The organism is Streptomyces sp. NBC_00005 (genome assembly GCF_045160215.1).
GTDB lineage: Bacteria > Actinomycetota > Actinomycetes > Streptomycetales > Streptomycetaceae > Streptomyces.
On record NZ_CP108316.1, the window covers coordinates 9988648 to 10046318 of the forward strand.

Annotated in this window: 51 protein-coding genes, 2 pseudogenes and 1 riboswitch (1 of these 54 running past the window's edge); of the genes and pseudogenes, 33 read left to right on the forward strand and 20 right to left on the reverse strand. The window is 71.1% G+C overall.

Translation table 11 applies throughout. The features are described from left to right. Positions 1-13 precede the first annotated feature (13 nt). The 4 genes from OG303_RS45625 to OG303_RS45640 all read right to left on the reverse strand — a co-directional run bounded on the left by OG303_RS45625 (position 14) and on the right by OG303_RS45640 (position 2210). On the reverse strand, positions 14-301 hold the full coding sequence (locus OG303_RS45625; protein ID WP_405875928.1) for a hypothetical protein: 288 nt from the start codon (positions 299-301) through the stop codon (positions 14-16). 108 nt (positions 302-409) lie between these two features. Next, complete coding sequence (locus OG303_RS45630; protein WP_405875929.1) at positions 410-856, reverse strand: hypothetical protein; 447 nt, start codon at positions 854-856, stop codon at positions 410-412. 60 nt (positions 857-916) lie between these two features. After that, the gene (locus OG303_RS45635) at positions 917-1354 is read right to left on the reverse strand and encodes an SHOCT domain-containing protein (protein WP_405875930.1); all 438 of its coding nucleotides are present in this window, start codon (positions 1352-1354) and stop codon (positions 917-919) included. Between the two features lie 145 nt (positions 1355-1499). Then, on the reverse strand, positions 1500-2210 hold the full coding sequence (locus OG303_RS45640; protein ID WP_405875931.1) for an HdeD family acid-resistance protein: 711 nt from the start codon (positions 2208-2210) through the stop codon (positions 1500-1502). Between the two features lie 268 nt (positions 2211-2478). Between OG303_RS45640 and OG303_RS45645 the strand changes: the two genes are divergently transcribed. Further along, on the forward strand, positions 2479-2781 hold the full coding sequence (locus OG303_RS45645) for a hypothetical protein (protein WP_405875932.1): 303 nt from the start codon (positions 2479-2481) through the stop codon (positions 2779-2781). 66 nt (positions 2782-2847) lie between these two features. Here OG303_RS45645 and OG303_RS45650 read toward each other — a convergent pair whose 3' ends face one another. The 4 genes from OG303_RS45650 to OG303_RS45665 all read right to left on the reverse strand — a co-directional run bounded on the left by OG303_RS45650 (position 2848) and on the right by OG303_RS45665 (position 7285). Then, complete coding sequence (locus OG303_RS45650; RefSeq protein ID WP_405875933.1) at positions 2848-3045, reverse strand: hypothetical protein; 198 nt, start codon at positions 3043-3045, stop codon at positions 2848-2850. A gap of 114 nt (positions 3046-3159) precedes the next feature. Further along, positions 3160-5841 (reverse strand): LuxR C-terminal-related transcriptional regulator, encoded by a 2682-nt coding sequence (locus tag OG303_RS45655; protein WP_405875934.1) that lies wholly within the window; start codon positions 5839-5841, stop codon positions 3160-3162. A 233-nt stretch (positions 5842-6074) separates the two neighbouring features. Next, positions 6075-6482, reverse strand: a complete 408-nt coding sequence (locus OG303_RS45660; protein ID WP_405875935.1) for an STAS domain-containing protein — start codon at positions 6480-6482, stop codon at positions 6075-6077. Between the two features lie 380 nt (positions 6483-6862). Then, positions 6863-7285 carry a pyridoxamine 5'-phosphate oxidase family protein gene (locus OG303_RS45665; protein ID WP_405875936.1) on the reverse strand — a complete coding sequence of 141 codons (423 nt, stop codon included), beginning with the start codon at positions 7283-7285 and terminating at the stop codon, positions 6863-6865. A 282-nt stretch (positions 7286-7567) separates the two neighbouring features. On the opposite strand from OG303_RS45665, the gene OG303_RS45670 reads away from it, so the two are divergent. Beyond that, positions 7568-9298 (forward strand): GAF domain-containing protein, encoded by a 1731-nt coding sequence (locus OG303_RS45670; protein WP_405875937.1) that lies wholly within the window; start codon positions 7568-7570, stop codon positions 9296-9298. Positions 9299-9357: 59 nt separating this feature from the next. Here the strand turns inward: OG303_RS45670 and OG303_RS45675 are convergent, their stop codons facing one another. Next, entirely contained in the window at positions 9358-10059 is a 702-nt protein-coding gene (locus OG303_RS45675) for a response regulator (protein WP_405875938.1), read from the reverse strand. Between the two features lie 226 nt (positions 10060-10285). Between OG303_RS45675 and OG303_RS45680 the strand changes: the two genes are divergently transcribed. Then, positions 10286-10882, forward strand: coding sequence for a hypothetical protein (locus OG303_RS45680; RefSeq protein ID WP_405875939.1), 597 nt, complete (start codon positions 10286-10288; stop codon positions 10880-10882). 241 nt (positions 10883-11123) lie between these two features. Here the strand turns inward: OG303_RS45680 and OG303_RS45685 are convergent, their stop codons facing one another. Continuing rightward, positions 11124-11588: a cyclic nucleotide-binding domain-containing protein gene (locus tag OG303_RS45685; RefSeq protein ID WP_405875940.1), complete on the reverse strand. Its 465-nt coding sequence runs from the start codon at positions 11586-11588 to the stop codon at positions 11124-11126. Positions 11589-11742: 154 nt separating this feature from the next. Further along, positions 11743-13437 carry a SulP family inorganic anion transporter gene (locus OG303_RS45690; protein WP_405875941.1) on the reverse strand — a complete coding sequence of 565 codons (1695 nt, stop codon included), beginning with the start codon at positions 13435-13437 and terminating at the stop codon, positions 11743-11745. Positions 13438-13649: 212 nt separating this feature from the next. On the opposite strand from OG303_RS45690, the pseudogene OG303_RS45695 reads away from it, so the two are divergent. Together OG303_RS45695 and OG303_RS45700 are read left to right on the forward strand one after the other, a co-directional pair. Continuing rightward, positions 13650-14012 (forward strand): annotated as a pseudogene (locus OG303_RS45695) (zinc-dependent alcohol dehydrogenase); the annotation flags it as partial. Between the two features lie 5 nt (positions 14013-14017). Then, positions 14018-14890 (forward strand): universal stress protein, encoded by an 873-nt coding sequence (locus tag OG303_RS45700; protein WP_405875942.1) that lies wholly within the window; start codon positions 14018-14020, stop codon positions 14888-14890. A gap of 14 nt (positions 14891-14904) precedes the next feature. Here the strand turns inward: OG303_RS45700 and ppk2 are convergent, their stop codons facing one another. After that, positions 14905-15708, reverse strand: coding sequence for a polyphosphate kinase 2 (gene ppk2, locus OG303_RS45705; RefSeq protein ID WP_405875943.1), 804 nt, complete (start codon positions 15706-15708; stop codon positions 14905-14907). Positions 15709-16062: 354 nt separating this feature from the next. On the opposite strand from ppk2, the gene OG303_RS45710 reads away from it, so the two are divergent. From OG303_RS45710 to OG303_RS45720, 3 genes are all read left to right on the forward strand, one after another. Beyond that, positions 16063-18123 carry a discoidin domain-containing protein gene (locus OG303_RS45710; RefSeq protein WP_405875944.1) on the forward strand — a complete coding sequence of 687 codons (2061 nt, stop codon included), beginning with the start codon at positions 16063-16065 and terminating at the stop codon, positions 18121-18123. A 27-nt stretch (positions 18124-18150) separates the two neighbouring features. Continuing rightward, a complete protein-coding gene (locus tag OG303_RS45715) occupies positions 18151-18759 on the forward strand; it encodes a TetR/AcrR family transcriptional regulator (RefSeq protein ID WP_405875945.1) in 609 nt (202 codons plus the stop codon). Positions 18760-19242: 483 nt separating this feature from the next. Then, positions 19243-19614 (forward strand): ferredoxin, encoded by a 372-nt coding sequence (locus OG303_RS45720; RefSeq protein ID WP_405875946.1) that lies wholly within the window; start codon positions 19243-19245, stop codon positions 19612-19614. A gap of 48 nt (positions 19615-19662) precedes the next feature. On the opposite strand, the gene OG303_RS45725 is transcribed toward OG303_RS45720, so the two are convergent. Beyond that, on the reverse strand, positions 19663-20238 hold the full coding sequence (locus OG303_RS45725; protein WP_405875947.1) for a histidine phosphatase family protein: 576 nt from the start codon (positions 20236-20238) through the stop codon (positions 19663-19665). Positions 20239-20333: 95 nt separating this feature from the next. After that, a riboswitch (cobalamin riboswitch) is annotated at positions 20334-20487 on the forward strand. A 35-nt stretch (positions 20488-20522) separates the two neighbouring features. On the opposite strand from OG303_RS45725, the gene OG303_RS45730 reads away from it, so the two are divergent. The 9 genes from OG303_RS45730 (at position 20523) to OG303_RS45770 (ending at position 29874) form a co-directional block, all read left to right on the forward strand. Continuing rightward, positions 20523-20744, forward strand: coding sequence for a CbtB-domain containing protein (locus OG303_RS45730; protein WP_405875948.1), 222 nt, complete (start codon positions 20523-20525; stop codon positions 20742-20744). Between the two features lie 25 nt (positions 20745-20769). Next, a complete protein-coding gene (locus OG303_RS45735) occupies positions 20770-21534 on the forward strand; it encodes a CbtA family protein (protein WP_405875949.1) in 765 nt (254 codons plus the stop codon). A gap of 162 nt (positions 21535-21696) precedes the next feature. Further along, positions 21697-22875: an acyl-CoA dehydrogenase family protein gene (locus tag OG303_RS45740; protein ID WP_405875950.1), complete on the forward strand. Its 1179-nt coding sequence runs from the start codon at positions 21697-21699 to the stop codon at positions 22873-22875. A gap of 69 nt (positions 22876-22944) precedes the next feature. Continuing rightward, positions 22945-23742, forward strand: coding sequence for an oxygenase MpaB family protein (locus OG303_RS45745; protein ID WP_405877796.1), 798 nt, complete (start codon positions 22945-22947; stop codon positions 23740-23742). A gap of 62 nt (positions 23743-23804) precedes the next feature. Then, positions 23805-26045: a tetratricopeptide repeat protein gene (locus OG303_RS45750; RefSeq protein WP_405875951.1), complete on the forward strand. Its 2241-nt coding sequence runs from the start codon at positions 23805-23807 to the stop codon at positions 26043-26045. 54 nt (positions 26046-26099) lie between these two features. Then, entirely contained in the window at positions 26100-27668 is a 1569-nt protein-coding gene (locus OG303_RS45755; RefSeq protein ID WP_405875952.1) for a phytoene desaturase family protein, read from the forward strand. A gap of 1 nt (position 27669) precedes the next feature. After that, positions 27670-28440, forward strand: a complete 771-nt coding sequence (locus tag OG303_RS45760) for a class I SAM-dependent methyltransferase (protein WP_405875953.1) — start codon at positions 27670-27672, stop codon at positions 28438-28440. 37 nt (positions 28441-28477) lie between these two features. Next, on the forward strand, positions 28478-29335 hold the full coding sequence (locus tag OG303_RS45765) for an acyl-CoA thioester hydrolase/BAAT C-terminal domain-containing protein (RefSeq protein ID WP_405875954.1): 858 nt from the start codon (positions 28478-28480) through the stop codon (positions 29333-29335). Between the two features lie 41 nt (positions 29336-29376). Further along, entirely contained in the window at positions 29377-29874 is a 498-nt protein-coding gene (locus OG303_RS45770) for a GNAT family N-acetyltransferase (RefSeq protein WP_405875955.1), read from the forward strand. 73 nt (positions 29875-29947) lie between these two features. On the opposite strand, the gene OG303_RS45775 is transcribed toward OG303_RS45770, so the two are convergent. Beyond that, positions 29948-31729 (reverse strand): serine hydrolase, encoded by a 1782-nt coding sequence (locus tag OG303_RS45775; protein WP_405875956.1) that lies wholly within the window; start codon positions 31727-31729, stop codon positions 29948-29950. A gap of 175 nt (positions 31730-31904) precedes the next feature. Here OG303_RS45775 and OG303_RS45780 point away from each other — a divergent pair, with 175 nt between their 5' ends. The 5 genes from OG303_RS45780 to OG303_RS45800 all read left to right on the forward strand — a co-directional run bounded on the left by OG303_RS45780 (position 31905) and on the right by OG303_RS45800 (position 38163). Continuing rightward, on the forward strand, positions 31905-33014 hold the full coding sequence (locus OG303_RS45780) for an NAD(P)H-dependent flavin oxidoreductase (protein ID WP_405875957.1): 1110 nt from the start codon (positions 31905-31907) through the stop codon (positions 33012-33014). After that, a complete protein-coding gene (locus tag OG303_RS45785; RefSeq protein WP_405875958.1) occupies positions 33011-34564 on the forward strand; it encodes an acyl-CoA synthetase in 1554 nt (517 codons plus the stop codon). Before OG303_RS45780 ends, OG303_RS45785 begins: the two co-directional genes overlap by 4 nt. Positions 34565-34669: 105 nt before the next feature. Beyond that, positions 34670-35590 carry an NAD-dependent epimerase/dehydratase family protein gene (locus tag OG303_RS45790; protein WP_405875959.1) on the forward strand — a complete coding sequence of 307 codons (921 nt, stop codon included), beginning with the start codon at positions 34670-34672 and terminating at the stop codon, positions 35588-35590. After that, positions 35577-36461: an RNA polymerase sigma-70 factor gene (locus OG303_RS45795; RefSeq protein ID WP_405875960.1), complete on the forward strand. Its 885-nt coding sequence runs from the start codon at positions 35577-35579 to the stop codon at positions 36459-36461. The genes OG303_RS45790 and OG303_RS45795 overlap by 14 nt, the downstream gene beginning before the upstream one ends. 205 nt (positions 36462-36666) lie before the next feature. Beyond that, positions 36667-38163 carry an acyl-CoA synthetase gene (locus tag OG303_RS45800; protein ID WP_405875961.1) on the forward strand — a complete coding sequence of 499 codons (1497 nt, stop codon included), beginning with the start codon at positions 36667-36669 and terminating at the stop codon, positions 38161-38163. 58 nt (positions 38164-38221) lie between these two features. On the opposite strand, the gene paaK is transcribed toward OG303_RS45800, so the two are convergent. Next, positions 38222-39517, reverse strand: coding sequence for a phenylacetate--CoA ligase PaaK (gene paaK / locus OG303_RS45805; protein WP_405875962.1), 1296 nt, complete (start codon positions 39515-39517; stop codon positions 38222-38224). A gap of 451 nt (positions 39518-39968) precedes the next feature. Here paaK and OG303_RS45810 point away from each other — a divergent pair, with 451 nt between their 5' ends. The 3 genes from OG303_RS45810 to OG303_RS45820 are packed head-to-tail and all read left to right on the forward strand — an operon-like array spanning position 39969 to position 41602. Next, positions 39969-40826, forward strand: coding sequence for an alpha/beta fold hydrolase (locus tag OG303_RS45810; protein ID WP_405875963.1), 858 nt, complete (start codon positions 39969-39971; stop codon positions 40824-40826). 38 nt (positions 40827-40864) lie between these two features. Next, positions 40865-41350, forward strand: coding sequence for an alpha/beta fold hydrolase (locus OG303_RS45815; protein ID WP_405875964.1), 486 nt, complete (start codon positions 40865-40867; stop codon positions 41348-41350). A 60-nt stretch (positions 41351-41410) separates the two neighbouring features. After that, on the forward strand, positions 41411-41602 hold the full coding sequence (locus OG303_RS45820; protein WP_405875965.1) for an alpha/beta fold hydrolase: 192 nt from the start codon (positions 41411-41413) through the stop codon (positions 41600-41602). Between the two features lie 18 nt (positions 41603-41620). On the opposite strand, the gene OG303_RS45825 is transcribed toward OG303_RS45820, so the two are convergent. The 3 genes from OG303_RS45825 to OG303_RS45835 form a co-directional block, all read right to left on the reverse strand. Continuing rightward, positions 41621-42040 (reverse strand): excalibur calcium-binding domain-containing protein, encoded by a 420-nt coding sequence (locus OG303_RS45825; RefSeq protein WP_405875966.1) that lies wholly within the window; start codon positions 42038-42040, stop codon positions 41621-41623. Positions 42041-42161: 121 nt separating this feature from the next. Continuing rightward, the gene (locus tag OG303_RS45830) at positions 42162-44243 is read right to left on the reverse strand and encodes a sulfatase (protein WP_405875967.1); all 2082 of its coding nucleotides are present in this window, start codon (positions 44241-44243) and stop codon (positions 42162-42164) included. A gap of 190 nt (positions 44244-44433) precedes the next feature. Next, entirely contained in the window at positions 44434-46044 is a 1611-nt protein-coding gene (locus OG303_RS45835; protein ID WP_405875968.1) for an acyl-CoA synthetase, read from the reverse strand. A 187-nt stretch (positions 46045-46231) separates the two neighbouring features. Here OG303_RS45835 and OG303_RS45840 point away from each other — a divergent pair, with 187 nt between their 5' ends. From OG303_RS45840 to OG303_RS45875, 8 genes and pseudogenes are all read left to right on the forward strand, one after another. Continuing rightward, complete coding sequence (locus tag OG303_RS45840; protein ID WP_405875969.1) at positions 46232-47032, forward strand: crotonase/enoyl-CoA hydratase family protein; 801 nt, start codon at positions 46232-46234, stop codon at positions 47030-47032. Positions 47033-47155: 123 nt separating this feature from the next. Then, complete coding sequence (locus OG303_RS45845) at positions 47156-48097, forward strand: Zn-ribbon domain-containing OB-fold protein (protein ID WP_405875970.1); 942 nt, start codon at positions 47156-47158, stop codon at positions 48095-48097. Next, positions 48094-49143: a thiolase domain-containing protein gene (locus OG303_RS45850; protein ID WP_405875971.1), complete on the forward strand. Its 1050-nt coding sequence runs from the start codon at positions 48094-48096 to the stop codon at positions 49141-49143. Before OG303_RS45845 ends, OG303_RS45850 begins: the two co-directional genes overlap by 4 nt. Next, the gene (locus tag OG303_RS45855) at positions 49140-50306 is read left to right on the forward strand and encodes a thiolase domain-containing protein (RefSeq protein ID WP_405875972.1); all 1167 of its coding nucleotides are present in this window, start codon (positions 49140-49142) and stop codon (positions 50304-50306) included. The genes OG303_RS45850 and OG303_RS45855 overlap by 4 nt, the downstream gene beginning before the upstream one ends. Positions 50307-50399: 93 nt before the next feature. Continuing rightward, positions 50400-50642, forward strand: a complete 243-nt coding sequence (locus OG303_RS45860) for a DUF397 domain-containing protein (RefSeq protein WP_093906168.1) — start codon at positions 50400-50402, stop codon at positions 50640-50642. Between the two features lie 164 nt (positions 50643-50806). Next, positions 50807-51022: pseudogene (locus OG303_RS45865) on the forward strand (universal stress protein); the annotation flags it as partial. A 312-nt stretch (positions 51023-51334) separates the two neighbouring features. After that, entirely contained in the window at positions 51335-54217 is a 2883-nt protein-coding gene (locus OG303_RS45870; protein ID WP_405875973.1) for an ATP-binding protein, read from the forward strand. A gap of 79 nt (positions 54218-54296) precedes the next feature. Then, complete coding sequence (locus tag OG303_RS45875) at positions 54297-54794, forward strand: hypothetical protein (protein ID WP_405875974.1); 498 nt, start codon at positions 54297-54299, stop codon at positions 54792-54794. Between the two features lie 5 nt (positions 54795-54799). Here the strand turns inward: OG303_RS45875 and OG303_RS45880 are convergent, their stop codons facing one another. Both OG303_RS45880 and OG303_RS45885 read right to left on the reverse strand, forming a co-directional pair. After that, the gene (locus tag OG303_RS45880; RefSeq protein WP_405875975.1) at positions 54800-56770 is read right to left on the reverse strand and encodes an N-acetylmuramoyl-L-alanine amidase; all 1971 of its coding nucleotides are present in this window, start codon (positions 56768-56770) and stop codon (positions 54800-54802) included. Positions 56771-57035: 265 nt separating this feature from the next. Further along, positions 57036-57671 carry the 3' portion of an aminoglycoside phosphotransferase family protein gene (locus tag OG303_RS45885; protein ID WP_405875976.1) on the reverse strand. 507 nt of this gene lie beyond the right edge of the window, so the window shows 636 of its 1143 coding nt (coding positions 508-1143); its start codon lies beyond the right edge, outside the window; it ends in the stop codon at positions 57036-57038.

The window sequence follows — 57671 nt, forward strand, 5'->3', positions numbered from 1 at the left end:
GCGCGGGAGGCGTTCACCCGCAGATCCCGGGCCCGGGTGCCGGTCGCGGCGCGGGTGGCCCGGATGAGTCCGGCGGCTGCTGCCCGAGTCCGGCGGATCCCGCGAGTCCGGGACCGGGTGCGAGGAACTCACGCACGCCGAACAGAGCCAGGATCGCCAGGGCGAACCAGAACACCACCAGGTCCGTCAGGTGGTCCCAGAACACGAACACGATCGAGACGGCCAGGAACTCCCCTCGTAGTGGAGCAGACGCACCGGGACGGGCCGGCCCTGCGGCCGACCCGTCGGTCCCTTGCTCCACCAGCAAATACGGCTGCTCGAACGACGACGAGCGGGAGTAACCCAAGCGGGTGCCATCAGGTCGACAAGGCCGACCGGACGCCCCTTGCCCCTTCCGGCGCGCTCGCCCTCACAGATCCTGCGGCGGGCGCTCGAACGGGTCGTCGGACAGGTCACGCCGGGCAACGCACAGGGCCCAGATGATGAACCCCGAGAACGCGATCATCACGACGGACCAGACCGGGTAGTAGGGCAGGGAGAGGAAGTTGGCGATGACGATGAGTCCGGCGATGGCCACGCCGGAGACGCGTGCCCATGTCGCGGCCTGGAACAGTCCCAGGCTGACGATCACGGCGACCGCGCCCAGGATCAGGTGGATCCAGCCCCACCCGGTGAGGTCGAACTGGAAGACGTAGTTGCGCGTGCTGACGAAGACGTCGTCCTCGGCGATCGCCATGATGCCCCGGAAGATGTCGAGCATCCCGGCGAGCAGAAGCATGACGGCCCCGAAGGCCATCAGGCCGCCGGCCCATGCATGCTTCGTGTCGTGCGCGTGCGATGTGTGCGTGGCGGTCATGCTGCGCCTCGTTTCGTGTCGTCCGGCGTGTTCAGCGACCGGAGGTGGAGGGACGGAACTTCAGTGCTTCGCCGGACCGTGACCGGTCAGGACCAGTTCCTTCGCCCTGCTGTACTCCTCGTCGGTGATGTCGCCGCGGGCCCGGATCTCGGACAGCTTGGCGAGCTCGTCCACGCTGCTCTGGCTGCCGGTGCCGCCCGCGGTCTCACGGACGTAGGAGTCGAACGCATCCTGCTGAGCACGAGCCTGCGCCACCTCGCGGTGACCCATGTTCCTGCCGCGGGCGACGACGTAGACGAACACGCCCAGGAAGGGCAGGACGATGGCGAACACCAGCCAGCCGGCCTTGCCCCAGCCGCCCAGTGAGTCGTCGCGGAAGATGTCGACGACGACCCGGAAGAGCAGGACGAACCACATGATCCACAGGAAGAAGACCAGCATCGTCCAGAAGGCGCTCAGCAGCGGATAGTCGTATGCGAGATATACCTGCGTGCTCATGTTGCTCCTCCGTCCCGGGCGCTCGCCCGGCAGCCGTTCTGTGCCGTTTTCACCGTGCACACGGCAAGGCCCGAACGGCTTCACCCACCGCGGGTGATCGTGCGGGCCGCGCGGCGGGGTCCGGTGGCGGGTGTCGCGGCCTGGCTCACGGAGCCGTCCCGGTCCCGTCGGGCGTCCCGGTGGCGGGCGGTGCGACTCCGGAGGACGAAGGCGGCGGCGACTGTGCTTCGGCGGTGCGGTGCAGCGCGGCCCTCCACGCGAAGGCGACCGCCGCCTCGGCCAGACCGAGCAGGACGAGCCACAGGCCGAGCAGCCGGGTCAGCGCACGGGCGGACTCGGTCGGCAGGGCCAGCACCACGATCCCCGCGACGATGGCGAGGACGGCACCGCCCAGCACGACGCCGCGGTGCGGCAGGTCCTTGACGGCGAGGGCCGTGTAGAGGGTGAGGATGCCGGACACCAGCCAGACGACGCCGACGACCAGCGAGAGCGCGGCGATGGTCTGCAACGGGTTGCGCAGGCACAGCACCCCGGCCAGGACGTACAGCACGGCCAGGAGCAGCCCGGGGACTCGTTCGGTGTGTCCCTGCCGGGCGAAGACGGCCACGAACCGGAACGCCCCGATGAGCAGCAGATACAGGCCGATGAGGACGGCCAGGACGTGCAGGGTCTCGTCCGGCCACACCAGGACCAGGATGCCCGGCACGAGCGTGGCGACCGCCGAGCCCAGGATCCAGGTCCAGGAGCGGCCCAGTCTGCCCAGCACGTCCGCGGGGTCGCCCATGGGATCCGGGACCCCTGCGGCGGGAACCTGTTCCGGTCCGGTATGCGGTTCCGGACCACGGGGCTCGGTCATGGCTCCTCCTCGCGCGATCGAGCGGGTCGCTTCCGGACCGCCGACGGTGCGGTGCGTGGGGACCCCACCCGGCCAGCGTCCCGTGCGGCGCCGGCCGCCGGGTCACCCGCAACGGGTGATCCGTCTCCACCGCCGTGGCGGTGGGGTGGGAACGGAGCCGTTCACCGGCTTGCCGCGCAAGGACGACGTACGAGAGGGCTGGTCAAGAGACGACCGGTCACGGGACGACGGCACCGACGGCTGCGTGGACGGACCAGGAGGTCGGGCCATGACCGAACCGAACACCTTCACTGCCTCGATGCCGGCGACCGACCGAGCGGAGTACGGAAGGAAAGCACGCGCGCGGATGTCGCGGTCGGCGCATGCCCTGTTCGAGGCGGGGGAGGTGCGACCCGACCCGATCGACGTGATCGAACGTCAATCCACCACCCGGGTACCTGAGTTGGTGCCCATCCGCTACGGCCGCGCACTCACCGGGTTCGCCCAGTCCTACGCCGAGCAGAATGAGCGGGACTTCGAGGCTCTGACAGCAGCCTCCCGCTCGGGAAGGATCACCGCGGAGCGCCTTTGAGCCGCCCGGTCGGTCCGGGATTCCCGGTCGGGGAGTACCCGACCGGGAATCCCGGACCGAATTCGCTCACTCCGGCAGCTGCCGCATCTCGACGACGTGCAGGCCGAACGACTGGCAGCGCGCCAGCAACCCGTACAGCTGCGCCTCGTCGAGGACCGGGCCGAACAGGACGGTCTGACCCGCCATCAGCACGTGGTCCAGCTCGGGGAAGGCCTTGGCCAGCGTCTCCGACATGTGTCCGTCGACGCGGATCTCATAGCGCATGAGCTGTTCTCCCGTGGGCGGAGTGAGGACCGGCGTACCGCGCCCTTCTCTGCGATCGTCCGCCTCGGCGCCCCGCCGAGCCTCACCCGGTACAGGTGATCCGTTGCCGCGCGATCACAGCAGCCGCAGCTCGCGCGCGCGGCGCACGGCGTCGTTGCGCCGGTTCACCGCCAGCTTCCGGTAGACGCTCTTGAGGTGGGTCTTCACCGTGTTCACCGACACGAACAGGTCGGCGGCGATCTCCTGCGTCGACATCGGCTGAGCCAGCCGCTGCAACACGTCGCGCTCGCGTTCGCTCAGCGTCTCCACCACGAGGGGTGAGGGCAGTGCCCTGGTCCGGGCCGCCTCACGCCGACGCGGGGGAGCGGGCGTGAGCCACCCCGTGGTCAGCTGCCGAAGCGGCGGCGTGACCAGGAGAGGCCGTATCCAGGAGCCGGCTTCGAGGAACGGCAGCAGCAGCCGCTCGCGTCGTGCGTCCAGGAGCGCATGTGCTACGAGCCTGCGGGCAGCGGTGGAGTCTCCTGCCTGCTCTGCGGCCTGAGCCCTGACCAGCGCGGCCCGGACGCCCACCGCCGGTCCGGCACGCCCGTCGGCCTGGATGCCGTCGAGCAGATCGATCGCGGCGCCGGGCCGGCCGGTGGCGAGATGGATGCGCGCGGCCTCCACAGCGCAGGCGGGCTGGTCGTCGGGCACGTCTCGCAGTACCTCGACGGCCGTCTCGGGGTGGCCCTCTGCCAGGTGGGCGGCCGAGGTGACCAGCGCCTCGTGGCACTGCGCCCATGGTGACGCCACGGCGGCGGAGACGGCCGGATTCGCCGCCTCCACGGCGGCTTCCGCGTCGCCCTGAGCCAGCAGGAGACGCGCCGTGGTGATGGCCTGTACGGCAGCCGAAACCGGATCCTGCGCCGCCGCGTGGAGTTCGGCCACCTCGTCGAGAAGGGCATGGGCCCGGCCCAGTTCGTTGCGGTCGACGGCCACGGCAGCCAGGACCAGCCGCTCGATGCCGGAGCCGGACGGCTGGGGCAGACTGTGCTGCTCCGTTTCGGTCAGTACCGCTGTGGCCTTGTGCTCGGCGCTGCCGAGCCAGCCGGTCAGGTAGTCGATCAACGCCAGATGCCCCATGGACTCCTCGCGGGGAAGCACGGTGGAGGCTCCGCCGGGAGAGACGGTCGCCGCAGCCAGTGCCGCGCGCGCGTCCTCGAACTGCCCGGCCCACAGACGTGTGGAGCCCAGATGGGTCAGCAGCAGGGCGGTGAGCTCGGGATGCTTGTCCAGGAGGTGCGCGGGAACCTCCCGCTGCAGTTCCCTGGCGGCCTCGGCGACCCTTTCCGCCTGCCCGGGAGAACCGGTCAGCCGAGCAGCCAGCGCCTCCAGCAACGTGCAGCTCAGCTGCGCCGCCACCGGCGCGGGCACGACCCCGGCCAGACTCTCCTCGGCATGGTGGAGGTGGACCAGGCCGTGGTCGAGATCCCACTCGGACAGGTCACGGGCCGCCCGGACGACGTCCGTCGCTGGGCTCCGCGCCTCGGGTCCCATGGAGGAGAACACGCGAGCCAGGTCGTCGGAGCGCAGGCCGGTGAAGAGCTCCCCGATCGCCAGGTCGTCGACGAGGGCGTCCGCGGCGAACTCCCAGTCGCCCGCGGCGGCGCCGTGCACGAGTGCCTCCGGGAGGGATCCGGAACGCCGCAGCCACTGCGCGGCCCGCCGGTGGAGTTCGGGCTCCAGACCGGGCAGGCGCACCCGCAGATGCGCCCGAAGGATCTCCCCGAAAAGCGGGTGGAGCCGGTACCACGAGTGCCCGAGGTCCTCGACGAACGCGTTCGTGCGGTGCAGCTCGGCCAGAATGGGATCGGCGTCGTTCCGGCAGGTCAGCGCGTTGACCAGGGCGGGGCAGAAGCGCTCCAGGACGCTGACGCGCAGCAGCAGGTCCTGGGTCTGGTCCGGCTGCCGCTTGAGCACCTCGGCCAGCAGGAAGTCCGCGACGGTGCTCCGGTCCGCCTCGAACTCCTTCAGATACGTCTCCGGGTCCGCGCTCTGCCGGGCTGCCAGTGCGCACAGGCGCAGGCCGGCGGCCCAGCCCTGGGTGCGGTCCACGAGGGTGCGTGCGGCCTCGACGGGGAGGCACAGACCGTGCAGCTCCAGCAGCGCGACGGCCTCCCCGGGGCTGAAGGCGAGCTCCGCGTTGCGGATCTCGGTCAGCTCACCGGCCGCCCGGTACCGGTGCAACGGCAGCATCGGCTCGGTTCGGGTGACGAGGATCAGGCGCATCCCTCGTCCGGCGTGATGCAGCACGAACTCCAGCTGCTCGGCGACCTCCGGAGCGGTCTCCCGGTCGTACTCGTCGAGTACGACGGTCGTGGTCCGGTCGCGGCCGTTCAGTTCGGCGGCGAGCGCCGTCAGCAGCCCGCGGTTGACCCGGGTCGCGTCCGCCGGACAGCCGACCTCGTCGGGAACCGGCACTCCGGAGGCACGCAGGGCGTTCAGCAGATACGCCCAGAACACGCCGGGCCGGGTGTCCTCCGACTCGATGGTGAGCCAGGCGACCGGCTCTTCCAGCCCTGCGGCCCAGTCGGCGACCAGCAGCGTCTTGCCTGCGCCGGCGGCTCCGTTGACCAGCGTCAACGGAGTCCCGAGAGCCTGGTCGAGGTGCCGGACCAGTCGTTTCCGCCGCAGGAACGTGGGAGGCCTCAGCGGCAGTGCGAACCGGGTGTGCAGAATCGGGTCTCCCAGCGGATCCAGGCTCGCGACAGCCGGCCCCGCGGTGTTCTCGTCGATCGCGCCCACTGCTCTCACCACCGCCGTATGTCACACCATCTGCAGCGCTCCCCTCGCCCGGCATCCCAGTCTTCCTGGGCATTCGCGCTGCACATAGGGCCAATGGTCCCTTCACCCGGGGCCGTACGCTCCCTGGCGCGGAGATCGCGCCGCAGGCCGAGGCGCCACCACGCGGGGCCTCCAGCGCCGAACGCCAAGCCGGTCACAGCGAGGGGAGGACGCGGCCCCGAGGTGCGGAGCACGGCCCGTCCCGGTCAGCCCGCCGTGGCGGAGGCGGAGTCGTGGTGCACGGAGTCGTGGTGCCGGGCGCCGAAGAGGACCGCGGGCAGTTCCTGGTGCATCTCGAAGACGCCGGCCAGGCCGGTGGGTCGCAGGATGCGCAGGAGACGGCTGGTGTCCGCGACCAGGCGCAGCCTGCCCTGCCGGGCCATGACCCGGTTCCTCACCCGGCACAGCAGCCGAAGCGCGCTGCAGTCGAGGAAGGCCACGGGACGCAGATCCACCACCAGGTCGGGGGAGCGACCGGCGGTCAGGGCGTCGAGGCGCGCCGAGAGCTGCGGCGTCGTGAGAATGTCGATGTCGCCGCGCATCTCCACCACGGTCGTGCCGCCGACGACACGTTCCGTGTGGCAGGGCGCGGTCCTGTTGTGGTTTTCGGCCATATACAGAGCAAAGCCGGGGGCCAGGCTCGTGGGTAGGGCCGGTCGGCCCTGTGTCGACGGGTTACGGGACCGGGTGGCCCACGCGATCGCGGACTGTGCGTTGTGGGTCGCTCTGCGGTCCCGGTTCCGGGACGAGTGGACAGGTTCGGCGGTCGACTCCGGGGCCTTGCAGGTGCTGTTCCAGGAGCAGTTGGCCGAGGGAAACGGCCGGACCGAGGCGACCGGGGGCCGTGCGGGGCGTCCCGTCCACGCTGCGCCACGCCACGGACTCGGGCGCCCTCGACGCCATCGGCCGGGGTGTCGGCGGTTCTGTGGCGCCCGCGGTACCGGCCCATGCCCGGCCCGACAGCGGCCGCACCGTGCGCATACCGCTTTGCCGCTCAGGCCGGGCCGCGCGCGCTCCCGATCTCCCGCCCGGTGACCATCTCCGACTCGATCCTCACGAAGACGCCGTCCAGTACGACCATCCAGGACCGCGGGCCGGTCCGTGACAGCCGGTTGTGCTCGACGGGATCGGTCACCACGCAGGCCCGGCCGGTGACGACGACACTCCAGCCGGACCGGCCCTCCGTGTCGAACTCGTCCGCCTCGAAGGCGACCACGACACCGTCGATGGCGCGGGTGAGGTCCGAGCCGGCCGAGGTACGCAGCAGCACGGAGCCGTCCAGGTCCAGGACGAAGTTGACCGGGAGTACGGCGGGCAGCGCCTGCCGGGTGAAGACGACACGCCCGACCGGAACCTTGGCCAGGAGGCGCATGCACTCCTGCCGGTCCAGTGAGCGGAAGCCGTCGTTGTGGAGCATCCCTCCATCCTCCACTTGAGCAGCACGCGGCTGTTAGGGCCGGTCGGCCCTCTTAAGACCGGCCTGTGGCCCCGAATCTTCCTGGCACCGCACCACCGTGGGCCGAACGGAAGACGGCATGCGCCGGTCGTCGAAGAGGGTCCGTGCCACCGCTCGTGACGGGCTCGCCGTACCGCACCCGCCCCGCCCTACGCCGTGCCGCCCGATGCCCCGGACCGCTAGCGTGGCAGAGCACCGACATCGTCGGGCGATCGGGAGCGAGCGGGACCGGGAGGATGACCGGTGGGAAGCCCTGATGAGGAATCACGGGACGCCCGCCTGCGGCTGCCGCAGCTGAGGCTGGACGAGCTGCTCGAGCAGTTGCAGGCCCGCCTGGACGCGGCCCGAAGCACGCGTGACCGGGTGCACAGCCTCCTGGAGGCTGTGCTCTCGGTCGGCCGGGAACTCGATCTCGAACAGGCCCTGCACAGCATCGTGGAGGCCGCGGCGGTGCTCGTCGACGCCGAGTACGCCGCCCTCGGTGTGATCGGCCCCGACGGCAGGCGGCTGTCGGCCTTCCACACGGTCGGGGTCAGCGACGAGGAGATCGACAGGATCGGCCCGTTCCCCGAGGGCCACGGCATCCTCGGCGAACTCATCCGCCACCCCGAACCGCTGCGGCTGGCGAAGATCTCCCAGCACCCCGCGTCGTACGGCTTCCCGGTCCACCACCCGCCGATGAACACCTTCCTGGGGGTGCCCATCCGGGTACGCGACCAGGTCTTCGGCAACCTGTACCTCACCGAGAAGCGCGGTGGGGCGGACTTCGACGAGGAGGACGAGTCGGTCCTGTCGACCCTGGCCGTGGCGGCCGGTGTCGCGATCGACAACGCCCGCCTGTACGAGGACTCGCGGCTGCGCGAGCGCTGGCTGCAGGCGAACGCGGAGATCACCCACAGCCTGATGTCCGGAAGTGCGCGCACCGAGGTCCTCGGCCTGATCGCGGAGCGGGCCGGCGAGATCACCGGATCGGCCCTGGCGGCGGTCGCGCTGCCCATGGAGGACACCGGTTCACTCGCCGTGGAGATCGCCGTCGGGTTGGACGCCGAGGCGCACCGGGGGCTCGTGCTGCCCATGGACCGGAGCCTGATGGGGCTGGCCTTCTCCGGCGCCACCCCGGTCACCAGCGCGGACGTCGCCCACGACGAACGGATCTCCCTGGAGCCGCCGCGGTTCGGGGGACTGGGCCCAGCCGTCGCCGTGCCCATCGGCACGGGCGACCCGGGTGCCCGAGGCGTGGTCCTGCTGGCGCGGAGGGCCGGCCGGCCCGCGTTCTCGGCGACCGAGACCGAGACCCTGCAGGCCTTCGCCGCGCAGGCCGCCGTCGCGATGGAACTGGCCGAACGCCGCCAGGACGCCGCGGAGATCGCGGTGCTCAAGGACCGCGACCGGATCGCCCGCGACCTGCACGACCTGGCGATCCAGCGGTTGTTCGCCACCGGTATGACGCTGCAGAGCGCGGGCCGCTTCATCGAGCACGAGGAGGCCGCCGACCGGGTGGTGCGGGCGGTCGACGACCTGGACGAGACCATCAAGATCATCAGGACCACGATCTTCGGCCTGCGTGCGCGCGAGGGCGCCGCTGGAACCGGACTGCGGGCGCGTGTGGTGCGGGTGGTCGGCGAGGCGGCGCCGGTACTGGGCTTCGCGCCCAGCGTGCGGATGGAAGGCCTGCTGGACACGGACGTGCCACGGGAGTTCGCCGACCACGTCGTCGCCGTGCTCTCGGAGGCCCTGACCAACATCGCCCGGCACGCCGGGGCCTACCGCGCCGACGTCGTCCTGCAGACGGACGGGCGCGAAGTCCGGCTGAAGATCTCCGACGACGGCGTGGGCATCCCGCCCGACGGCCGCCGCAGCGGCCTGCGGAACATGGCCGAACGGGCCGAGCAGCTGGGCGGAGCGCTGGAGTTCGGCAGCGCGTCCTCGGGCGGTGCCGCACTGGACTGGCACGTACCGCTGCCCCGGGACTAGGGACCCGCGGGGTCGGCCTGCGGCGGTGGAACGGAACCGCGGCCTCGCCGCCGGGTGCGTCACCGTGCGGGGCGGTCTCCCGGTTCGGCCTGTTCCAGGTGTGTGGCGAGAACGGCGGCCTGGACGCGGCGTTGGACGCCCAGCTTGGCCAGTAGCCGGGAGATGTGGTTCTTGACGGTTTTCTCCGACAGGTAGAGCCGTTTGCCGATCTCGCGGTTGGTGAGTCCGTCGCCGATCAGCGCGAGGATCTCCCGCTCGCGCGGGGACAGGCCCGCCAGTTCGGGGGCGACGGCCGGAGTCTCGGCCGGTTCGGCGCGCAGGGACCGCATCAGCCGGGCGGTGGTCGCCGGGTCCAGCATCGACTGGCCGGAGGCGACCGTGCGTACCGCGGAGACCAGGTCCGAACCCCTGATCTGCTTGAGTACGTAGCCCGAGGCCCCGGCCATGATCGCGTCGAGCAGCGCGTCCTCGTCGTCGAACGAGGTCAGCATCAGCACGGCCAGTTCCGGCATACGGCTGCGCAGCTCGCGGCAGACGGAGATGCCGTCGCCGTCCGGTAGGCGTACGTCCAGGACGGCCACGTGGGGTCGCACCGCCGGAGCCCGGACGAGGGCGTGCTCGACGTTCTCGGCGTCGCCGACGACGGAGATGTCCTCCTCGTCGTCGAGCAGGTCGGCCAGTCCGCGCCGGACGACCTCGTGGTCGTCGAGGAGGAAGACGCGGATCGGATCCTGTGCCGTGAAGGTGCGTGCCTCGGTCATGTCGACCCCTTGTTCCACGGAGGTGTGACGACTGCGGGCCGTCCGTCACGAGGATCATCACTCGACAGGGCCGGACGCACCAGGGCCGATCGGCCCCTCACCCGTCCCCGCTCCACCCCGACCGGCCCACTCATGCGGAGGGCCGGCTGCCTCTCCCGCCGACGGCGATGTGGTGAGACCTTTTAGGTGTGTCCGTCCTCATTACGCCCGTAAGGGGGTGTGACCGATGCGGAAGGCCAGACACGTGAAGGTCCTGGGATGGCGCTGGCGGAGCAATCTGCTGCGGAGGCACAGCGACGTGGTGGAGGCGTGGATCGTGCTGGCCGCCTGGACGGTCGCGACGGTGGGGGCGGTCGCCGCCGGGGTCGTCGGGGCGCAGGCCGTCGAGCACGCGGTGGAGCAGGACCGGGCGGACCGCCGTCCGGTGTCCGCGGTGCTTGTCAAAACCGTGCCCGGCAGTGGCCGGGACGTGGTCACCGGTATCAGGTACGACCGGGTGCGGGGGACGGTGCACTGGACCGACCTGAGCGACGGGAAGCGAACCGTCCGTACGGGGATGGTGGACGTGAAGCCCTCGGCGAAGCCGGGCAGCGAGGTGCCGGCCTGGACGGACGGGCACGGCCGGCTGGTGAGCGCACCGGTGACGTCCGTCGAGGCGTCGACGCGCGTGGTGCTGGCCGGCAGCGGAGCCGCGCTGGCCACCGGCCTGGTGGTGCTGGGCGGCGGGCGCCTGGTGAGGTTGCGCGTGCAGCGGCGGGCCACCGAGCGGTGGGGCGCCGAATGGGAGCGGGTCGGGCGGGAGTGGGGACACACGACCGGCTGAAGGGGATGTGAGCCAGGCCGGTCCAGGAAGCCGGCCTCACCGGCGGTGACCGAGCAGCCGGCCTTGGCGAGATCGGGCAGCCGCCGCAGCTGCGTGCACCGGTCGGGATCGCTGTCGCGGAACTCCTCTTTGGCCAGTGGATCGGCCTCGGAGACGACACCCAGAACCCTGTTCCCACCGTCCACCACGGGCACCGCGCCGACCTTTGATCACTTCGGTCCTTGCGGCCAAGGAGACGGGTTCACCGCAGGCTGCCGCTGCCGTACGGGGCGTACAGGTCCAGGAGCCGGATGCGGGCCGCCTGCAGGCGGTGGGCCACGACCTCGCCCACCCACCGGGCGACACTCCGGCCGAACTCGGGATCCTCCTGGCAGAGCGTCCGCACGGCCGTGGCGTCGAACTCGTACGCCCGCAGCGGCGACGCCGCCTCTGCGCCGAGGTGCCAGGTGTGCGGGGTGAACAGCCAGGACCAGCCGATGAGTTCGTTGTGCCCGAGGGACTCGATGACGGCCGCGCGGCGGCCGGGCACGCGCATGTCGAGGTCGACCGTGCCGGTGCGGATGATCCAGAACCGTTCGGCGCGACCGCCCTCCTCGAACAGTCGGCTGCCCTGGGGGAACGACACTTCCCGGGCGATCCGCAACAACTGTTGCCAGTGCTCGGCAGGCAGCGCGTGCGGCATCCTCATGGTTGCGGGAGCGTTCATGGCGTGCCTCCCAGTAAGGCGTACGGAGCTGTCACTCCCAGCGTGTGCACACGGTCCGGTCAAGGGCCAGGGGCCACCCGGCCCCACGAATGGGCCGTCCGGCGGGCCGTTCCACCCCTGGTGACCGCCATGGCCGCGTGAACAGCTGGAACGACTAACCCTCGCGGCACCACTCCCGGTATGCGGCCACGGCGGTCGGCAGGGTGGGAAAGATCAGCTCCCTGCCCACCGCCTCGGCGAGCCCGTACGCCTCCAGATCGTCCAGGAGGTCCTGCTTCACCCGGGCGAGGGCGAACACGATCCCGCGGCGGTCGAGTTCGCGGCGCAGGTCGTCGACCGCGTCCAGTGCGGTGATGTCCACCTCGACGTTCGCCTCGGTGTTGAGGACGAACCAGCGCACCGGGCTGGTCTGTTCGTCGACGGCGGCCAGGGCGCGGCGGTGGAAGTTCTGGGCGTTGGCGAAGAACAGCGGTGAGTCGTAGCGGTAGACGAGCAGGCCCGGGACGGTCCGGGCCTGCGGATAGTCGTCGACGTCGTGCATGCCGGCGACACCCGGCACCAGCCCCTCCACGGCGTCGTGCGGCCGGGCCACCCGGGTCAGCAGCTCGGCCACGGACAGTCCGACGGCCACGATCACCCCGTACAGGATGTCCAGGGTCAGCACTCCGGCCAGGCAGCCGAGCGCCAGCAGCAGCTCGCGCCGGCGGAAGGAGGCCAGCCGGCGGAAGCCCGCGAGGTCGACCATGCGGACGGCGGCGTACACGACGAGCGCACCCAGTACGGCCGACGGGGTACGGCTCAGCAGCGGGCTGAGGAACAGCAGGACGGCGAGCACCGCCAGGCCCGCGACGAGGGAGTACGCCTGGCTGCGGGCACCGGTCGACGAGGCGAGCGCGGTACGGCTGGCGCTGCTGCTCACCGGGAAGCCGTGCACAAGGCCTGCCCCGAGGTTGGCCGCGCCCAACGCCAGGAACTCCTGGTCGGCGTCGAGCGGCGGGCCTTCGTCGCCGCCGGTGAACGCCCGCGCGGTGAGGATGAAGTCCGTGTAGGCCACCAGCAGGACGCCGAGGGCGGGCAGTACCAGGTGCGGCAGCTCGGTGAGGTCCGGCAGTGCGACGGAGGGCAGCCCGGCAGGGACGTCGCCGATCACCTTGATGCCGTACCGCTCGTCGAGGTCGAAGGTGGCCACGGCGGCCGTGCCCAGCACCACCACCAGCAACGGGCCCGGCACCGCACGGGCCAGCCGCGCGACCGTGAACAGGAAGACGAGGGCTACAGCGGCGAACAGCACCGTGGCTGTGTGCGCCTGCCCCAAATTCCTTACGAAGGACCACAGTTGGGGGAAGAAGGCCGTGCCCTTGGTGGACACGCCGGTCAGTTTGGGGAGCTGGTCCACGATCATGATCAGTGCGACCCCCGCCAGATAACCGATCAGCACCGGGCGGGAGAGCAGATCGGCGACGAAGCCCAGGCGCAGTGCCCGCGCCGCCAGACACAACAGGCCGACCGTGATGGCAAGAACGGCGGCCAGTGTGGCGTAGCGGCCCGCGTCGCCGCCCGCGAGCGGGGCCACCACCGTCGCCGTCATCAGAGCCGTCGTCGACTCGGGGCCGACCGAGAGCAGCCGGGACGAGCCGAACAGCGCGTACAGGCCGAGCGCGGGCAGGATCGCCCACAGCCCGGTCACCGGGGGCAGACCCGCCACGCCCGCGTACGCCATCACCTGCGGCACGAGATAGGCGGCCACCGTCACTCCCGCCAGCAGGTCGCCGCGCAGCCAGGAGCGGCGGTACCCGGTCAGCGCGGTGACCCCGGGCGCTGCACGGCGCCACCACGTGACCTGGGACATGGATCTCCTCTCACCGCCTGCCACAAGAATCCACCGCGGTGCCTCCGACCGCGAGGTATACGGCCGCGGCGGCCCAACAGGACCTGCGGAACGGGCCGTTCAGCCCGGAGACATGGCGGGCCCCGCCGCGCGCCCGCGATGCGACTCCGTTGGGCCGGTCGGCCCGGATCGGGGACCTGCGGTCCCTGCAGTGCCAGCCGCCCCGACCTGACAAGCGCCATGGTGGTGCGCACGCCGCGATCGACCCGGCGATGAACTGGGCCGCTTTCACCGCCGTCAACTCCGCGGTGCGGCGCGGCAGCAAGCTCGTTATCGTGGCACTGCCGGCGCACGGCACGAGCCAGGTCCCGATCGTGGACACCGTGCTGAACGGCACCTCGGTGATCGGTGCCATCGCCGGCACCTGGCAGGACCTCGCCGAGGTCCTCCCACCGCACGCAGCGGGCAGGCACCAAGGTCATCCGCGAGACGCGTCCGCTCGCCGCCGTCAACGACCGCATCGGCGAAGTAATGACGAAGTGCTGCGCGGCCAGGTCAAGGCCCGCATCGTGTTCGACCTCGGCATGGGAGCGTGAGGACGATGGATCTTCCGCTGGTCGTGGGCGTCGACGGTTCCGAGCCCAGCCTGCGAGCCGTCGACTGGGCGGCCGACGAGGCCGCGCTGAGTGCGCTGCCGCTGCGGGTGGTGTACGCCTCGCTCTGGGAACGCTACGAGGGCGGCGCGCTCGCCGCGGACCTCGGCAGACCGCCCGAGCAGGTGCTCGCCGAGGACATCGTCGACCGCGCCGCGAGGCGAGCGCGAACCCGCCGTCCGGACCTGAAGGTGTCCGCCGAGGTGCTGCCGGACGAGCCCGAGTACGCACTGGTCCGCGAGGGACGGCAGGCCGCCGCCCTGGTGGTGGGCACCCGTGGCCGCAGTGGCATCGCCGAGCTGCTGCTCGGTTCCGTCAGCCTGACCGCGGCCGCCCACGCCGACTGCCCGGTGATCGTGCTGCGCGACGCCCACGACAAGCAGGCGTCGCACGGGGTCCACGGGCGCGTGGTCGTGGGCGTCGGAGAGGACGGCACGGAGTCGCCGGCCGTGCACTTCGCCCTGGACGAGGCACGGCGACGAGGGGTGCCTCTGGACGCCGTACGGGCCTGGCGGTGTCCCGCGCACGAGACCACCGACCACCCACTGATGGCCGGCGAACCCGACCGGATGCTCGAAAAGCGGGCCGTGGAGGCGCTGGAGGGAGCGCTGCGGGACGTCCCGGAGGACGTCGACGTGCACCGCCGTACCGTCGAGGGCCATGCCCGCAAAGTGCTGGTGGACGCCTCGCACCGGGCCGACCTCCTGGTCGTCGGCGCCAAGCGTCGCCATGGGCACTTCGGGCTCCAGCTCGGCCGTGTCGCCCACGCGGTACTGCATCACTCCGCCTGCCCGGTCGCCGTGGTCCCGCAGCGGGTGTGAGCCCCGCGTCCGGCTTACAGGTTCGCCGTGCGGTCGGGGACGTAGGTCTGCAGATCGCGCGGCGGGCGCTCGTAGCCGGTCGACGCGGGCCGCTCCGGCAGTTTCAGCACCGGCGGCGGCACCTCGCGATAGGGCACGGAGTCCAGCAGGTGGGCGATCGTGTTCAGCCGGGCCCGGCGCTTGTCGTCGCTCTCCACGACGAACCACGGTGCCTCGGTGATGTCCGTGTGCACCAGCATCTCGTCCTTGGCCCGGGAGTACGCCTCCCAGTGGGTGATCGACTCCAGGTCCATGGGCGACAGCTTCCAGCGTCGCAGCGGATCGTCAAGGCGGCGCCGGAAGCGTTCCTGCTGCTCGGTGTCGCTCACCGAGAACCAGTACTTGCGCAGCACGATCCCGGCCTCGACCAGCATCCGCTCGAAGATCGGACACTGGCGCAGGAACAGCTGGTGCTCCTCCTTGGTACAGAACCCCATCACATGCTCGACCCCGGCCCGGTTGTACCAGGACCGGTCGAACAGCACGATCTCCCCGGCGGCCGGCAGATGCTCCACGTACCGCTGGAAGTACCACTGGCTGCGCTCGCGCTCGGTCGGCTTGGGCAGCGCCGCGATCCGTGCGACGCGCGGGTTGAGATGCTCCGCGACCCGCTTGATGGTGCCGCCCTTGCCCGCCGCGTCCCGCCCCTCGAAGACGACGACCAGGCGTACGCCCTCCGCCCGCACCCACTCCTGCAGCTTCACCAACTCGGTCTGCAGGCGCAGCAGTTCCTTCTCGTACGTCTTGCGCGGCAGCGTTGCCGCCTTCTTGCCGGCCATGCCGCCTCCACCGCCCGTTGACCCACGCCGATGACTTCCGGAGTCCCTCATGCCCAAGCTCGCACACCAGGACAGCACCGTACTGACCGACGACGCGCCGCGCACCCTGGCGGCCCCGCCGACCACCCGGCCGTCGGACAGAGCCACCTGATGGTCAACCCGCGACGGCCACCGCGGCCTCTCTCGTGACGGCAGATTCGTCGGAGACTTTTCTCCGGGCGCTATCAGGTCAAGCGTCCCGGACCCTTGACTCGGAAGGTGCCCGCACCGATCCTCGTCCCATATCTTGCGCAGGTCATGACAACCCCATGGGTTCGTCAACCGCGCCTTCCCGCCGACCGAGGGACGTGGGCCGTGACACCGACTCGACGCTCGTACCGCAGACGCAAGAACGTCACCGTGGTGTCGCTGCTTCTCCTGTTCCTGTCCATGGCCCTCGGCCCCACGCCGAGTTCGGCGGCCGGCAACGACTGGTGGATCCCGACCTCGCGCCCGGCCCCGGACGCCCAGATCAACGTCACCGGCGAGCCGTTCACCGGCACCGACTCCGCCGGCGACGTGCGCGGGTTCGTCGACGCGCACAACCACCTGTTCGGCAACGAGGCCTTCGGGGGCCGCCTGATCTGCGGCAAGGTGTTCTCCGAGGGCGGGGTCGCCGACGCGCTGAAGGACTGTCCCGAGCACTACCCCGACGGCACCCTCGCGATCTTCGACTACATCACCCACGGCGGCGACGGGAAGCACGACCCGGTCGGCTGGCCCACCTTCAAGGACTGGCCCGCGTACGACTCGATGACCCATCAGGCGAACTACTACGCCTGGGTGGAGCGGGCCTGGCGCGGCGGACAGCGGGTGCTGGTCAACGACCTCGTCACCAACGGCGTGATCTGCTCGGTCTACCCCTTCAAGGACCGCAGCTGCGACGAGATGACCTCGATCCGGCTGCAGGCGAAGCTGACGTACGACCTGCAGGCCTACATCGACAAGATGTACGGCGGAACCGGAAAGGGCTGGTTCCGGATCGTCACCGACAGCGCGCAGGCCCGCGAGGTGATCAAGGCGGGCAAGCTGGCCGTCGTCCTGGGCGTGGAGACCTCCGAGCCGTTCGGCTGCAAGCAGATCCTCGACATCCCGCAGTGCAGCAAGGCCGACATCGACAAGGGACTGGACGAGCTCTACGCCCTCGGTGTGCGCTCCATGTTCCTGTGCCACAAGTTCGACAACGCGCTGTGCGGCGTCCGCTTCGACTCGGGCGGCCTCGGAACGGCCATCAACGTAGGGCAGTTCCTGTCGACCGGCACCTTCTGGAAGACCGAGAAGTGCACCGGCCCCCAGCACGACAACCCCATCGGCACCGCCTCGTCCGCAGCGGAGGAGGACCTCCCGGCGGGCGTGGACGTGCCCTCGTACGACGCGGACGCCCAGTGCAACACCCGGGGGCTGACCAGCCTCGGTGAGTACGCCGCGCGCGGCATGATGAAACGCAAGATGATGCTGGAGATCGACCACATGAGCGTCAAGGCCGTCGGCCAGGCGCTGGACATCTTCGAGGCCGCGTCCTACCCCGGCGTGATCTCCTCGCACAGCTGGATGGACCTGAACTGGACGGAGCGCGTCTACTCGCTCGGCGGCTTCGTCGCCCAGTACATGCACGGTTCCGAGGGGTTCGTGGCGGAGGCGAACCGTACGAAGGCGCTGCGCGACAAGTACGGTGTCGGCTACGGCTACGGCACCGACTTCAACGGCATCGGCGACCATCCCGCACCGCGCGGAGCGGACGCCGCGAACAAGGTCACGTACCCCTTCAAGAGCGCCGACGGCGGCTCGGTCATCGACCGGCAGACCACCGGTGAGCGCACCTTCGACCTCAACACCGACGGTGCCGCCGACGTCGGCATGATCCCCGACTGGATCGAGGACATCCGGCTCGTCGGCGGCCAGGACGTGGTGAACGACCTGTTGCGGGGCGCCGAGTCCTACCTCGGCACATGGGGGGCGACCGAGCAGCACCGGGCATCGGTCAACCTGGCCAAGGACGCGACGGCCACGGCCAGTTCGTCCGAGTCGAACCCGTTCACCAGCTACCAGCCGGGACGCGCCGTCGACGGTGATGACAACTCCCGCTGGGCCGGCGACTGGAGCGACGACCAGTGGTGGCAGGTCGACCTCGGCTCCACCAACCTCGTCGGCCGGGTCACGCTCGACTGGGAGCGCGCGTACGGCAAGTCGTACCGCATCGAACTCTCCACCGACGGCACCGACTGGCAGACCGTCTGGTCCACGACGTCCGGCGACGGCGGCCTGGACACCGCCCGCTTCACCGGCACACCGGCCCGCTATGTCCGGGTCCACGGCCTCGACCGCGGCACCGACTGGGGATACTCGCTCTACGAAGTGGGCGTCCACAGCGCCTGAGATCCGTCACCACACCCGAGGACACACATGGCACGACTGCCGTCGGCCGAGCGGCGCAGACAGCTGACGGAAGCGGCGATCAGGGCGATGGCCCGGGACGGCGTCGCCAAGACGACGACCCGGTCCATCGCCGCCGAGGCGGGCGTGTCCCTGAGCGTCTTCCACTACTGCTTCGACTCCAAGCAGGCCCTGGTCGAGGCCGTCATCACGACCCTCACCGACCACTCGGTGGAGGTGGTGAAGGAGGCCCTACGGCCCAGGGCCACGCTCGTGGAGACCGTCCGGGCCGGCTTCCAGGCGTACTGGGACCACGTCCGCGCCCACCCCGACGAGCACATGCTCACCTACGAACTCACCCAATACGCCCTGCGCGAGCCGGGTTTCGAGCACCTGGCCCGACGGCAGTACGAGCTGTACGGCGCCGCCTATGCCGAACTCATCGACCAGTTGCGCCGGAACATGAACCTTCAACTCGCCGTCCCGGCAACGGTGTTGGCCCGCTACCTCGCCGCCATGACCGACGGGCTGACCCTCAACTACCTCGTACTCGGTGATGAATCAGCCTGGACGGACATCCTCGACACGGTCACCAGCCACATCGCCGGCCTGGTCCACGACGACGCTCACCGGGCCTAGGGCCCTTCTGATGGATCTCCGCGGCGTCGCGACGCCCGGCACGCACGCTCACCGCACGGCGTGGAGGGCCAGGTGGCTCCGCCACATGACCCTCCACGCCGCACGCCGATCGCACGCACCGAACGCCGCTCCTTCTTCCACGGAGATCCATCAGAAGGGCCCTAGCCACGTCTTCGACCCGCTCGCGTCAGTCGGGCAGCGGGCTGCCGCCCTCACGCACTCGGCCCCGAGCGCCCGGATCCGCCCTTCCGGCGACCGTCGCGTAGGGCACACCCAGGCGCCGATCAACAGCGCCACGACCGCCGCGCCCGCCACGGCGAGGCAGATCCCGAGAGCGCTGCGACCTGCGACGATGTCCATCCATGCGGTATTCATGGGCGCGAGTACCCGTGGGACCCCGCAGGAACCGACTCGCCTCGGCGTGGGCGGGGCATGCCGCGATTCCCGGTGTTTGACACGATCGGCACCGGCTACCCGCCCGGTGTGACTTCGACGACCCAGCAGGAGCTCTTCCGGTTCCTGGAAGACCGCTTCGCCTGCGCGCAGGCGTGTACCGAGTGCGCACGCGCGTGTGCCCTGCGCGCGAGTCTCGTGGATCCGGACGGGACGCAGGAGCAGGAACTCGTACGACGCAAGGGCATCATGTGCGCGGAGGTGTGCGACGCCACCTGTCGTGTGCTGTCCGAGCAGAATCGACTGGACGAGGCCGGCATCCGCATCCAGGTGGAGTGGTGCCGCACCGTCTGTCTGGAGTGTGCGCACGTCTTCGACCGGCAGTCCGGTGCCGAGGACGGCGCCAAGGCCGGCCGGGTGTGCGCACAGGCGTGCACGGACTTCCTCGCCACTCTGAACTGACGCACGCGGCCGGGCGAGGGTCCGTGTCCCGCCGTACCGGACCGACGCTCAGTCGGTGGCGCCGAGCGGCCGCCCGAGCCGTACGTTCCAGCGCCCGGACCTGCCGCTGAGCTCGACGGCCGCCAGCGGCGGGACGTCGGTGCGCCAGAACGCCGACTCCGGAGCCCCGAGAGCCTGCACCACGGCCGCCCGTACGATCTCGGGCTCGACCACGGCGACGCACCGGCCCGGCGCCCGCGCGGCCGTCTCCAGCCAGGTCGCCACCCTGCCGCACAGCGCCCGCACCGACTCCCCGCCGTGCGATGCGGCCCCGGGGTCCGACAGCCAGCGGGCCAGCGCCTCCGGCTCCTGCTCGCTCACCTCCGCCAGCGTCGCCCCACGCCAGCGGCCCGCGTCCAGCCCCGCCAACTCCGCTGCGTCCACGGCGTCGATGCCGAGCGCGTCGGCCGTCTCGCGGCAGCGCACGGTGGGGGAGACCCAGGCCCGATCCGCCGCCGGCAGCGTGCCGGCGGCCGCCCGCGCCTGCCTCAGCCCGGAGTCGTCGAGGGGGCAGCCGTCGTCGAAGCGCGCCTCGCGCAGGGCCGCCGTGATCGCGGGTGAGATCAAGATCACTCGGCTCGTCATGCGTCCACTTCCGCGCTCAACTTCCCTCCGGATCCCTTGCCCTGACGGCGAAATCGGCTCCGCAGGGGCGCTCACCGCCGTCCCGTGCGCTCTTGGCCCCACCTCTGCTTCGCGGTACCTTCTCGTCGATATTGACGACGGCACAGCGGAAGCCGGTGGAATTCCGGCACGGTCGCGCCACTGTATGCCGGGCACGCACCCTGGGTGTGTGCCGGGCGAGTCAGACCCGCCCGTCGTCCTGTGCACCACCGAGACGGGACGCGAGTTCCCCAGGAGGGCCTGCCATGGCGCAGTCTGTCGCCCAGCCGACCACCACACCCACAGCCGTACCCACGAAGCTGCCGATCGGAGCGATCGCTCCCTGGGCGGTCTTCTTCGGCATCCTGATGCTGGTCCTGCTCTACTTCGTCGGCGCCGAGCAGGGCGCCACCTCCGTGACGAGCGGAGAGAACGTGCACGAGTGGGTGCACGATGCCCGCCACCTGCTCGGCTTCCCCTGCCACTGACGGCGGCGAGGAAACCTACGAGCCCATGAACTCGGCAACCGTTCGCAACCTTCTGGTGCGCGGCATGCTCGCGGGACTGACCGCGGGCCTGCTCGCCCTCGTCGTCGCCTACTTCCTCGGTGAACCGCGCGTGGACGCGGCCATCGCCTACGAAGAGGCGCACTCGCACGAACACGGCGTCGAAGCCGTCAGCCGCACGATGCAGTCCACCGCGGGCCTGTCCACCGGTGTCCTGGTCTACGGCATCGCGTTCGGCGGCATCGCCGCCCTCGCGTACTGCTTCGCGCTCGGCCGCATCGGCCGCTTCGGACCGCGCGCCAGTGCGCTGCTCCTCGCGGCCGCCGGCCTGATCACCGTGTACCTCGTGCCGTTCCTGAAGTACCCCGCCAACCCGCCGTCCGTCGGTGACCCCGACACCATCGGCAAGCGCACCACCCTGTACTTCCTGATGGTGGTCCTGAGCGTGCTGCTCGCCGTCGCCACCGTGATCCTGGGCAAGCGCCTCGCGCCCCGCCTCGGGAACTGGAACGCGACGCTCGCCGCGGGCGCGTTCTTCGTCCTCGCGGTCGGACTCGCGTACGTCTTCCTGCCGGCCGTCAACGAGGTCCCCAAGGACTTCTCCGCCTCCCTGCTCTGGCAGTTCCGCCTGGCGGCCCTGGCCGTCCAGCTGACCCTGTGGACCTCCTTCGGGCTGGTCTTCGGGGTGCTCGCGGAACGGCTGCTGGCTCCGAAAACGGCCGCTGCGGCCGTGGCATCGGCCGACGCCCGGGCAACTCCCGTCGCACACTGAGCACTTCCACCACCGAGCACGTCCACCGGCTTGTGCCGGCTTCCACCGGAAAGGGCCCCCGGACGACCGGGGGCCCTTTCCGCATGCCTCGCCATTCCCAATTTCTGAAACACGTTCTACGGTGTGCGTCGTCAGGACCGGTCCTGGGAGCCTGGAGGCGCCGTGCACCTCGAATACACACCCGAGCAGCAGCGGCTGCGCACCGAACTGCGCTCGTACTTCGCCGAGTTGGTGCCGGACAACGCCTACGCCCGGCACGGCGACCCCGCCGCCCAGAAGCGCTTCTACCGTGAAACCATCCGGCGCCTGGGGACGGACGGCTGGCTCGGCGTGGGCTGGCCGAAGGAGTACGGCGGGCGCGGGCTGAGTGCGATGGAGCAGTTCATCTTCTTCGACGAGGCCGCCCAGGCCGGCGTACCGCTGCCGCTGATGGCGCTGAACACGGTCGGGCCGACGATCATGCACTTCGGCACCGACGAGCAGAAGGCGTACTTCCTGCCGAAGATCCTCGCCGGCGAGATCGACTTCGCGATCGGCTACAGCGAGCCCGACGCGGGCACCGACCTCGCCGCCCTCAAGACGCGCGCCGTACGGGAGGGCGACGAGTACGTCGTCAACGGACAGAAGATCTGGACGACCAACGGCGACACCGCGGACTGGGTCTGGCTGGCCACCCGCACCGACCCCGAGGCCCCGCCGCACAAGGGCATCACCATGCTGCTCGTGCCGACCACCGACCCCGGCTACTCCTGCACCCTCATCAACACCCTCGCCTCGCACGACACCACCGCCAGCTACTACGAGAACATCCGCGTCCCCGTCTCCCGCCGCGTCGGCGCCGAGAACCAGGGCTGGCGGCTGATCACCAACCAGCTCAACCACGAACGCGTCACCCTCGCCGCCCACGGCACCATGGCCATCCGCGCCCTGCAGGACGTGCAGCGCTGGGCGATGGAGACCAAGCTCGCCGACGGCCGCCGCGTCGTCGACCTGCCCTGGGTGCGCCGCCGCCTCGCTCAGACCCACACGAAACTCGATGCGCTCAAGCTCCTCAACTGGCAGATGGTGCACGCCGTCGAGGACGGCACCCTCACCCCGCAGGACGCTTCCGCGGTCAAGGTCTACGGCTCCGAGGCCCGCCGGGACGCCTACGCCTGGCTCATGGAGATCGTCGGCGCGGCGGGCATCCTCAAGGAGGGCTCGGCGGGCGCGGTCCTCCACGGCGAACTGGAACGCGGCTACCGCTCCGCCGTGATCTTCACCTTCGGCGGCGGCAACAACGAGATCCAGCGGGAGATCATTTCCTGGATCGGCCTGGGGATGCCTCGGGTACGGCGTTAACCTGCAGTGGTGGCGGACTTCCAGGCAGGTGACCCCGGGCTGTTCGGACCGTCCTCGGTGACCTGGCAGATGCACGGCGACCCGATGATGTGGGTCGCCGGTGTCCGCGCGCTCTACCTCCAGGCACTGCACCCGCGCGCGGTACGCGGCGTCATGCAGAACTCCGACTTCCGGCGCGACGCCTGGGGCCGGCTGATGCGCACCGCCAACTTCGTCGGCACCACCAGCTACGGCACCAGCGAGGCCGCCGAGCGGGCCGGCGTCCGCGTCCGGAAGATCCACACCATGCTGTCGGCGACCGACCCGGACACGGGGGAGCGGTACGGCGTCGACGAACCGGAACTGCTGCTGTGGGTGCACTGCGCCGAGATCGACTCCTACCTGCAGGTCGCCCGCCGCTCCGGCTTCCGTCTCACCGACGCGCAGGCCGACCGCTACATCGGCGAACACCGCGTCAGCGCCCGCCTGGTGGGCCTCGACCCCGACGCCGTACCCGCGAACCAGGTGGAGATGGACGCCTACTTCGAGAAGGTGCGGCCCGAACTCGCCGCCGGACCCGAGGCACGCGAAGTGGACGACTTCCTGCTCCGCCCGCCGACGCACCCCCTCCTCGTCCCGGCGCGCGAGCTGCTGTGGCGGCGCGTGGCACACCTGGCGTACGCCGCCCTGCCGCCGTACGCCCACGAGTTGTACGGCAGGCCCGCCCCGAAACCCGAGACCGTCACCCTGCAACTGCGTGCCATGGGCAACCTGTTGCGCTGCGTTCCCGCACGGGTGCGCTGGCAACTCCCGCCCAAGCACATCCTCCGCGCCATGTCACGGCTCGGCCCCGGCTCCCGCCCGGCGCCGTACAAAGTCGGACGATAGGTCGCCATACTGGACGAGCCAGGGGTGGGCGGGGCGAACACTTACGGGGGCGATCGCAGCAGATGGGGGACAGCAGGCTGATCCAGGGCCGGTACCGGCTCCTCGACCTGATCGGGCGGGGCGGCATGGGCGAGGTGTGGCGTGCCCGCGACGAGTCGCTCGGCCGTCACGTCGCCGTGAAGTGCCTCAAGCCCCTCGGCCCGCACCACGACCATTCCTTCACCCGGGTCCTGAGAGAGCGCTTTCGCCGCGAGGCCCGCGTGGCCGCCGCCCTCCAGCACCGCGGGGTGACCGTCGTCCACGACTTCGGCGAGGCGGACGGCATCCTCTACCTGGTCATGGAGCTTTTGGAGGGACGCAACCTCTCCCAGCTCCTGGAGGACAACAAGCACCACCCGCTGCCGGTCGGCGACGTCGTGGAGATCGCCGACCAGGTCTCCTCGGCCCTCGCGTACACCCACCAGCAGGGCATCGTGCACCGCGACCTGAAGCCCGCGAACATCATGCGGCTGACCGACGGCACGGTGAAGATCTGCGACTTCGGCATCGCCCGCCTCGGCGCCGACATCGGCTTCACCTCCCGGCTGACCGGCACCGGCATCGCCATGGGCACCCCGCACTACATGTCGCCGGAGCAGATAGGCGGCTCCGAGGTCGACCAGCGCAGCGACCTGTACTCGCTGGGCTGCGTCCTGTACGAGATCGCCACCGGGGCGCCCCCGTTCGACCTGGACGACGCCTGGGCGATCCTCGTCGGCCACCGCGACACCCCGCCCAGCCCACCGCGCAGCCGGCGGGCGGAACTGCCCGAGTACCTCGAGAAGATCATCCTGGACCTGCTGGCCAAAGAGCCCGAGCAACGCCCCAACGACGCACGGGAGTTGGGCCGCAGGATCAGCATGGGGCGCACGACGCCGACGTACGTGCCGACGGTGGTGACTCCGCAACCGACGCTCCGCCCGGCGGACCCGGCCCCCTCGCGCGAGGCGCGCCTGCCCTCCTGGACCCGCGGCATGACCACCGGCCACAAGGCCACCGGCGCCGGCCTGAGCACCACACCGCCGGACGCCGGGGCGGGCCTCACCGGCGAGTGGATCCCGCGACCCGCGGGCGGCCGGGCGGAGGATCCCGTGCCGGACCAGCCGTCCGCCCCCTCCCCGGAGGCGATCACCGCTCTGGCCGGGCGGCACAACGCCGGGCTCAGCCTGGGGCGGCTGGGTCGCTGGGCGGAGGCCGGCGAGGTGCACCGCGCGGTCGCCGCCGAGCGCGCCCACCTGCTCGGCCCCGACCATCCCGACACCCTCGCCAGCCGCTACGAGATCGCCTTCACCCTCAGCCGCACCGGCCGTGCCGCCGACGCGCTGCAGGAGTACAAGCACGTGGCCGCCTCCCGGACCCGCGCGCTGGGCGCCGACCACCCCGACACGCTCGCCGCCCGTCAGGAAATGGCGTACGTGCTGGGCCAGTTGGGCCGCCATTTCGACGCCCACCAGGTGTACACCTCGGTGCTTGTGGCCCGGGAGCGCGGCATGGGCGCCGATCACCCCGACACCCTGCGCTGCCGCCACAACCTCGCCTTCAACCTCAGCAGGCTCGGCCGCCTGGAGGACTCGTACCGCATGGCCCACGACGTGGCCGCCGCCCGCGCCCGCGTGCTGGGCCCCGAGCACCCGGACACCCTGGTCACCCGTTACGAAGTCGCTTACGCGCTCGGCCAGTTGGGCCGCTGGCCCGAGGCCCTGCAGACTTACCACGAGGTCGCCGAGGCCCGCGCGCAGGCCCTCGGCCCCGACCACGCCGACACCCTCGCCGCCCGCTATGAGGTCGGCATCAGCCTGGGCCGTCTCGGCCGCAGCGCGGAGGCGCTCACCCTCTACCGCGACCTGATCGACGACCGCACCCGCGTCCAGGGCCCCACCCACGCCGAGACCCTGCGCGCCCGCCACGGCCTCGGCGTCAACCTCGGCCGCCTGGGCCGCTGGGAGGAGGCGCTCGCCGAGTCCCGCGACGTCTGCGCGATCCGCGAGCGCGTCCTGGGCCCCGAGCACCCGGACACCCTGGTCAGCCGGCGCGAGGTCGCCGTCGGCCTCGGCTGGCTGGGCCGCTGGCCCGACGCCCTGGCCGAGTACCGCCGCGTGGCCGCCGCCCGCGAGCGCGTACTGGGCCCCGACCACCCCGACACCCTCGCCAGCCGCAACGACGAGGCCCACTGCCTGGAACAGCTCGGCCGTGGCGCCGAGGCCGTCGAGCTGTACCGCAGGGTCGCGGTGCTGCGGCAGCAGCGGGCGTCCGGCGGGCGCTGACACCGTGGCCGTACACCCCTGGTCGTTCTGGATCACCGCGTGTTACCAAGAACCATGGCTGCACACGAGGGACACCGGACATACGACGCTGTGATCGTCGGCGGAGGCCACAACGGCCTGGTCGCCGCCGCGTACCTGGCCCGGGCGGGACGGTCCGTACTCGTCCTGGAGCGACTGGACCACACCGGGGGCGCCGCCGTCTCCACGCGCCCGTTCGCCGGCGTCGACGCACGCCTCTCGCGCTACTCCTACCTGGTCAGCCTGCTGCCGAAGAAGATCGTGCGGGACCTCGGCCTCGACTTCCGGATCCGCGCCCGCACCATCTCGTCGTACACCCCCGTCGAGCGGAACGGGCAGCCGACCGGACTCCTGGTGGGCGGCGGCAACCGGCGCACCCGCCAGGCCTTCGCCCAACTCACCGGCTCCGACCGGGAGTTCGAGGCCTGGCAGCGTTTCTACGGCATGACAGGCCGCGTCGCCGAGCGGGTCTTCCCGACGCTCACCGAGCCGCTGCCCACGCGTGCCGAACTGCGCCGCCGCATCGACGACGAGGAAGCCTGGCAGACGCTGTTCGAGGACCCCATCGGCGTCGCGATCGAGGAACGTTTCGCCGACGACCTCGTGCGGGGCGTCGTCCTCACCGACGCCCTCATCGGCACCTTCGCCGACGCCCACGACCCCTCGCTGGCCCAGAACCGCTGCTTCCTCTACCACGTGATCGGCGGCGGCACCGGCGCCTGGGACGTCCCCGTCGGCGGCATGGGCGCGCTGACCGACGCCCTGGCCACCGCCGCCAGGGACGCGGGCGCCGTCCTCGCCACCGGGCACGAGGCGGTGCACATCGACACGGACGGCCGAACCGCCGAGGTGCGATACCGCACGGCGGACGGGGAGGGCGTGACCACCGCACGGCACGTCCTCGTCAACGCGTCCCCGCAGGCCCTGGCCGAGCTGACCGAAGACGCGCCGCCGGTCCCCGCCGAGGGCGCCCAGCTCAAGGTGAACATGCTGCTCAAGCGGCTGCCGATGCTCCGCGACAGCTCCGTCGATCCCCGCGAGGCGTTCTCCGGCACCTTCCACATCGCCGAGGGCTACGAGCAGCTCGCCACCGCCCACGCCCAGGCCGCAGCCGGCGAACTCCCCGCCGCACCGCCGTCCGAGATCTACTGCCACTCCCTCACCGACCCGACGATCCTCGGCCGGGATCTCGTCGAGCAGGGCTACCAGACCCTCACCCTCTTCGGCCTGCACACACCCGCCCGGCTCTTCGACCGGGACAACGACTCCGTGCGCGAGGAACTCCTGAAGTCGACCCTCGCCCAACTCGACGCCCACCTCGCCGAACCCCTCGCGGACTGCCTGGCGACCGACGCGGACGGCCGCCCGTGCATCGAGGCCAGGACCCCGCTCGACCTGGAACGCGACCTGCGCCTGCCCGGCGGCAACATCTTCCACCGCGAGCTGACCTGGCCGTACGCCCAGGACGACACCGGCCGTTGGGGCGTGGAGACCGGGCACCCGAACGTGCTGCTGTGCGGGGCGGGCGCGGTGCGGGGCGGCGGGGTGAGCGGGGTGCCGGGGCACAACGCGGCGATGGCGGTGCTGGAAGAGACCGGCGACTGACGTGACCGAGTCATCGGCACGGGAGTTCTACGACTCACTCGCCCCCGACTACCACCGCATCTTCCTGGACTGGGACGCGAGCATGGCCCGTCAGGCCGTGGCACTGGGCGGTCTCGTCCGCCGCGAACTCGGCCCCGGGCCACACCGGTTGCTGGACTGCGCCTGCGGCATCGGCACCCAGGCGATCGGGCTGGCACGCGCCGGACACCGGGTCGTCGGCAGCGACCTGAGCCCCCTGTCCGCCGCCCGCGCCGCCGCCGAAGCCGCGGCCCGCGGGGTCGGCCTCCCGACCGTCGCGGCGGACATGCGCCGGCTCCCGTTCGGGCCGGACGGCTTCGATGCCGTCGTATGCGCCGACAACTCGCTCGCGCACCTGCTGACCGCGCAGGACGTGGGGGCGGCCGCGCGCGAGATGCGGCGGGTGCTGAGAGCCGGCGGGCTGCTCCTGCTCACGCTCCGGGACTACGACGAAGTCCGCCGGGCCCGACCGGCGTCCACGCCTCCCCAGGTGTCGTACGACTCCGACGGCCGGTCGATCACCTTCCAGCTGTGGCACTGGCACGACGACGGCGAACGCTACGACCAGGAGTACTTCCAGCTCGTGCCCGCCGGGGCAGGGTGGGAGGTGCGCGTCCGCCGCGCCACCTCCTGGGCGCTGACCCGCCGCGAGGTGACCGAGGCTGTGGCCGCGGCCGGCTTCAGGGACCTCACGTGGCACACTCCGGACACCAGCGGCTTCTACCAGCCCGTGCTGACGGCACGAGCGCGGTAGGTGCCTTTTTGAAGGCCGACGGTCGGGGGAGGATGGCGTGGAGGTCACTGAGCGCGGGTTGAACCACCCATGGGAAGGCGTGCTGTTCGCTCCCGCGGGCGGTGCCGACGTCGGCGTTCTGGTCCTGGCGGGCTCCAGTGGTCGCATCGAACGTGAGAGAGCAGGTCTCCTCGCTCAACAGGGCGTTGGTGCCCTGGCGATCCGCTGGTTCGGCGGTCCGGGACAGCCTCCGGGGATCTGTGAAGTGCCCTTGGAGACCTTCACCGCCGCCGTCGACCTTCTCCGGTCGGGCGGGGCACGGCGGATCGGGATCCTCGGCGTTTCCAAGGGAGCCGAAGCGGCTCTGCTCACCGCGGTGCACGATCCGCGCGTGGACGTGGTCGTCGCGTTGTCGCCGACCTCGCGGGTCTGGTGCAACGTGGGACCGGGCCACGACGGCGAACACAAGCCCTGTCGCTCGTCCTGGAGTTGGCGGGAGCAGCCGCTTCCCTTCATGCCGCTGGACCATTCCTGGCAGCCCCCACACCCGTCGAACGGTCCGGTCGCCATCCGTGGCTGGTACGAACGCAGCGAGCTGACCTTCGCTCATCTCGGCCCACCCGCGGAGATCCCGATAGAGAAGGCTCGGGCCGATCTGGTGCTGGTCGCGGGCGGCGACGACGCGATGTGGCCGTCCCTGCCCTTCGCCGAACAACTCGCGCAACGGCGGCGGTCGTCCGGTGCCGGGGTGCGCCTGATCGCCCGCCACGACGCAGGCCACCGACCACGTTTTCCGGGAGAGAGCCCCGCACCGGATTCCCCGCACTTCCTGTACGGCGGCACCCCCGAGGCCGACGCACTCCTGGGCACCGCCGCCTGGCCCCACATCCTCGATGTGCTCGGCGGCAGAGGCTGACCGTCCAAGCCCTCCGGCTCTCGCGGGCTACGCTTCCCGGTGTGAATCCCGTGATCGACGTATTGGCTTCGTCCGAGGTGGACAGTCTGGAGCGCCTCTGGGGGCAGCTCCTGATCCACCACAGCCAGGGGGCGCCACATCTGGAGGCTCTGGGCGAGGTGCGTTCGCCCGAGGAATCATGGCGTCTGCGACGGGGACAGTACCTCGCATTGATGCAGGAGCCGCTCACCGCCGTCCTGGTCGCTCGGGACGGTGAGCACCTGCTCGGCTATGCGGTGGTGCGCGTCCTCCACGCTCCGGGATCATGGCAGTGGGGAGACCAAGTCGGCGTCCTGGAAACCCTCGTGGTCGACGACGAGGCTCGCGGGGCGGGAGTGGGGCAGGCCCTGCTCGGGGCCGCGCGGGAGCACCTCACCGAGTCGGGTGTCCAGGTCATGAAGATCTCCGTCATGGCCGGCAACGACGCCGCCCTGCGTTTCTACCGGCGAGAAGGCGCCGTCGACTTTGTGAGGACGTTGGTCATGCCCGTCTCGGAGTGACGGCGTGGGCCGGATCGGCGATCCGCCCCGTGCCCACGACCACGACCCGGCACCAACGCGCTGGGCAGCACCCCTAGTTGGCCGACGCCACCCATCCCGTCGCCACGATCCGTGCCGAGTCCGCCGGGCGTGCCTCGTCGAAGAGAACGCCGTTTCCCGCCTCGACGCGGAGACCGTCGACGTACGCACCACGGCCCACGTACTGCTTGTCGGTCGTGTACCGCCAGCGCAGTGCCAGGTGCGTGTGAGCCGGTAGATCGGCCGCCACCTGGTGCCAGACGCGGCCCGACCAGCCGGTGACCGAGCCCGATGGGTGCTGCTGCGGTTCCTTGCTGTGGCGGGTGGTCGTGAAGGGGAGTAGCTGCCAGGTCGTGCCTCCGTCCGTGGTGGCTTCCAGGACGAGGACGTCCGCCTGGGGTTCGGTGTCCCACCACAGGTCGGAGCCGAGTCGCACCTCACCGTCCGTCGTGTCGAGCGTGGGCAGCGTGAGCGTGGCGGTCGTGGCGCTCGCCATGCCCGAGAACCATGCCGTACGTCCGTGTGCCGGGCGTACCGGCACGGCGCGCGCCAGGTTGTTGCCGGCGGCGACCCGAGGCGCGGAGCCCGAGCGCCAACTGCGCACCGGGTGGACCGAGTTGCCGAGCACGATCAGGAACGAGTCGGTCGTCGGATCGAGGACCAGCGAGGTGCCGGTGAAACCGGTGTGCCCGGCGGTTCGCGGAGTGGCCATCGCGCCCATGTACCAGTGCTGGTAGAGCTCGAAGCCGAGGCCGTGCTCGTCGCCGGGGAACGCGGTGTTGAAGTCGGTGAACATCAGCTCCACGGACTTGGGTTCGAGGATGCGCGTCCGGCCGTAGGAGCCGCCGTTGAGGAGCGTCCTGCCGAGCACGGCGAGGTCCCAGGCGCACGAGAACACCCCGGCGTGTCCGGCGACCCCGCCGAGGCTGTAGGCGTTCTCGTCGTGCACCTCGCCCCAGACGAGGCCCCGTTCAAGACCGGACCAGGGCTTGCGCTCGTCCTCCGTGGCCGCGATCTTCGGCTTCCAGTCGGCGGGCGGGTTGTAGCGGGTGTAGTCGAGGCCGAGCGGGGCCGTGATCCCGTCGTGGAGAAGGGTGTCCAGCGTGCGGCCGGTGATCTTCTCCAGGACCAGCTGGAGCGAGATCAGGTTCAGGTCGGAGTAGCGATACGTGGTGCCGGGCGGGTTCAGCGGCGCCTCGTCGAAAACGAGCTGCACCTTCTCCTCGTACGTCGGCGCGTTGTACAGCGGGATCCAGTCACGGAACCCCGAGGTGTGGGTGAGGAGCTGACGGATCGTGATGTCCTGCTTGCCCGCGGCGCCGAACTCCGGGAGGTAGGAGGCGACCGTCCCCTCCAGCTCCAGCGCGCCCCGCTCCATCTGCTGCACGGCCAGCAGCGAGGTGAACAGCTTGGACACCGAGGCCAGGTCGAAGACGGTGTCCTCGGCCATGGCGACCTGCTCGTCGGCCGGGAACTCGACACCGGTGTCGGTCTTCTCGTCGTACGCCGCATAGCGCACCGCCATGCCGATGGCCTGGTGCAGCGCCACCGTGCCGCCGCGCCCGGCCAGCAGCACGGCGCCCGCGTACCAGGGGTGCTTGCGGGAGGGGCCGAGGAACGCCTCGGCGTCCGTGACCAGTTGACGCAGGTGGGCGGGGAGGAGACCGGCGCTTTCGGGGGAGCCGCGGCGCAGCGTCGGATGCGCGGAGTCCGACGCGGCCTGTGCGGCCGGACCGGCCGGGAAGGGGGCGATGGCCAGGGCCCCGCCCAAGGCGAGGGCTCTTCGGGCCAGTTGGCGTCGGGACAACCCGTGCCGTCCCGCTGCGTCGTCCGTCATGGGCGAACCTCCCGCTGCCTGAAAGTATCTTTCCCAGATCACCTTGCGGAGTGAAACTTTCGTGTCAGGGGTGCGGTGTGTCAACGGGACATGCGGGGACCCTGGATGGCGAGAAATCTGACGGAGCATCAGAAAAGGTCTTCCGTCGGCCGGAGGACTGCGGCATTCTGCGCCCATGCAGACGGAGTTGAGCAAGAAACTGGGAGTCGAGCACGCCATTTTCGGCTTCACGCCGTTCCCCGCCGTCGCCGCGGCCATCAGCCGGGCCGGCGGTTTCGGAGTGCTCGGCGCGGTCCGCTACACCGCCCCCGACGACCTCAAACGCGACCTCGACTGGGTCGAGGCACACGTCGACGGAATGCCGTACGGCCTGGACGTGGTCATGCCCGCGAAGAAGGTGGAGGGCGTCAGCGAGGCCGACGTCGAGGCCATGATCCCGGAGGGGCACCGGCAGTTCGTGCAGGACACCCTCGCCAAGTACGGCGTGCCCGAACTGGCCGAGGGCGAGGTGTCCGGCTGGCGCATCACCGGCTGGATGGAGCAGGTCGCCCGCAACCAGCTCGACGTCGCCTTCGACTATCCGATCCGCCTGCTCGCCAACGCCCTCGGCTCCCCGCCCGCCGACGTGGTGGCCCGCGCCCACGAGCAGAACGTGCTGGTCGCCGCACTGGCGGGCAGCGCCCGGCACGCCGTCAAGCACAAGGCAGCCGGCATCGACATCGTCGTGGCGCAGGGCTACGAGGCAGGAGGGCACACCGGCGAGATCGCCTCCATGGTGCTCACCCCGGAGGTCGTCGAGGCCGTGGACCCGCTGCCCGTGCTGGCCGCGGGCGGCATCGGCAGCGGACAGCAGGTGGCGGCCGCGCTCGCCCTCGGCGCCCAGGGCGCATGGCTGGGCTCGCTGTGGCTGACCACCACCGAGGCCGAACTCCCCTCGCCGAAGCTCATCCGCAAGCTGCTCGCCGCCGGTTCCGGCGACACCGTGCGCTCCCGCGCCCTGACCGGGAAACCCGCACGCCAGCTCCGTACCGAATGGACCGACGCCTGGGACGACCCGGCCGGACCCGGCACCCTCCCCATGCCCCTGCAGGGCCTGCTCGTCGCCGAGGCCGTCTCGCGCATCCAGAAGTACGAGGTGGACCCCCTGCTCGGCACCCCGGTCGGCCAGATCGTCGGCCGCATGACCAGCGAACGCTCTGTCCAGGCCGTCTTCGACGACCTCACCCGCGGCTTCGAGAAGGCCGTCGACCGCATGAACCGCATCGCCGGAAGGAGCGGCAAGTGACGAGTACGCCCCCCGCCGGATTCTGGGCCCAGGCCGCCGCCGATCCCGGCCGCCCGGTCCTCGTCGCACCGGACGGCGAGCAGTGGACCGCCGGACGCCTGCACGCCGCCGCCAACCGTCTGGTCCACGGCCTGCGCGCCGCCGGACTGGAACGCGGGGACGCCTTCGCGGTCGTCCTGCCCAACGGCATCGAGTTCCTCACCGCCTACCTGGCCGCCACCCAGGCCGGGTTCTACCTCGTCCCCGTCAACCACCACTTCGTCGGCCCCGAGATCGGCTGGATCGTCGCCGACTCCGGCGCCAAGGTGCTCATCTCCCACGAACGGTTCGCCGCACCAGCCCGCCACGCCGCCGACGAGGCGGGCCTGCCGGCCACCCACCGGTACGCCGTGGGATCGGTCGAGGGCTTCAGGCCGTACGCCGAACTCCTCGACGGACAACCGGAGTCGGCGCCGAGCGGACGCGAGCTCGGCTGGGTCATGAACTACACCTCGGGCACCACCGGACGCCCCCGGGGCATCCGCCGCCCGCTGCCCGGCAAGACCCCCGAGGAGGCCTATCTCGGCGGCTTCCTCGGCATCTTCGGCATCAGGCCGTTCGACGACAACGTCCACCTCGTCTGCTCGCCGCTCTACCACACGGCAGTCCTGCAGTTCGCGGGTGCTTCCCTGCACATCGGCCACCGGCTCGTCCTGATGGACAAGTGGACGCCCGAGGAGATGCTTCGGGTCATCGACGTCCACAGGTGCACGCACACCCACATGGTCCCGACCCAGTTCCACCGGCTGCTCGCCCTGCCGGAGGACGTCCGTCGCTCGTACGACGTCTCGTCCATGCGGCACGCCATCCACGGCGCCGCCCCCTGCCCCGACCACGTGAAGCGGGCGATGATCGACTGGTGGGGCAACAGCGTGGAGGAGTACTACGCGGCCAGCGAGGGCGGCGGGGCCTTCGCCACCGCCGAGGACTGGCTGAAGAAGCCCGGCACCGTCGGCAAGGCCTGGCCCATCAGCGAACTCGCGGTCTTCGACGACGACGAAGACCGGCTGCCGCCCGGTGAACTCGGCACCGTCTACATGAAGATGAACACCGGCGGCTTCGCCTACCACAAGGACGAGGCCAAGACGAAGAAGAACCGCATCGGCGACTTCTTCACCGTCGGCGACCTCGGCTACCTCGACGAGGACGGCTACCTCTTCCTCCGCGACCGCAAGATCGACATGATCATCTCGGGTGGCGTCAACATCTACCCGGCCGAGATCGAATCCGCCCTGCTCGCCCACCCTGCCGTCGCCGACGCCGCCGTCTTCGGCATCCCGCACGACGACTGGGGCGAGGAGGTCAAGGCCGTCGTCGAAGCGGCCCCCGGCCACGAGCCCGGCCCCGCCCTCGCCGCCGCGATCCTCGACCACTGCGCCGAGCAGCTCGCCGGGTACAAGCGGCCCAAGAGCGTCGACTTCATCGCCGACATGCCCCGCGATCCCAACGGCAAGCTGTACAAGCGGCGGCTGCGCGATCCCTACTGGGAGGGCCGCACGCGATCCGTGTGACCGGCGTCACATCGAAGACCTGTCACGTGGCGGCACACTCGCCCGTCCTGATGCCGCAACGCCCCCGAGCACCTGGCGCCCGGGGGCCCGACATCAGGAGTCCTCATGCGTGTACTCGTCGCCGGAGCCACCGGAGTCATTGGCCGGACCCTCGTCCCGCTGCTCACCTCCGTCGGCCACGACGTGATCTCCCTGTCCCGCACCCCGGGACCCGGCCGTGTCGCCGCCGACGCCCTCGACCGCGGCGCCCTGCACCAGGCGGTCCGCGAGGCCGCTCCCGACGCGGTCGTCAACATGCTCACCGCCATCCCCGCCGAACTCGACCCGCGCCACCTCGCCCGCGACTTCACCCTCACCAACCGGCTGCGCACCGAGGGCACCCGCAACCTCTACGAGGCTGCGCAAGACGCCGGCGCCACGAAGATCGTCGCCCAGGGACTGGCCTACGCCTACGATCCCGCGGGCGACGGACCCGCCAACGAGGACGCCCCGCTGTGGCGGCGGCCCCCGAAGCAGTTCGGGCCGGTGCTCGGCGCGCTGCGGGAGCTGGAGGCCCGCACCGCCGAGGCGGGCGGCACGGTGCTGCGCTTCGGGCACCTTTACGGCCCCGGCACCAGCTACGCCGCCGACGGCTCCTTCACCCGTCAAGTCACTGCGGGAAAGGTCCCGTTGGTCGGCGGCGGCCGCGCGGTGTTCTCCTTCACCCACGCCCACGACGCGGCCACCGCGGTGACCGCCGCCCTCGACCGGCCGGCGACGGGACCGCTCAACATCGTCGACGACACCCCCGTACCCCTGCGCGAGTGGCTGCCCGAGCTGGCGCGCATGCTCGACGCGCCAAGGCCCAAGAAGGCCCCCGCCGTGCTCGCCCGGCTCGCGGTCGGCGGCTGGGGTGTGGCCTTCATGAACGAACTGCGCGGTGCCGACAACGCGCGCGCCGCCCTCGCCCTCGACTGGCGCCCCCGGTATGTCTCCTGGCGTGATGGGTTCGCGGCGGAGTTGACTGATGCGCATGCCGCACGCTGAAGAAGCAGACAGCACAGGGAAGCAGGAGACCGAGCAGTTCGAGACGTACCGTCCCCTGCTGCTCGGGCTCGCCTACCGCCTGCTCGGCAGCATGTGGGACGCCGAGGACGTCGTCCAGGAGGCCTACGTCCGCTGGACGGGCACCGACCACGCCGAGATCCGTGAACCCCGGGCCTTCCTCATCACGGTCGTCTCGCGCCTGGCCCTCGACCAGCTGCGCTCGGCCCGGGTGACCCGCGAGGCGTATACCGGACCCTGGCTGCCCGAACCGGTGGCCACGGGCGCCCTCGGCCCGCTGGACACGGCCGAACTGCGCGACACCGTCGCCTATGCCACCGTGCACCTGATGGAACGCCTGTCCCCGCCGGAACGCGCGGTGTTCGTCCTGCGGGAGGCCTTCGACCTACCCTACGACGAGATCGCCCGCATCCTCGACGTGACCGTGGCCAACTGCCGCCAGCTGCACCACCGCGCGGGGCGCCGACTGGCCTCCGGGCGCGACCGGTTCACGCTCACCGAGAGCGACCACGCCGAACTGCTGAGCCGGTTCCTCCAGGCGGCGCAGAGCGGGGACCTGAGCGGACTCACCGCGCTTCTGACCGAGGACGTCGTCGCCTGGAACGACGGCGGCGGCAAGGTCAGGGCGGCCCTGCGGCCGATCGAGGGCCGCGACCACGTGGTTGCGTTCGTGGCAGGTCTGGTGGCCCGCTATCCGTTCGGCGACTCGCGCCTCGTGGACGTCAACGGCCGGCCCGCCCTCGCGCTGAGCGTCGACGGCATCGACCAGGTCGTGACGATCGACGTGCACGACGGCCGCATCGCCGCCGTCTACGCGATCCTCAACCCGGACAAGCTCGGCCGGGTGACGTAGAGGTGGCCGCTCAGGTGCGGAACGGCCCCATTTTGAGGCCGGGTTCCCCCCGGATGTCCGCCGCGGGAACGCGCTCCTGCGTCGGCAGGCCGAACGGTGCCCTGGCCTTGTCGCCGGTCATTGTCCTTTTCCTCCCGTGGCCGGCGCGAGCCCGGCCGTGGCGCGTGCTTGACCAGACACGATGACGGGCCGAGGATCATCAGTCATGACGCAGGGACAGGGCAGCACGGTTGACGGGGTGCTGCGACGCAGTGCCCGGCGCACCCCGGCGCGCGTCGCGGTCGAGTACCGCGACCGCTCGTGGACGTACGAGGAACTCGACGAGGCCGTCTCCCGCGCGGCGAGCGTGCTGCTCGACCAGGGCCTCGCCCCCGGCGACCGGGTCGGTGCCTACGGCCACAACTCGGATGCCTATCTGATCGGCTTCCTCGCCTGTGCCCGCGCGGGCCTCGTCCACGTGCCGGTCAACCAGAACCTGACCGGCGACGACCTCGCGTACATCGTCGGCCAGTCCGGCAGCTCACTGGTCCTGACCGACCCCGACCTCGCCGGTCGACTCGCCGAAGACGTACGGACGTTGCCCCTGCACGACGCCGACGACTCACTGCTGGCCCGCCTGGATACGGCTCCCGCGTACGACGGGCCCGAGCCGCGCACCGAGGACCTGGTACAGCTGCTGTACACGTCCGGCACCACCGCCCTGCCCAAGGGCGCGATGATGACGCACCGCGCCCTGGTTCACGAGTACCTGAGCGCGATCACCGCGCTCGACCTCAGCGCCGGTGACCGCCCCGTGCACTCCCTTCCGCTCTACCACTCGGCGCAGATGCACGTGTTCCTGCTGCCGTACCTCGCGGTCGGCGCCACGAACATCATTCTCGACGCCCCCGACGGTGACCGGCTCTTCGACCTGATCGAAGCCAGCCGCGTGGACAGCCTGTTCGCCCCGCCCACGGTGTGGATCGGCCTGTCCAACCGCCCCGACTTCACCACCCGCGACCTCGGCGGACTCCGCAAGGCGTACTACGGCGCCTCGATCATGCCGGTGCCCGTCCTGGAGCGCCTGCGCGAGCGGCTGCCGAAGCTCGGCTTCTACAACTGCTTCGGGCAGAGCGAGATCGGCCCCCTGGCCACCGTCCTGGCACCCGAGGAACACAAGGGCCGCATGGACTCCTGCGGCCGCCCCGTCCTCTTCGTCGACGCCCGGGTGGTCGACGAGGACGGCAAGGACGTCCCCGACGGCAGCCCTGGTGAAGTCGTCTACCGCTCCCCGCAGTTGTGCGAGGGCTACTGGGGCAAGGCCGAGGAGACGGCCGCCGCCTTCCGCGACGGCTGGTTCCACTCCGGCGACCTCGCGGTGCGGGACGCGCACGGCTACTACACGATCGTCGACCGTGTGAAGGACGTCATCAACTCCGGTGGCGTACTGGTCGCTTCACGCCAGGTCGAGGACGCCCTGTACACCCACGAGTCCGTCGCCGAGGTCGCCGTGATAGGCCTGCCCGACGACCGCTGGATCGAGGCGGTCACGGCGGTCGTCGTCCCGCGCGGCGAGGTGACGGAGGACGAACTCATCGCCCACGCCCGCGAGAAGCTTGCCCACTTCAAGGCACCGAAGCGGGTGGAGTTCGTGGACGAGCTGCCACGGAACGCGAGCGGGAAGATCCTGAAGCGCGAGCTCAGGGACCGGTTCGCCGACTAGCGCGACCCAGGGCCTGTGCGGCGGCTTCCTGAAGCCGACCTGATCCGCCGGACCGGCTCTAGCGCGAGCGCAGGTCCACGATCCGCCGGATCTTGCCCACCGACCGCTCCAGCGACTCCGGTTCGACGATCTCCACCGCCACCGAGACGCCGATGCCGTCCTTCACGGCCGTCGTGATCGCTCGTGCGGCGGCCTCCCGCACCTCGGGGCCGGCGTCGGGTCGGGCCTCCGCCCGCACGGTGAGCGCGTCGAGACGCCCCTCCCGGGTCAGGCGCAACTGGAAGTGCGGCGCGACACCGGGCGTCCGCAGCACGATCTCCTCGATCTGCGTGGGAAAGAGGTTCACCCCGCGCAGGATCACCATGTCGTCGCTGCGCCCGGTCACCTTCTCCATCCGCCGGAAGACGCGTGCCGTGCCCGGCAGCAGGCGGGTCAGGTCGCGTGTGCGGTAACGGACCACCGGCATCGCCTCCTTGGTGAGGGAGGTGAAGACCAGCTCGCCCTTCTCGCCGTCCGGCAGCACCTCGCCGGTGATCGGGTCGACGACCTCCGGGAAGAAGTGGTCCTCCCAGATGTGCAGCCCGTCCTTCGTCTCCACGCACTCCTGGGCCACACCCGGGCCGATCACCTCGGACAGCCCGTATATGTCGACCGCGTCGATCGCGAACCGCTCCTCGATCTCCTGCCGCATCTGCTCGGTCCACGGCTCGGCACCGAAGACACCCACGCGCAGCGACGTGCCGCGCGGATCGACGCCCTGCCGCTCGAACTCGTCGAGGATCGTGAGCATGTAGGACGGCGTCACCATGATGATCTGCGGCTCGAGGTCCTGGATCAGCTGCACCTGACGGGCCGTCATGCCGCCGGACGCGGGGATGACCGTACAGCCGAGCCGTTCGGCACCGTAGTGTGCGCCGAGCCCACCGGTGAACAGCCCATAGCCGTACGCCACATGCACCTTGTCACCGGGCCGGCCGCCCGCCGCCCGGATGGAGCGGGCCACCATGTCGGCCCACAGGGAAAGGTCGTTGTCCGTGTAGCCGACCACCGTGGGACGTCCGGTGGTTCCGCTGGAGGCGTGGATGCGGCGGATGTGGTCCTGCGGCACGGCGAACATCCCGTACGGGTAGTTCTCGCGCAGGTCCGCCTTCGTGGTGAACGGGAAACGGGCCAGATCGGCCAGGGACCGGCAGTCGTCCGGGCGGACACCGGCCTTGTCGAAGGACTCACGGTAGAAGGGCACGTGCTCGTAGGCATGCCGCAGCGAGGCCCGCAGCCGCTCCAGCTGAAGCTCCCGCAGCGCCTTGGCGTCGAGCCGCTCCCCGGGGTCCAGCAGGTCCGTAGCATCCGCCATGGGGACTTCTCCCTAACCAACCGCATCAATCCGGGCGACCGATCATTCGGTCGACGTGTTCGGGATCAGTAATTCAGGCCACCTCGGCGCAGGCAAGTGGTCTGCCCTCATTTTCTCACCGTGATGTCGCGCAGAAGGGGGCCGTGGACGCAGTGGCGAACGGGCGACGGCGGAGGCGGCGATCACCACGTTCGACCAGGCCACCGGCCATGACTACGGGCCGTACGGCTTCGTCTCCCACGCCGGGTCGCGCACCGTGGAGGAGGTCGCGTGGTCGGCGCGTCGACGCGTACCCGACATCACGCTTCCGGTCTGATCCTCCACGCGCCGGCCAGGTCGGAGGCTCCTCGCCCGAGCGGGCCGTCGACGCGGCCCTGGCCCATCGCCCGATCGCCCTGTGACGTGAGGAACTCCATTGCGGTACCCGGCCGTTGGGCAGGAGGATCGGCGCATGCCGATCTTCACCGCCCCCGACGGGACCGAGCTCGCCTACCACCTTCGCGGTGAGGGCGACCCGCTCGTCGTCCTGCCCGGTGGCCCGATGTGGGCCTCCTCCTACCTCGGTGACCTGGGCGGGCTCGCCGCGCACCGTCGGCTGGTCCTGCTCGATCTGCGCGGCACCGGCGACTCCGCGGTGCCGGCGGATCCGGCGACGTACCGCTGCGACCGCCTGGTGGACGACGTGGAGGCGTTGCGCGCCCATCTGGGCCTGGAACGCATGGACCTGCTCGCGCATTCGGCGGGCGGCAGTCTGGCGATGCTGTACGCCGCCCGGTATCCGCAGCGGGTGGCGCGGCTGGCGCTGGTCACCGCGATTCCCTGGGCGCTGGGGATGCCGGTCACCGCCGAGCACCGCCTGTCAGCGGCGCGGCTGAGGAGCGGCGAGCCGTGGTTCGCCGACGCGTTCCCGATGTTCGAGAAGTGGCTGGAGGGCAAGGCCGAGTTCGACCCGAAGATCGTGCCCTTCTTCTACGGCCGCTGGGACGACGCAGCCGCGGAGCACGACGCGCGCGTCGAGTTCAACGACGACGCCGCCGACGTCTACGGCTCCGACGGCGCCTACGACCCGCCCGCGACCCGCGCCGCACTCGCCCGGTTCACCGCGCCGGTCCTCGTCCTCGCGGGCGGCCTCGACGGAGGCCCCCGCCCCGAGCTGGCCCGCAGCGCCGCCGACGTGTTCCCCGACGCGCAGTTCGCGGTCCAGCCCGGCGCCGGCCACTATCCCTGGGTGGACGACCCCGAGTGGTTCGCCCGCCGTGTCGCCGCGTTCCTGGACGGGGCGGAGGCCGCTCTGCCGTCGGCGGAGTAGGAGTCCGGCGCGCTGCCCCGCCGGTTGGCGTGCCCGGCATGGACACCGCACCCCGCACCGTCAAGGCGAACGGCATCACCCTCGCGTACCGCAGCTGGGGACCCGAGGACGCGCCGCCCGTCCTCCTGCTCCACTCCCGCGGCGCCGACGGAGCGGACTGGACCCCGATCGCCGAGCGGCTTGCGACGGGCGTGCACCCGCGCCGGGTGTACGCCCCCGATCTGCGCGGTCACGGGCGCAGCGACTGGCCGGGCGCCGGCCCCGGACACGTACGCACACAGGCCGGGGTCATACGCGTACGCGACCATGCGCGACGACATTCGCGCATTCCTCACCACCCTCGGCATCGACCGCACGGACGGGCGTGGGCCACTCGCTGGGCGGCGCAGTGGCCTACCTCCTCGCCCAGCAGACGCCGGATCTCGTACGACGGCTCGTGCTCGAGGACGTGCCCGCCGCCGATCCCCCTCGACCCGCCCCGCCCGCCTGCCGAACGGCCCTACGGAGACCTGCCGTTCGACTGAGCGATGATCCGCGCGACCGACGAACAGCGCAATGCGTCCGATCCTGTGTGGTGGGACCACATGAGGCGCATCACCATGCCCACACTGCTGATCGGGGGCGGTCCCGGCAGTTTCATCCCGCAGGACCAGATCTCCGTCCTGGCCGAACTGATCCCTGACGCACGGCTGGTGACCATCGACGCCGGGCATCTGGTGCACGAGACCTGCCCGGAGGAGTTCCTGGGGGTGGTGGAGGCGTTTCTGGCGGAGTGACGCCCGGGTCTGCCGCTCTCAAGGTCTCCTGGGCCCGACAGCGCTTCGACGTCGCCGTAGGAGAACATGACCGGCGACCAGTCCCACAGCGACGACGGTGAGCCCGACGCCACCCACCACCTCGAAGCCGGCGGGTCCGGTGCTGCCGCCCACGCCCGCGTCGACTCCTCGTTGGGGGAGCGCGGTGGAGGAGGCAGGGGTCGGCGTCACAGCGGTCGAGGTCGTGTGGGGCAGGACCTCGCAGGCGATGCCGTCGTTGTCCGCGTCCAGGCGGAAGGGGTCGCTGGGGTCGCGATTGAACTCCGCCTGCGCGTCCTCCTGGAGCGCGAAGTCGCTGCAGTCCAGGTCGGTCTGTGCGTGAGCCACGGCGACCGCCGGCCCGGCGGTCACGAGTACCGCGAGTGCGGCTGTGTACAGCGCGCGTATGTGAATGTCCACGGGGATGGCGTCCCTTCAGGTCCGGTGAAGTCGTTCACCGTCACTGCGACCCTAGGGACGCCGTCCCGATTGAGCGCGTCCTGCTACGCCGTCCGGTGACTCCCGGCCGCTTCAGCCGAGGTCACCCGGACTGCGGCCCGTACGCCGTCATGAACCGGTCCCGGAACTTGTCCATGCTCCACTCGGGCCCGTTCTTGGCGGGCTTGAGGCCCTCCGTCCAGCCCCAGCCGGAGACCTTGTCCAGCACCTTCTTGTCGTGGGCGACGATCGTGATCGGCACGTCCCTGTTGCTGCTGCCCCCCGTGACCGTCGGGACCGGCTGGTGGTCGCCGAGGAAGACGAGGACGGTGTTCTTGTCGCCGTAGCGCTGGACCCACTGGGTCAGACTGTCCACGGAGTACTGGATGGCCTTGCGGTACTCGGTCCGTACGCGCTTCGCGCTCTTCCAGACCTCCGTGGGGTTCGTGCCCTCCTTCTTGATCTTGTAGAAGACCTTGCCGTTCCCGAGGTCCTTCCAGTCGATCATGTGGGCGATGGGGGACCAGGGGTTGTGGCTGGAGGCCAGGATGATCTCCGCCATGATCGGGTCGCGGTTCTTCTTGCCGTGCTCCAGCTTCTGGAAGGCCTCCAGGCTGAACTGGTCCGGCACCGGCGTCCAGCTGAAGTACGGGCCCTGGTAGCCGAGGTGCGTGGAGTCGTAGATGTGGTCGAGGCCGAAGTACTTGCCCTCGGGCCAGGCCTTGCGCACACCCGGCACGATGCCGACCGTGCGCCAGGCGCCGGTCTTCTGGAAGTAGCGGGTGAGGGTGTCGCGGTTGCTGGTGGTCACGGTCCGGTACCGCTGCTGGTTCTTGATCCACAGGCCGGACAGGAACGTCGAGTGGGCGAGCCAACTGCCGGCGCCCGTCACGGGCGACTTCAGCCAGCCGCTGCGCGCCGCGAAGCCGGCCGACTTGAGCCTGGCGTCGCCCTCCTTGAGCGTCGCGTCGATCTCCGGTGCCATCGAGGGATCGTCGATCGCCACCCGGCCGTAGCTCTCGATGAAGGTGAACATCACGTCCTTGCCGCGCAGCCCGGTCAGCAGCTGGTCCTTCGGGGTGCCGGCGAAGGCGTCGACGGCCATCTCCTTCTTGAAGACGTCGGCGTCACCGAGGCCGTCGCGGACGTACTGCACACGGTTGGAGAGGTACTGGGCGTAGCCCTTGGTGGCGACCGTGACACCGCCGAACTGCACGCCCAGGGTGAAGCAGATGATCCAGACGACACCGAGGACCAGCGTGCTGCGTACGGCCACGGGGCGGTGCCGGGCCAGCACGTCGGCCAGCCGCACCATCGCGAGCGCGCTCAGCACGAGCACGGCGATGACCAGGACGATCACCCCGACCACCGCGAGCAGTTCACCGGAGCGTCCGAACGAGTCCTTCACCCAGTCCGCCCCGTCGCTCAGCAGAACCCAGTCGAAGACCAGGTCGAACGGCCGGGCCAGGGTCTGGCGGAAGCCCATGTCGAGGCACTTCAGGATGGTGGACAGCCCGAGGAACACCCCCAGGACGACGGACGAGATCCGCCGTGCCCGCGACGGCAGTGCGAGCAGGACGGCCGCGAGGAAGATCGCCTCGACCGGGAGGCGGAGGAACGACCGGACGGTGATCCAGTCGAGACGGTTGGGCACGAGGAGCACGGCGAACACCAGCGCACAGGCCAGGACAGTCGTGCCCACCCACACGGCACGTGCGGTGCGGGGGAAACGACGGCGCCAGCCGAACCAGCCGGGGCGGGCAGGGGAGGAGGCGGCGCTGTCCGGGGCGGGTTCGTCGGTGGATGTGGAGGCTGCCGCCGTGTCGGCGGACTCGTCGGTTGGGACGGCGGCGGATTCGTCGCTGGTGGCAGCCGCGCGCTCGATGACGGCCTCGGAGGCCGCCTTCCCGTCCTCCGCCCCGCCGGCCGCCTCCTGCGCCGCGGGGCGTCCGCCCGGCTCGTCCTCCTCCTTCGGCTCTTTCTTCGCCTCAGCGTTCGTCGTCTTCGGCTCGCTCGCCTCGTCCGTCGCGCCGGTCACTTCCTTGTCCGCCGGCTCCACGCCCCCCGAGGCGCCGGGCTCGCTGTCGTTCACCGCGGGAGCGGTCGAGGCCTCCTCGGCTCTGGTCCTGTCCGGTATGTCCGCGTCCGTGTCCGGCAGTTGACGAGGGGGCGTGAGGTGCGACACCCGTGGGTCCTTCCGTGCGAAGCCGCTGATGGCACGGCGGACCGGGCCCGCAGGGCCGGGCCGCCAACCTCGCGTACGGCCCCACGTCACCCTCCGTTCAAACACCCGGGTCAACCGCGCGCAAAGAGTACGCCCGGCCCGCCCCGCCTCGCTGCCCGCGCGGCCGCTTCGCTGGTGAGCGGCCCCTTCGCTACTGATGTGCCGCCACCGCGACTTCCTTGGCCCACCGGTAGTCGGCCTTCCCGCTCGGCGACCGCCGTATGGCCTCCGTGATCACCAGCTGCCGGGGGATCTTGTACCCGGCGAGATGGGTACGGCAGTACGACTGGACGTCCTCCAGCGAGGGCCGCGGCGCGCCTTCGCGCAGTTGCACCACCGCCGCCACGTGGTTGCCCCACTTCGCGTCGGGCACGCCGGCCACCAGCGCGTCGTACACGTCCGGATGGGACTTCAGAGCCTGCTCGACCTCCTCCGGGTACACCTTCTCGCCCCCGGTGTTGATGCACTGCGAGCCCCGGCCGAGGACGGTGACCACGCCCTCCTCGTCGACGGTGGCCATGTCGCCGAGCAGTACCCACCGCCGGCCGTCCTTCTCGAAGAAGGTCTCGGCGGTCTTCTTCGGGTCGTTGTAGTAGCCGAGCGGCACGTGACCGCACTGCGCGACCCGGCCCACCTCACCCACGGCGACCGGCGCACGCGTGGCCGGATCGACCACCTGCGTACGGGAGTTGACGCGGATGCGGAAGCTCTGGCCGGCCCCGGAGTCGGCCGTCGCCGTGCCGTTGAACCCGGATTCGGACGAACCGTAGTTGTTGAGCAGCATCGTGTTCGGAAGCAGCTCCTGGAACTGTCGCCGCACCGTCTCCGACATGACCGCCCCGGAGGACGACACGCTGAACACCGACGAGCAGTCCGTGCCCTTCATGGGACCGTTCAGTGCGTCGATCAGCGGCCGCAGCATCGCGTCACCGACCAGCGACATGCTGGTGACCTTCTCCTTCTCGACGGTCCGCAGCACTTCCTCGGGCACGAACTTCCGGTGGATCACGACCCGTTGACCGAAGTTGAAGCCGATGAAGGAGGTGAGCGTCGAGGTGCCGTGCATCAGCGGGGGAGTGGGGAAGAAGGTGATTCCGCTGCCGCCGGCCGCGACCCGCTCGGCCAGTTCCTCCGGCTTGCTGACCGGCTCACCGGTCGGCGCGCCCCCGCCCAACCCCGAGAAGAACAGGTCCTCCTGACGCCACATCACACCCTTCGGCATCCCGGTGGTGCCGCCGGTGTAGATGATGAACTGGTCGTCGCCCGAGCGTGCGGGAAACCCGCGCTCCGGAGAGCCGTTCGCCTCGGCCTCGGTGAAGGGCACGGCGGAGACGTCCTCCGTCGCCTCGCCCACCCGGACCAGATGCCGAAGCTTCGGACACTGCGGCAGCGCACCCGCCACCCGGTCGCCGAACTCGGTGTCGAAGACCAGGGCCACCAGATCGGCGTCCCGGTACAGATACACCAACTCTTCCTCAACGTAGCGGTAGTTGACGTTGACCGGGACGATCCGCGCCTTGAGGCACGCGAACACCGTCTGCAGGTACTCGATCCCGTTGTAGAGGTGCAGCCCGAGGTGCTCGCCGGGGCGGATCCCGGCGTCGATCAGATGGTGACCGATACGGTTCGCCGCCGCGTCCAGCTCCGCGTACGTCAGACGGCGCTCCGCGCCCGTGCCCGGGTGGTCGATGTGGACCAGGGCCTCGCGTTCCGGCACCACGTCGACGACCGACTCGAACAGGTCGGCAAGGTTGTACTCCACCGCTCCTCCTGACCCCGGCAGCCATGACGAAGCAAGGCGCATCCGTCCGTTCGCCGGTCATCAGAGCAAAGGGCGCGGCAACTGTGAAGGGTCCGCGCGAAGAAATCTGACTGACTGTCAGAAAACCCTTGAAGTGCCCCCTCGCCTACTGCAACCTGTTCTCGTTCCTTGAGAGGGGAGATGGGCAATGGGTGGCACCGAACACCTCACCGTGCAGCGCGAAGGCGCCACACTGGTGCTCACGCTCAACAGGCCGGACGCCAAGAACGCGCTCTCGCTGTCCATGCTCGTCGGTCTGTACGACGGCTGGATCGAGGCCGACGAGGACGACGCGGTCCGCTCGATCGTGCTGACCGGCGCCGGCGGTGTGTTCTGCGCGGGCATGGACCTCAAGGCCCTCGCGGGCAGGGGCATGGAGGGCGAGCACTACCGGGACCGCCTCACAGCGGACCCGGACCTGCACTGGAAGGCGATGCTCCGCCACCACCGCCCCCGCAAGCCGGTCATCGCCGCCGTCGAGGGGCACTGCGTGGCGGGCGGCACGGAGATCCTCCAGGGCACCGACATCAGGGTCGCGGGCGAGTCGGCGACCTTCGGGCTCTTCGAGGTCAAACGCGGCCTGTTCCCGATCGGCGGCTCCACGGTCCGGCTGCAACGCCAGATCCCGAGCACCCACGCGCTGGAGATGCTGCTCACCGGCCGTCCCTACAGCGCCCGCGAGGCCGCCGACGTCGGCCTGATCGGCCATGTCGTCCCCGAAGGCACCGCCCTCGCCAAGGCTTTGGAGATCGCCGAACAGATCAACAAATGCGGCCCGCTCGCCGTGGAGGCCGTCAAGGCGTCGGTCTACGAGACCGCCGAGATGACCGAGACCGACGGCCTCGCCGCCGAACTCAAGCGCGGCTGGCCGATCTTCGACACCGCCGACGCCAAGGAGGGCGCCCGCGCCTTCGCGGAGAAGCGGTCGCCCGTGTACAAGCGCGCGTAGCGCTCGGCCGGTCCGGACGGTGCGGGCCGTGCGTGGCTGGTCGCGCCCGCGCGGCGGAGCCGCACATGTCACAGCCCCGCGCCCCTCCAGGGGCGCGGGCCCCCGGTTCAGTGAGGAGATGCCGTGCCCGAAGTCCTCAAAGCCCCGCTCGCCGTAGAGTTCCCCTTCACTCGCTCCCTCGGCCCCGTCCAGGGCGCCTTCCTCACCGGCCTGCGCGAGCGCGTCGTCCTCGGGGTGCGGACCCGCGACGGCCGCACCCTCGTCCCGCCCGTCGAGTACGACCCCGTCACCGCCGAGGAGATACGCGACCTCGTCGAGGTCGCCCCCACCGGCACGGTCACCACCTGGGCCTGGAACCACGAACCGCGCCGCGGCCAGCCCCTCGACACCCCCTTCGCCTGGGTCCTGGTCCGCCTCGACGGCGCCGACACCGCCCTCCTGCACGCCCTCGACGCCCCCGGACCCGACGCCGTACACACCGGCCTGCGCGTCCGCGTCCGCTGGGCCGAGGAACGCACGGGCGCCATCACGGACATCGCCTGCTTCGAACCGTACGACGGCGAACCGGCCCAACCGGCGGGCCACAGCGGCGAGTTCGCCGACGCGATCACCGGCATCGTCGCCCACGCCCGCCTCGACTACACCTACTCGCCCGGCCGCGCCCAGTCCGCCTACATCCACGCGCTCTCCGACCGGCGGACGGTCGGCGAACGCTGCCCGTCCTGCCGCAAGGTGTACGTCCCGCCGAGGGGCGCGTGCCCCACCTGCGGCGTCGCCACGGCGGAACAGGTCGAGGTGGGTCCGCGCGGCACCGTCACGACGTACTGCATCGTCAACATCAAGGCGAAGAACCTCGACATCGAAGTCCCGTACGTCTACGCCCACATCGCCCTCGACGGCGCCGACCTCGCCCTGCACGGCCGTATCGGAGGCATCCCCTACGACCAGGTGCGGATGGGGCTGCGCGTCGAAGCGGTGTGGACGGAAGGGGCCCGCTATCCCGACCACTACCGGCCCACCGGCGAGCCCGACGCGGAGTACGACACCTACAAGGAGCTCCTGTGACGCGTGAGATCGCAGTCGTCGCCTTCGCCCAGACCGACCACCGGCGCACCACCGACGAGCTCTCCGAGGTCGAGATGCTCATGCCGGTGCTGCACGACGTCCTCGCGCAGACCGGCCTCAAGACCGCCGACATCGGCTTCACCTGCTCCGGCTCCAGCGACTACCTCGCCGGCCGCGCCTTCTCCTTCACCCTCGCCCTCGACGGCGTCGGCGCCTGGCCGCCGATCTCCGAGTCGCACGTCGAGATGGACGGCGCCTGGGCCCTGTACGAGGCATGGACGAAACTCCTCACCGGGGACGCGGACACCGCCCTCGTCTACGCGTACGGCAAGTCCTCACCCGGCTCCGTGCGCGACGTCCTCACCCGGCAACTGGACCCGTACTACGTGGCTCCCCTGTGGCCAGACTCCGTCGCCCTGGCCGCCCTCCAGGCGCAGGCCCTCATCGACGCGGGCGACACGGATGAGCCCGCGCTCGCGGCTGTCGCCTCCCGCAGCCGCGCGGACGCAACCGCCAACTCCCATGCCCAGCTCAGGGGTTCGGTGCCACAAGGGGACTACCTCGTACGCCCTCTCCGCACCGGCGACTGCCCGCCCATCGGCGACGGAGCCGCCGCCGTGATCCTCGCAGCGGGGGAGCGGGCCCGGGAACTGTGCGAGCGGCCCGCCTGGATTCGCGGCATCGACCACCGCATCGAGGCGCACGGCCTCGGCGTCCGCGACCTCACCGACTCGCCCTCCGCGCGCCTGGCCGCCCAGAAGGCCGGCGCCTTCGAACGGCCCGTCGACACCGCCGAGTTGCACGCGCCCTTCACCTCGCAGGAGGTCGTGCTGCGCAAGGCACTCCGGCTCGGCGACGACGTGCGGGTGAACCCGTCCGGCGGCGCCCTCGCCGCCAACCCGATCATGGCCGCCGGGCTCATCCGCCTCGGCGAGGCCGCCGCCGGAATCCACCGCGGCGAGTCCGACCGGGCGCTCGCCCACGCCACCTCCGGCCCGTGCCTGCAACAGAACCTGGTCGCCGTACTCGAAGGGGATCCGCGATGAGCAAGGAGCCCGTGGCCGTCGTAGGCATCGGCCAGACCAAGCACGTGGCGGCGCGGCGGGACGTCTCGATCGCGGGACTTGTCCGGGAGGCGGCCCAACGCGCCCTGGACGACGCCGAATTGACGTGGGCCGACATCGACGCCGTCGTCATCGGCAAGGCGCCCGACTTCTTCGAGGGCGTGATGATGCCCGAGCTGTACCTCGCCGACGCGCTCGGCGCGGTGGGCAAGCCGATGCTGCGGGTGCACACCGCCGGTTCGGTCGGCGGCTCCACCGCCCTCGTCGCCGCGAACCTGGTCGCGGCCCGCGTCCACGGAACCGTGCTGACGCTGGCCTTCGAGAAGCAGTCCGAGTCGAACGCCATGTGGGGCCTGTCCCTACCGATCCCCTTCCAGCAGCCGCTGCTCGCCGGGGCGGGCGGGTTCTTCGCCCCGCACGTGCGCGCGTACATGCGACGCACCGGCGCGCCCGACGGCGTCGGCTCGCTCGTCGCCTACAAGGACCGGCGCAACGCCCTCAAGAACCCCTACGCCCACCTCCACGAGCACGACATCACCCTGGAGAAGGTCCAGGCCTCGCCCATGCTGTGGGACCCGATCCGCTACTCGGAGACCTGCCCGTCCTCCGACGGCGCCTGCGCCATGGTGCTGACCGACCGGGCGGGCGCGGCCCGCGCACCCGGGCCGCCCGCCTGGATGCTGGGCGGCGCGATGCGCAGCGAGCCGACCCTCTTCGCCGGCAAGGACTTCGTCTCGCCCCAGGCCGGCAAGGACTGCGCGGCCGGCGTGTACCGGCAGGCGGGGATCGCCGACCCGCGCCGGGACATCGACGCCGTGGAGATGTACGTGCCGTTCTCCTGGTACGAGCCCATGTGGCTGGAGAACCTCGGCTTCGCGGAGGAGGGCGAGGGCTGGAAACTCACCGAGTCCGGGGTGACCGAGCTTGACGGGGACCTGCCCGTCAACATGTCCGGCGGCGTGCTGTCGACCAATCCCATCGGCGCCTCCGGCATGATCCGCTTCGCGGAGGCGGCACTCCAGGTACGCGGGCAGGCCGGAGAACACCAGGTGGAAGGGGCCCGGCGGGTCCTCGGGCACGCCTACGGCGGCGGATCCCAGTTCTTCTCCATGTGGCTCGTGGGGAGCGAACCTCCGGACTCGTAAAAGACTCGGGAAAGGTCCCCCTCACGTGGCCTGTTGGCATCAGAAACCGATCGCTAGGCTGGCCGCGGACGACGAATCGGGAGGAGCACGGACGTGGCCGAGAGCACCATCCAGCAGCACCCGCTTGCGGGCTGGGACAAGCCGGAGCTGGACCTCAGCAACGCCGATTGGCACTCGAGCAGCCGTGGCCTGGGGGATGTCCAGATCGCTTTTGTCGAGGGATTCATCGCGATGCGCAACAGCGGCAGCCCGGAGAGCCCTTCCTTGATCTTCACGCCCGCGGAATGGGGCGCGTTCGTGTCGGGGGCGCGGGAGGGAGAGTTCGATCTGACGTGATCCGGCGGCCGCGCGACTGAGCCGATGGGCTGATCCGGGGGTGATCCGCTCCTTTTCCGGACGCCGCTTTCCGGACACGCGACCTTGTACGCCCTCCCGGGGCCGATGCCTGAGCGAGGCCGGCCCCCGGAGGGGAAGGTCGTCTTCCGGAGGTGAGGAACCCCATGAGGAGCACTCTGCCGGTCATCGCGGCGGTCGACGGGTCGGACGACAGCCTGCGCGCCCTGGACTGGGCCCTCGACGATGCCCGTAGACGCGGGGCGCCGCTGCGAGTGGTCCATGTGCGGCAGTACGCCGCCTGGGCACAGCCCGAGGTGTTGGCCGCCGGTCCGCCGGACCCGGCCGACGATCCGGTGCTCGACCAGGTGCGGGAGCACCTGCCGGTGCGGCACGTCCCGGCGACCCGGCCCCGCCGACGCGGCCCGTCTCCTGCCCGTACCCGAGGCCGTCGCACACCTCGACTTCGCTGCCACCCGCACTCCGACCGTCGCCGTGCCGCACGGGCCCGAGGGCGCCGAACCCGTCGTGGACAGGGAGAGGGCGGATGGCCCCGGACCTGCTCCTGAAACGGTCCGACCAGTAATGCTCGAACCGGGTCGCGCGACCCGTGCGAGGCGTACGCTGAGGTGCCTGTAGGCGACGGTGCGCGCTCGCTCCCCGCGCGGGTGTACCACCGTGGCAGGGGGTAGGCCATGGGGCAGCGCATCGTGCGGAGCAGCAGGACCATCTTCGAACGGGAGAGCGAACTCGCCGCCGTGGACGAGGCGTTGGGAGAGCTCACCGGCCTGCGCAGGGACGGTGCCGAACCCGCCGACCGACCTCGCGGTGCCCTCCTCGCCTTCGTGGGGCGCGCCGGCATCGGCAAGACCACCCTCCTCGCCGAGGTCCGCCGGCGCGCCGCCACGAAGGGCTGCACCGTGCTGTCCGCCCGCGGCGGCGACCAGGAGCAGCGCGTCGCCTTCCACGTCGCCCGACAGCTGCTGCAGCCCCAGTTGGCCGGCGCAGGGGAGACGGATCTGCGTGCCTCGCTGGGCAGTTGGTACGACATCGTCGGCCCCGCCCTCGGTCTGTGCGCCCCGACCGACGGCTCCCCGCCCGACCAGCAGGGCCTGCGCGACGGCCTCGACTGGGTGCTCACCCATCTCGCCGTGCTGCGCGCCCCGATGGTGCTCGTCCTCGACGACGCCCACTGGGCCGACCCCGAATCCCTCAGCTGGCTCGCCGCGTTCGCGCCCCGCGCCGAACAACTCCCGCTGCTGGTCGTCGTCGCCTACCGGCCCGACGAACTCCCGGACCACGCCGAGTCGTTCAAGGGATTACCGGGGCGCGCGGGCGGACGTCCCCTCGACCTGGAACCGCTGAGCGCCGCCGCCGTGGCCCGCCTCGTACGGGAGACGCTCGGTACGCACGCCGACGACGCGTTCTGCCGCGAGTGCTGGGCCGTCACCGCCGGCAGCCCCTTCGAGACGGTCGAGCTCATCGCCAAGGTCCGCGACCGCGGCCTCACCCCGACCGAGTCCGGCGCGCACCTGCTGCGCGACCTCGCCGCGGCCGTCAAGGGCAGCGGCCTCGTCGCCCGCCTCGAACGCCTCGGCACCTCGACCGTGCGCTTCGCCTGGGCCTGCGCCGTCCTCGGTACCGAGATCCATCCGCTGCTCGCCGCGGCCGTCGCCGGCCTCGGGCACGAGGAGGCCGCCGACGCCGCCGACGCCCTGCGCGGCGCCCGCATCCTCACCGGCGCCGAGACCCTGGAGTTCGTCCACCCGCTGATCGCCACCGCCGTCTACCGGGCCATTCCGCCCGGCATCCGCGTCGCCCTGCACGGCCAGGCGGCCTGGTGCCTGATCAACGACGGACAGGGCCCCTCCGCCGCCGCCCGCCACCTCCTTGAGGCCCACCCCGACAGCGACAACTGGGTCGTCCAGCAGCTGCGCGCCGCAGCCGAGGAGACCCTCCGGGCCGGCGCCCCCGACGCCGCCCGCAGCTATCTGGCCCGCGCCCTGCGCGAACCCCCGCCCTTCGAGGACCGCGCCGCCGTCCTGTACGAACTGGGCTCCGCCTCCCTACTCACCGAACCGGCCACCACGGTCAACCATCTGCGGGCCGCCCTCGAGGAGCCGATCGCCGACGCCCGGCTGCGCCAGCACATCGTCTACCGGCTCTCCCAGGTGCTCGCCCACAGCGACCGCCTCGTCGAGGCCTCCAACACCCTCGCCCGCGAGATCCGCCTCACCGAGGACGCCCGGGTCAGGCTGCGCATGGTCGCCGAACAGTTCATGTGGGACGCGTTCCGCGCCGACGAACCCGACCACCCCTCCCGTTCCCGCCGCCTCACCAAGCTCGCCGACCGCCTCAGCGGCCGCGACCTCACCGAGCGCTACATCATCGGCCTGCGCACCTGGGACGCCGTCCTGCGCGGCGAACCCGCTCACATCGCCCTCCACCACGCCGAACGCGCCCTGGCCGGGGGCCTCGGCTGGGCCGAACCCGACCGCGGCTTCGAGGTGCCCGTCCTGGTCGCGCTCGCCTTCATGTACGCCGACCGTCCCGGCCGCACCGAGGAGCTCTTCACGGCCGGCATCGCCGATTTCGAACGCCAGGGCTGGCGCGGCGCCCACCTCTCCTTCGCCTACACGCTCCTCGGCTACGTCCGCTACCGCCGGGGCCGGCTCGCCGAGGCCGAGGACTTCGTCCGCGCCGGACTCAGGATCGCCGCACGCGTCGGCCCCGGCACCCCCGCCCACTGGTACGCCGTGGGCACCCTCATCGAGGTCCTCCTCGCCCGTGGCCGGGTCACGGAGGCCGCGGAGACCGGCGACCACTACTCGTTCTGCGCCCCGTTCCCGGCCGCCGTCGTCTTCCCCGACGCCCAGACCGTGCACGGCGAACTCCTGCTCGCCCGCGGTCGCACCAAGGAGGCGGCCCAGGAGCTGGCCGCGGCGGGCCGCCGCCTGGACCCGCGCGGTATCCGCAACCCCGCCTGGTGCCCCTGGCAGATCCACCTCGCCCGCGCCGAGAGCCACGACGCCCCCGAACGCGCGGTCGCCACCGCCCTCGAAGCGGTCGCCCGCGCCCGCCAGTTCGGCGCCCCGTCCACCATCGGCCAGGCCCTGCGGACAGCCGCCGAGGTCTCCTCCGGATCGGCCCGCGTGAAATACCTGGAGGAATCCGTCGCCCACCTCGAGCGCTCCCCGGCCGCCTACGAACTCGCCTGCGCACTCGTCGCCCTCGGCACCGAACTGCGCCGCACCGGCCGCCCCAAGGAAGCCGCCGAACACCTCTACCGCGGCCTCGACGCGGCCGTGCAGTGCGGCGCCGACGGCCTCGTCGAGACGGCCCGCGACGAACTCGCCGCCGCGGGGCTGCGCCCGCGCCGCCTGCACAGCACCGAGACGGACACCCTCACGGCCCGCGAACGCACCGCCGCCCAGCTCGCGGCCGAGGGCCGGACGGAGGCGGAGATAGCGGCGGAACTGCAAACGGACGAGCCGACCGTCGTACGCCTGCTGTCCGCGGTCTGCCGGAAGATGGGCACGGAGATCACCGGTCTGCCGGTGGCGCTGAAGCAGACCTGACGGCCGACCCCCACGACAGGTACCTGAACGACAACCACCCCGGCCCACCGACCGGTCCTGTCCACGTAACATGGGCAGCATGTCGTTCCTCCGCCGCCGCAGCGCCACTCCCGCCGGGCCCGAATTCGACGTGCTGGCCATGGACCCGGGCGACTGGCCCGGCAATCTCGGCGCCGGGCTGCTGCCCGCCCCGGACGGCACCTGCCAGGGCGTCTTCCTGCGCTACGACCTGTTCGGCGGCCGCGGCCCCGCGATGATCATCGGCAACCTGCCCGAGGGCTCCCCGGCCCGCGACGTCGCCGAGGACGAGATCCCCTTCGAGGTGGCCCAGCTGCTGCTCGCGCTGGAGAACGAGGAGGAGGTGACCGTCGTCGGAGTCGAGGACATGCCGGTCATGCAGGGCGACAACCTCCTGATCGTGCGCCGCCTCAAGCTCTCCGAGAGCCGGATCTCCTGCGTGCAGTTCGACCGCAGCGACAACGTCCTGGTGACCATCGCCGCCTGGGACCGCCCCATCACGGACGACCTGTACGCCCTGCTGAAGCCGCTCCCGGCGGAGCTTTTCCAGCAGGGCTGAGGCGGCTACCGGCCCGACCGGACCACGTCCACGTCCGCCGCGCGCACGTACTCCACCCGGTGTCCGAACTGGATCTCGTAGTACAGGTCCTTGCCCACCACGACCCTGTGCGAGTCGGTCGTGAAGGTGACCGCGTAGTAGTACTCGCCCGGCACCCGGTCACCGACCACGTACCTCTGGCCCTTCAACAGGGTGTACGGGAGCGGGGACACCGCCTGGACCGGCACTCCCGCCGGGTAGGCCGAGGCCTCCGGGTAGGCGCGCCCGTACACCGGGACGCTGTCCAGGCCGGGCTTGGGGGTCACCACGAAGCCGGAGGCGTTCACCGCGGTCGGGTGCTTCCACGGGTTCTTGAACCACGCCTTCTGGCCCAGGTACCAGATGGCCGTCCAGTCGCCGTAGCGGTCGGCGACCGCGTACTGCTGGCCGGTGGACACCCGTGAGGCGACGTCGTTGACGCCGATCGTCGAGTCGGCGCCGTTGTGCAGACCGACGTCCTTGATCAGGGCGGAGTTCTCGTCGTGGTCGGAGTACAGCCGCAGCTCGCTCGAACCGTGTGCCGCACAGGGCTGGCCGGCGGTGACGCAGCCCGTGTACTCCGGCTGGTTCGTGGCGTAGTCCGGCCGGATCGTCACCAGACCGCTTCCCTTGCCGCCCGTGGCCTTGAACGGGTGGCCCAGCAGCTCGAAGTAGTGCCGCCAGTCCCAGTACGGGCCGGGGTCGGTGTGCATCCCGGCGATGGTCGACGTCGTCGGGCCCGGCACGTTGTCGTGGCCGAGGATGTGCTGCCGGTCCAGCGGGATGCCGTACTTCGCGGAGAGGTACCTCACCAGCCGCGCCGACGAGCGGTACATCGCCTCCGTGTACCAGGCGTCGGGCGAGGCGAGGAAGCCCTCGTGCTCCAGTCCGATCGACTTGGCGTTGATGTACCAGTTGCCCGCGTGCCAGGCCACGTCCTTGGCCTTCACGTGCTGGGCGATGAGCCCGTCCGTGGAGCGCAGGGTGTAGTTCCACGACACATAGGTGGGGTCCTGGACCAGCTTCAGGACGCCGTCCCAGGTGCCCTCCGTGTCATGGATGACGATGTACTTGATGCTCTGCGACGCCGGGCGGTCGCCCAGGTCGTGGTTGCCATAGTCGTTGTCCCCGAACTCCTCGTACGGTGCCGGGATCCACTCGCAGGACACCGACCTCGGGCATTCCGTGCCGTCGTCGGAGACGGTGCGCAGACCGGTCTCCTTGAGCTGCGCGGTGTCGGGGGCCAGGTCCGGCCGGGCGGCCAGGGCGACCTGCTGACCGGAGTCCGTGGTGCGCTCCTCGCCGGTGCGGATCACGTCGTACACGTCGTTCGCGTACGCGGCCGCCGTCGCGGTGTCGTCCGCGCCGGAGAAGCGGGCCACCGCCCCGTACCAGTCCGCCGGGTTCGCGCTGAGCGGCTCGCCCAGCTTCTTCTGCGCGGCGGCCAGCAGGGCGGCACCGCCCGCCACGTTGGCGGCGGGGTCCGTACGCAACTGCTGGGCGCTCAGCCCGGTCAGATGGGCTGCCTTCGTCAACGTCTTGAGGCGGGCCGGGAGTTGGGAGTTCTCCGGCACCTTCGTGTCCGGGTGCAGAGCGGCGCGGGCCGCGTCCCCGCGGGCGTCCTCCGTGCCCTCGCTGTGGTGCGAGACCTCGGCGAGTGCGGTGCGGGCATCGGTGAGATGCATCGGGCCGTAGCCGCCGGTCACGCTCGGCGCGCCCCCGTGCGCGTCCCAGCGGGACTGCAGATAGGAGACGCCCAGCAGCACGCTCTGCGGTACGTGATAGGTGGCGGACGCCGAGTCGAACGCTTCCTGGAGCCGGTCCGCGGAGGGCTGGGCGTCGGAAGGTGCGGCGCCGAGCAGCGGCAGCAACAGGGCCGCCGTGGCGAGGGCGCCCGCGGTTCTGCGGGTGCGTCTGTGACCGGGGGTGGACGTGGGGGCGGTGGCGGATCCTCGCAATGCAGCCTCCTGGGACGGACGAGCGTGGCGGGGCGTGCAGGGCCGCTCGGTGGGTCTGTGTTACCGGCTGGCCGACGATCCGTCAATCATGCCCAGAGGCAGGGGATTTCCCCTGTCAACACGAGGGTGGAGGAGTTTCGTGGCGGCGGGCTGTGGGCCTGCGGGGCGTCAGTGGCGTACACCAATGCCGTGCGCGAGCAGGCTCGGACATACGAAGGTCCGCGGAGCGCCGCTGTCCTGGGCGCACCGCGGACCTTCGTCCCCGTCAGCGAGTGCCGACCGCCGCCCGTACGGCCCGTCGGGCCAGCTGGCAGTCGTCGTGCAGCCGCCTCAGCAGCAGCCGTTGTTCCTCGCCGGACGGCGCAGCACTCGGGTGGGCCACCCCCGGTGCCGCCGGGGTCGTGTCGTGCATCGAACGCTGCACGGCCGTTTCGTACGTACGGATCTCACGGGTGAGGACGAGCATCAGGTTCACCAGGAACGCGTCCCGCGAGGCCGGGCCCGCCGTCTGCGCGATCTGGCTGATCTGGCGCCGGGCCACCGGGGCGTCCCCGAGGACCGACCACAGCGTCGCCAGGTCGTACCCCGGCAGATACCAGCCCGCGTGCTCCCAGTCCACCAGCACTGGACCGGCCGGTGAGAGCAGGATGTTCGAGAGCAGTGCGTCGCCGTGGCAGAACTGGCCCATGCCCTGTCGGCCCGCCGAGTGCGCGATGCCGTGCAACAGCTTCTGCAGGTCGCCCATGTCACGGTCGGTGAGCAGGCCCAGCTCGTGGTAGCGGGAGATACGGGCCGCGTAGTCCAACGGGGCGTCGAACGTGCCGGCCGGCGGCCGCCACGCGTTCAGCCGGCAGACGGCGCCGAGTGCCGCCCTGATGTCCGCGCGCGGTGGGGCCTCGGC

Excerpts from the sequence above, each read along its gene's own strand:
- OG303_RS45630 (WP_405875929.1), bottom strand. The coding sequence starts at position 856 with ATGACCGCCACGCACACATCGCACGCGCACGACACGAAGCATGCATGG.
- OG303_RS45635 (WP_405875930.1), bottom strand. The coding sequence starts at position 1,354 with ATGAGCACGCAGGTATATCTCGCATACGACTATCCGCTGCTGAGCGCC.
- OG303_RS45640 (WP_405875931.1), bottom strand. The coding sequence starts at position 2,210 with ATGACCGAGCCCCGTGGTCCGGAACCGCATACCGGACCGGAACAGGTT.
- OG303_RS45645 (WP_405875932.1), top strand. The coding sequence starts at position 2,479 with ATGACCGAACCGAACACCTTCACTGCCTCGATGCCGGCGACCGACCGA.
- OG303_RS45650 (WP_405875933.1), bottom strand. The coding sequence starts at position 3,045 with ATGCGCTATGAGATCCGCGTCGACGGACACATGTCGGAGACGCTGGCC.
- OG303_RS45660 (WP_405875935.1), bottom strand. The coding sequence starts at position 6,482 with ATGGCCGAAAACCACAACAGGACCGCGCCCTGCCACACGGAACGTGTC.
- OG303_RS45665 (WP_405875936.1), bottom strand. The coding sequence starts at position 7,285 with ATGCTCCACAACGACGGCTTCCGCTCACTGGACCGGCAGGAGTGCATG.
- OG303_RS45675 (WP_405875938.1), bottom strand. The coding sequence starts at position 10,059 with ATGACCGAGGCACGCACCTTCACGGCACAGGATCCGATCCGCGTCTTC.
- OG303_RS45680 (WP_405875939.1), top strand. The coding sequence starts at position 10,286 with ATGCGGAAGGCCAGACACGTGAAGGTCCTGGGATGGCGCTGGCGGAGC.
- OG303_RS45685 (WP_405875940.1), bottom strand. The coding sequence starts at position 11,588 with ATGAACGCTCCCGCAACCATGAGGATGCCGCACGCGCTGCCTGCCGAG.
- OG303_RS45690 (WP_405875941.1), bottom strand. The coding sequence starts at position 13,437 with ATGTCCCAGGTCACGTGGTGGCGCCGTGCAGCGCCCGGGGTCACCGCG.
- OG303_RS45700 (WP_405875942.1), top strand. The coding sequence starts at position 14,018 with ATGGATCTTCCGCTGGTCGTGGGCGTCGACGGTTCCGAGCCCAGCCTG.
- ppk2 (WP_405875943.1), bottom strand. The coding sequence starts at position 15,708 with ATGGCCGGCAAGAAGGCGGCAACGCTGCCGCGCAAGACGTACGAGAAG.
- OG303_RS45715 (WP_405875945.1), top strand. The coding sequence starts at position 18,151 with ATGGCACGACTGCCGTCGGCCGAGCGGCGCAGACAGCTGACGGAAGCG.
- OG303_RS45725 (WP_405875947.1), bottom strand. The coding sequence starts at position 20,238 with ATGACGAGCCGAGTGATCTTGATCTCACCCGCGATCACGGCGGCCCTG.
- OG303_RS45730 (WP_405875948.1), top strand. The coding sequence starts at position 20,523 with ATGGCGCAGTCTGTCGCCCAGCCGACCACCACACCCACAGCCGTACCC.
- OG303_RS45735 (WP_405875949.1), top strand. The coding sequence starts at position 20,770 with ATGAACTCGGCAACCGTTCGCAACCTTCTGGTGCGCGGCATGCTCGCG.
- OG303_RS45745 (WP_405877796.1), top strand. The coding sequence starts at position 22,945 with ATGCACGGCGACCCGATGATGTGGGTCGCCGGTGTCCGCGCGCTCTAC.
- OG303_RS45750 (WP_405875951.1), top strand. The coding sequence starts at position 23,805 with ATGGGGGACAGCAGGCTGATCCAGGGCCGGTACCGGCTCCTCGACCTG.
- OG303_RS45755 (WP_405875952.1), top strand. The coding sequence starts at position 26,100 with ATGGCTGCACACGAGGGACACCGGACATACGACGCTGTGATCGTCGGC.
- OG303_RS45775 (WP_405875956.1), bottom strand. The coding sequence starts at position 31,729 with ATGACGGACGACGCAGCGGGACGGCACGGGTTGTCCCGACGCCAACTG.
- OG303_RS45780 (WP_405875957.1), top strand. The coding sequence starts at position 31,905 with ATGCAGACGGAGTTGAGCAAGAAACTGGGAGTCGAGCACGCCATTTTC.
- OG303_RS45790 (WP_405875959.1), top strand. The coding sequence starts at position 34,670 with ATGCGTGTACTCGTCGCCGGAGCCACCGGAGTCATTGGCCGGACCCTC.
- OG303_RS45795 (WP_405875960.1), top strand. The coding sequence starts at position 35,577 with ATGCCGCACGCTGAAGAAGCAGACAGCACAGGGAAGCAGGAGACCGAG.
- OG303_RS45800 (WP_405875961.1), top strand. The coding sequence starts at position 36,667 with ATGACGCAGGGACAGGGCAGCACGGTTGACGGGGTGCTGCGACGCAGT.
- paaK (WP_405875962.1), bottom strand. The coding sequence starts at position 39,517 with ATGGCGGATGCTACGGACCTGCTGGACCCCGGGGAGCGGCTCGACGCC.
- OG303_RS45810 (WP_405875963.1), top strand. The coding sequence starts at position 39,969 with ATGCCGATCTTCACCGCCCCCGACGGGACCGAGCTCGCCTACCACCTT.
- OG303_RS45815 (WP_405875964.1), top strand. The coding sequence starts at position 40,865 with ATGGACACCGCACCCCGCACCGTCAAGGCGAACGGCATCACCCTCGCG.
- OG303_RS45820 (WP_405875965.1), top strand. The coding sequence starts at position 41,411 with ATGAGGCGCATCACCATGCCCACACTGCTGATCGGGGGCGGTCCCGGC.
- OG303_RS45840 (WP_405875969.1), top strand. The coding sequence starts at position 46,232 with ATGGGTGGCACCGAACACCTCACCGTGCAGCGCGAAGGCGCCACACTG.
- OG303_RS45855 (WP_405875972.1), top strand. The coding sequence starts at position 49,140 with ATGAGCAAGGAGCCCGTGGCCGTCGTAGGCATCGGCCAGACCAAGCAC.
- OG303_RS45870 (WP_405875973.1), top strand. The coding sequence starts at position 51,335 with ATGGGGCAGCGCATCGTGCGGAGCAGCAGGACCATCTTCGAACGGGAG.
- OG303_RS45875 (WP_405875974.1), top strand. The coding sequence starts at position 54,297 with ATGTCGTTCCTCCGCCGCCGCAGCGCCACTCCCGCCGGGCCCGAATTC.